General features: G+C 69.2%; 44 protein-coding genes, 1 tRNA gene and 1 pseudogene. 18 read left to right on the top strand and 28 right to left on the bottom strand.

Annotated features, from left to right (window positions below; translation table 11 throughout):
* Window positions 1–124: 124 nt before the first annotated feature.
* The 3 genes from ABT352_RS17680 to ABT352_RS17670 form a co-directional block, all read right to left on the bottom strand.
* The gene (locus tag ABT352_RS17680; protein WP_350945904.1) at window positions 125–1,075 is read right to left on the bottom strand and encodes a carbohydrate ABC transporter permease; all 951 of its coding nucleotides are present in this window, start codon (window positions 1,073–1,075) and stop codon (window positions 125–127) included.
* Window positions 1,076–1,130: 55 nt separating this feature from the next.
* Window positions 1,131–2,105 (bottom strand): carbohydrate ABC transporter permease, encoded by a 975-nt coding sequence (locus ABT352_RS17675; protein WP_350945903.1) that lies wholly within the window; start codon window positions 2,103–2,105, stop codon window positions 1,131–1,133.
* 69 nt (window positions 2,106–2,174) lie between these two features.
* The gene (locus ABT352_RS17670; protein ID WP_350945902.1) at window positions 2,175–3,533 is read right to left on the bottom strand and encodes an ABC transporter substrate-binding protein; all 1,359 of its coding nucleotides are present in this window, start codon (window positions 3,531–3,533) and stop codon (window positions 2,175–2,177) included.
* A 195-nt stretch (window positions 3,534–3,728) separates the two neighbouring features.
* Between ABT352_RS17670 and ABT352_RS17665 the strand changes: the two genes are divergently transcribed.
* Both ABT352_RS17665 and ABT352_RS17660 read left to right on the top strand, forming a co-directional pair.
* Window positions 3,729–5,108: a GH1 family beta-glucosidase gene (locus tag ABT352_RS17665; RefSeq protein ID WP_350945901.1), complete on the top strand. Its 1,380-nt coding sequence runs from the start codon at window positions 3,729–3,731 to the stop codon at window positions 5,106–5,108.
* The gene (locus ABT352_RS17660) at window positions 5,105–6,100 is read left to right on the top strand and encodes a LacI family DNA-binding transcriptional regulator (protein ID WP_350945900.1); all 996 of its coding nucleotides are present in this window, start codon (window positions 5,105–5,107) and stop codon (window positions 6,098–6,100) included. Before ABT352_RS17665 ends, ABT352_RS17660 begins: the two co-directional genes overlap by 4 nt.
* 118 nt (window positions 6,101–6,218) lie before the next feature.
* On the opposite strand, the gene ABT352_RS17655 is transcribed toward ABT352_RS17660, so the two are convergent.
* From ABT352_RS17655 to ABT352_RS17635, 5 genes and pseudogenes are all read right to left on the bottom strand, one after another.
* Window positions 6,219–7,214, bottom strand: coding sequence for a LacI family DNA-binding transcriptional regulator (locus ABT352_RS17655; RefSeq protein ID WP_350945899.1), 996 nt, complete (start codon window positions 7,212–7,214; stop codon window positions 6,219–6,221).
* Window positions 7,215–7,254: 40 nt separating this feature from the next.
* A pseudogene (locus ABT352_RS17650) lies at window positions 7,255–7,422 on the bottom strand (family 1 glycosylhydrolase); the annotation flags it as partial.
* Between the two features lie 66 nt (window positions 7,423–7,488).
* Entirely contained in the window at window positions 7,489–8,346 is an 858-nt protein-coding gene (locus ABT352_RS17645; RefSeq protein ID WP_350945898.1) for a carbohydrate ABC transporter permease, read from the bottom strand.
* The gene (locus ABT352_RS17640; RefSeq protein ID WP_350945897.1) at window positions 8,343–9,308 is read right to left on the bottom strand and encodes a carbohydrate ABC transporter permease; all 966 of its coding nucleotides are present in this window, start codon (window positions 9,306–9,308) and stop codon (window positions 8,343–8,345) included. The genes ABT352_RS17645 and ABT352_RS17640 overlap by 4 nt, the downstream gene beginning before the upstream one ends.
* A 184-nt stretch (window positions 9,309–9,492) precedes the next feature.
* Complete coding sequence (locus tag ABT352_RS17635) at window positions 9,493–10,785, bottom strand: ABC transporter substrate-binding protein (protein WP_350945896.1); 1,293 nt, start codon at window positions 10,783–10,785, stop codon at window positions 9,493–9,495.
* 585 nt (window positions 10,786–11,370) lie between these two features.
* On the opposite strand from ABT352_RS17635, the gene ABT352_RS17630 reads away from it, so the two are divergent.
* A complete protein-coding gene (locus ABT352_RS17630) occupies window positions 11,371–11,745 on the top strand; it encodes an FKBP-type peptidyl-prolyl cis-trans isomerase (RefSeq protein WP_350925951.1) in 375 nt (124 codons plus the stop codon).
* Between the two features lie 288 nt (window positions 11,746–12,033).
* The gene (locus tag ABT352_RS17625) at window positions 12,034–13,560 is read left to right on the top strand and encodes an ATP-dependent DNA ligase (protein WP_350945895.1); all 1,527 of its coding nucleotides are present in this window, start codon (window positions 12,034–12,036) and stop codon (window positions 13,558–13,560) included.
* A gap of 112 nt (window positions 13,561–13,672) precedes the next feature.
* Here ABT352_RS17625 and ABT352_RS17620 read toward each other — a convergent pair whose 3' ends face one another.
* The gene (locus ABT352_RS17620) at window positions 13,673–14,311 is read right to left on the bottom strand and encodes a DUF1707 and DUF4870 domain-containing protein (protein ID WP_350945894.1); all 639 of its coding nucleotides are present in this window, start codon (window positions 14,309–14,311) and stop codon (window positions 13,673–13,675) included.
* Between the two features lie 145 nt (window positions 14,312–14,456).
* Here ABT352_RS17620 and ABT352_RS17615 point away from each other — a divergent pair, with 145 nt between their 5' ends.
* The 6 genes from ABT352_RS17615 (at window position 14,457) to ABT352_RS17590 (ending at window position 22,410) form a co-directional block, all read left to right on the top strand.
* Window positions 14,457–14,795 carry a hypothetical protein gene (locus tag ABT352_RS17615; RefSeq protein ID WP_350945893.1) on the top strand — a complete coding sequence of 113 codons (339 nt, stop codon included), beginning with the start codon at window positions 14,457–14,459 and terminating at the stop codon, window positions 14,793–14,795.
* A 616-nt stretch (window positions 14,796–15,411) separates the two neighbouring features.
* Window positions 15,412–17,514, top strand: coding sequence for an AfsR/SARP family transcriptional regulator (locus tag ABT352_RS17610; protein WP_350945892.1), 2,103 nt, complete (start codon window positions 15,412–15,414; stop codon window positions 17,512–17,514).
* A 557-nt stretch (window positions 17,515–18,071) separates the two neighbouring features.
* Window positions 18,072–19,463 carry an aspartate aminotransferase family protein gene (locus tag ABT352_RS17605; protein WP_350945891.1) on the top strand — a complete coding sequence of 464 codons (1,392 nt, stop codon included), beginning with the start codon at window positions 18,072–18,074 and terminating at the stop codon, window positions 19,461–19,463.
* Complete coding sequence (locus ABT352_RS17600) at window positions 19,445–20,485, top strand: NAD-dependent epimerase/dehydratase family protein (RefSeq protein ID WP_350945890.1); 1,041 nt, start codon at window positions 19,445–19,447, stop codon at window positions 20,483–20,485. The genes ABT352_RS17605 and ABT352_RS17600 overlap by 19 nt, the downstream gene beginning before the upstream one ends.
* A 66-nt stretch (window positions 20,486–20,551) precedes the next feature.
* Window positions 20,552–21,466 carry a UbiA prenyltransferase family protein gene (locus ABT352_RS17595; RefSeq protein ID WP_350945889.1) on the top strand — a complete coding sequence of 305 codons (915 nt, stop codon included), beginning with the start codon at window positions 20,552–20,554 and terminating at the stop codon, window positions 21,464–21,466.
* 62 nt (window positions 21,467–21,528) lie between these two features.
* The gene (locus ABT352_RS17590) at window positions 21,529–22,410 is read left to right on the top strand and encodes an AfsR/SARP family transcriptional regulator (protein WP_350945888.1); all 882 of its coding nucleotides are present in this window, start codon (window positions 21,529–21,531) and stop codon (window positions 22,408–22,410) included.
* 54 nt (window positions 22,411–22,464) lie between these two features.
* On the opposite strand, the gene ABT352_RS17585 is transcribed toward ABT352_RS17590, so the two are convergent.
* The 6 genes from ABT352_RS17585 to ABT352_RS17560 all read right to left on the bottom strand — a co-directional run bounded on the left by ABT352_RS17585 (window position 22,465) and on the right by ABT352_RS17560 (window position 29,340).
* On the bottom strand, window positions 22,465–23,613 hold the full coding sequence (locus ABT352_RS17585; protein ID WP_350945887.1) for an endonuclease/exonuclease/phosphatase family protein: 1,149 nt from the start codon (window positions 23,611–23,613) through the stop codon (window positions 22,465–22,467).
* A gap of 172 nt (window positions 23,614–23,785) precedes the next feature.
* The gene (locus ABT352_RS17580; RefSeq protein ID WP_350945886.1) at window positions 23,786–24,820 is read right to left on the bottom strand and encodes a glycosyltransferase family 2 protein; all 1,035 of its coding nucleotides are present in this window, start codon (window positions 24,818–24,820) and stop codon (window positions 23,786–23,788) included.
* 3 nt (window positions 24,821–24,823) lie between these two features.
* Window positions 24,824–25,855 carry a glycosyltransferase gene (locus tag ABT352_RS17575; protein ID WP_350945885.1) on the bottom strand — a complete coding sequence of 344 codons (1,032 nt, stop codon included), beginning with the start codon at window positions 25,853–25,855 and terminating at the stop codon, window positions 24,824–24,826.
* A gap of 99 nt (window positions 25,856–25,954) precedes the next feature.
* Window positions 25,955–27,013, bottom strand: coding sequence for a lysylphosphatidylglycerol synthase domain-containing protein (locus tag ABT352_RS17570; protein WP_350945884.1), 1,059 nt, complete (start codon window positions 27,011–27,013; stop codon window positions 25,955–25,957).
* Entirely contained in the window at window positions 27,010–28,095 is a 1,086-nt protein-coding gene (locus ABT352_RS17565; protein ID WP_350945883.1) for a glycosyltransferase family 2 protein, read from the bottom strand. Before ABT352_RS17565 ends, ABT352_RS17570 begins: the two co-directional genes overlap by 4 nt.
* Before the next feature lie 18 nt (window positions 28,096–28,113).
* Window positions 28,114–29,340 carry an endonuclease/exonuclease/phosphatase family protein gene (locus ABT352_RS17560; RefSeq protein WP_350945882.1) on the bottom strand — a complete coding sequence of 409 codons (1,227 nt, stop codon included), beginning with the start codon at window positions 29,338–29,340 and terminating at the stop codon, window positions 28,114–28,116.
* 402 nt (window positions 29,341–29,742) lie between these two features.
* On the opposite strand from ABT352_RS17560, the gene ABT352_RS17555 reads away from it, so the two are divergent.
* Window positions 29,743–30,762, top strand: coding sequence for a glycosyltransferase family 2 protein (locus ABT352_RS17555; RefSeq protein WP_350945881.1), 1,020 nt, complete (start codon window positions 29,743–29,745; stop codon window positions 30,760–30,762).
* Here ABT352_RS17555 and ABT352_RS17550 read toward each other — a convergent pair.
* The 6 genes from ABT352_RS17550 to ABT352_RS17525 form a co-directional block, all read right to left on the bottom strand.
* Entirely contained in the window at window positions 30,756–32,042 is a 1,287-nt protein-coding gene (locus tag ABT352_RS17550) for a DUF4192 domain-containing protein (RefSeq protein WP_350945880.1), read from the bottom strand. The genes ABT352_RS17555 and ABT352_RS17550 overlap by 7 nt on opposite strands.
* A gap of 321 nt (window positions 32,043–32,363) precedes the next feature.
* The gene (locus ABT352_RS17545; RefSeq protein ID WP_350945879.1) at window positions 32,364–33,164 is read right to left on the bottom strand and encodes an EI24 domain-containing protein; all 801 of its coding nucleotides are present in this window, start codon (window positions 33,162–33,164) and stop codon (window positions 32,364–32,366) included.
* Window positions 33,165–33,252: 88 nt separating this feature from the next.
* Window positions 33,253–33,846 carry a Maf family protein gene (locus ABT352_RS17540; protein ID WP_350945878.1) on the bottom strand — a complete coding sequence of 198 codons (594 nt, stop codon included), beginning with the start codon at window positions 33,844–33,846 and terminating at the stop codon, window positions 33,253–33,255.
* Window positions 33,847–33,901: 55 nt separating this feature from the next.
* The gene (locus ABT352_RS17535; protein ID WP_350945877.1) at window positions 33,902–34,807 is read right to left on the bottom strand and encodes a hypothetical protein; all 906 of its coding nucleotides are present in this window, start codon (window positions 34,805–34,807) and stop codon (window positions 33,902–33,904) included.
* A gap of 394 nt (window positions 34,808–35,201) precedes the next feature.
* Entirely contained in the window at window positions 35,202–35,930 is a 729-nt protein-coding gene (locus ABT352_RS17530; protein ID WP_350945876.1) for a peptidyl-tRNA hydrolase, read from the bottom strand.
* Between the two features lie 67 nt (window positions 35,931–35,997).
* The gene (locus ABT352_RS17525; RefSeq protein WP_350945875.1) at window positions 35,998–37,308 is read right to left on the bottom strand and encodes an MFS transporter; all 1,311 of its coding nucleotides are present in this window, start codon (window positions 37,306–37,308) and stop codon (window positions 35,998–36,000) included.
* A 314-nt stretch (window positions 37,309–37,622) separates the two neighbouring features.
* Between ABT352_RS17525 and ABT352_RS17520 the strand changes: the two genes are divergently transcribed.
* The 3 genes from ABT352_RS17520 (at window position 37,623) to ABT352_RS17510 (ending at window position 43,787) form a co-directional block, all read left to right on the top strand.
* Entirely contained in the window at window positions 37,623–39,353 is a 1,731-nt protein-coding gene (locus ABT352_RS17520; protein WP_350945874.1) for an ABC transporter family substrate-binding protein, read from the top strand.
* Window positions 39,354–39,443: 90 nt separating this feature from the next.
* Window positions 39,444–39,824 carry a DUF3224 domain-containing protein gene (locus tag ABT352_RS17515; RefSeq protein WP_350945873.1) on the top strand — a complete coding sequence of 127 codons (381 nt, stop codon included), beginning with the start codon at window positions 39,444–39,446 and terminating at the stop codon, window positions 39,822–39,824.
* Window positions 39,825–40,145: 321 nt separating this feature from the next.
* Window positions 40,146–43,787, top strand: coding sequence for a CARDB domain-containing protein (locus ABT352_RS17510; protein WP_350945872.1), 3,642 nt, complete (start codon window positions 40,146–40,148; stop codon window positions 43,785–43,787).
* Window positions 43,788–43,875: 88 nt separating this feature from the next.
* Here ABT352_RS17510 and ABT352_RS17505 read toward each other — a convergent pair whose 3' ends face one another.
* From ABT352_RS17505 to ABT352_RS17485, 5 genes are all read right to left on the bottom strand, one after another.
* Complete coding sequence (locus tag ABT352_RS17505) at window positions 43,876–45,396, bottom strand: condensation domain-containing protein (protein ID WP_350945871.1); 1,521 nt, start codon at window positions 45,394–45,396, stop codon at window positions 43,876–43,878.
* A 449-nt stretch (window positions 45,397–45,845) separates the two neighbouring features.
* Window positions 45,846–47,195, bottom strand: a complete 1,350-nt coding sequence (locus ABT352_RS17500) for a pectate lyase family protein (RefSeq protein ID WP_350945870.1) — start codon at window positions 47,193–47,195, stop codon at window positions 45,846–45,848.
* A 573-nt stretch (window positions 47,196–47,768) separates the two neighbouring features.
* A tRNA-Ala gene (locus tag ABT352_RS17495) sits at window positions 47,769–47,841 on the bottom strand.
* Window positions 47,842–47,989: 148 nt separating this feature from the next.
* Window positions 47,990–49,516, bottom strand: coding sequence for a vWA domain-containing protein (locus tag ABT352_RS17490; protein ID WP_350945869.1), 1,527 nt, complete (start codon window positions 49,514–49,516; stop codon window positions 47,990–47,992).
* Window positions 49,517–49,615: 99 nt separating this feature from the next.
* A complete protein-coding gene (locus ABT352_RS17485) occupies window positions 49,616–50,149 on the bottom strand; it encodes a TIGR03086 family metal-binding protein (protein WP_350945868.1) in 534 nt (177 codons plus the stop codon).
* A gap of 65 nt (window positions 50,150–50,214) precedes the next feature.
* Between ABT352_RS17485 and ABT352_RS17480 the strand changes: the two genes are divergently transcribed.
* Both ABT352_RS17480 and ABT352_RS17475 read left to right on the top strand, forming a co-directional pair.
* Window positions 50,215–51,987 carry an asparagine synthase-related protein gene (locus tag ABT352_RS17480; RefSeq protein WP_350945867.1) on the top strand — a complete coding sequence of 591 codons (1,773 nt, stop codon included), beginning with the start codon at window positions 50,215–50,217 and terminating at the stop codon, window positions 51,985–51,987.
* A complete protein-coding gene (locus ABT352_RS17475; RefSeq protein ID WP_350945866.1) occupies window positions 51,984–52,769 on the top strand; it encodes a DUF6597 domain-containing transcriptional factor in 786 nt (261 codons plus the stop codon). Before ABT352_RS17480 ends, ABT352_RS17475 begins: the two co-directional genes overlap by 4 nt.
* 2 nt (window positions 52,770–52,771) lie before the next feature.
* Here ABT352_RS17475 and ABT352_RS17470 read toward each other — a convergent pair whose 3' ends face one another.
* The gene (locus tag ABT352_RS17470; protein ID WP_350945865.1) at window positions 52,772–53,251 is read right to left on the bottom strand and encodes a rhodanese-like domain-containing protein; all 480 of its coding nucleotides are present in this window, start codon (window positions 53,249–53,251) and stop codon (window positions 52,772–52,774) included.
* 175 nt (window positions 53,252–53,426) lie between these two features.
* On the opposite strand from ABT352_RS17470, the gene ABT352_RS17465 reads away from it, so the two are divergent.
* Window positions 53,427–54,500: a helix-turn-helix domain-containing protein gene (locus ABT352_RS17465; RefSeq protein ID WP_350945864.1), complete on the top strand. Its 1,074-nt coding sequence runs from the start codon at window positions 53,427–53,429 to the stop codon at window positions 54,498–54,500.
* Between the two features lie 692 nt (window positions 54,501–55,192).
* The gene (locus ABT352_RS17460; protein WP_350945863.1) at window positions 55,193–56,017 is read left to right on the top strand and encodes a hypothetical protein; all 825 of its coding nucleotides are present in this window, start codon (window positions 55,193–55,195) and stop codon (window positions 56,015–56,017) included.
* Window positions 56,018–56,033: 16 nt separating this feature from the next.
* On the opposite strand, the gene ABT352_RS17455 is transcribed toward ABT352_RS17460, so the two are convergent.
* Window positions 56,034–56,250 (bottom strand): hypothetical protein (locus ABT352_RS17455; RefSeq protein WP_350945862.1); only part of this gene is annotated, 217 nt, incomplete at its 5' end.

Here is a 56,250-nt window from a genome sequence, read left to right as displayed (position 1 = left end):
GCCGCGCGCCGTGTCCCCCCGCGCCCCCCCCCCTGTGCCGCTCGTCTTCCCCCCCCCCCACCACCCCCCGGCGGCGCCCCCCCCCGGGGCCCCCCCCCCGGCAGGTGGACGCGGAAGAGGGTGCTCAGCCCTTGACGCCGCCCGCGAGCAGGCCGCGGACGAAGTAGCGCTGCATCGACAGGAAGACGATCAGCGGGATGATCAGCGAGACGAACGCCCCCGAGGTCAGGCGCTGCCACTCGTTGCCCTTGGTACCGGCCATCTGTGCCAGCCGTACCGTCATCGGAGCGCTCTCCGGGGTGCCCCCGGCGAAGATCAGGGCCACCAGCAGGTCGTTCCAGACCCAGAGGAACTGGAAGATCGCGAAGGTGGCGAGCGCGGGCCCGACCAGCGGGAGGACGATCGTGCGCAGGATCTTCCCGTGGCTCGCCCCGTCGACCCTCGCCGCCTCCATCAACTCGCCGGGAAGCTCGGACATGAAGTTGTGCAGCAGGAAGACGCCCAGCGGTAGCGCGAAGCAGGTGTGGGCGAACCAGACCTGAATGAACCGGGCGGGGCCCTCCAGCTCCCAGGCGGGCATCAGCTGGAGGCCGAAGACGGACACGCCCTCGGAGAAGAACGAGAGCAGTGGCACGAGTGCCATCTGCAGCGGCACGATCTGCAGCGCGAAGATGCCGATGTAGATCCACTCTCGTCCGCGGAACGGCAGCCAGGCGAGCGCGTACGCCGCGAAGGTGGCGAGGGCGAGCGGGAAGAGCACCGACGGGATCGTGATGACGATCGAGTTGATCAGGAAGCTCATCATCTGGCCGGAGGACGAGGAGGTTCCGAACAGGACCTGCTGGTAGTTCTCCAGGGTGATCTGCGGGTCGGAGAAGAACGTCCACCAGCCGGTGGTCTTGATCTGGTCCTCCGGGCGCAGCGAGGACAGCAGCAGGCCGAAGGTCGGGGTGGTCCACAGGACCGCGATGACGATCGCCGCGGCGCCGGCGACGCGGCCGCTCAGCCTCCGCCGTACGCGCTGCGGTGCCGTCGTCGCCTCGGGCCGCACCATGGTCTGGGTCAACGTGGCCATGTGGACTCCTTCGCCGTCCGCGTACTCGCGACGCGGGGCCTGCCTGCTCGCCCGGTCACCTGACGGCCTCTCTGCGCTGGCGGATCTGGTAGATCACGATCGGGGTCACCAGGACGAACAGGAAGACCGCGAGGGCCGCGCCCTTGCCCGTCTCGCCGTACCGGAACGCCTGGTTGTACATCTCGTTGGCGATGACGCTGGTGTCGAACTGGCCGCCGGTCATGGTGCGGACGATGTCGAACAGCTTGAGCGTGCCGATCGACTGCGTGACCAGCACCACGATCACGGCCGAGCGGATGGACGGCAGCGTCACCCGGAAGAACATCTGCAGCGGGCTCGCCCCGTCCAGCCGAGCGGCCTCGACGATCTCGGCGGGGATTCCCTTGATCGCGGCGGAGAGCACCACGGTGGCGAAACCCGCCTGGATCCAGACCATGACCACGATGAGGAACAGCGTGTTGAGCGGTGCCTCCTGCAGCCACTGCTGTGGTTCGCCGCCGAACGCGACCGTGATCTGGTTGAGCAGGCCGATCTGGTCCTGCTCCTCGGAGCGGTAGGCGTAGACGAAGCGCCAGATGATGCCCGCCCCGACGAAGGAGATCGCCATCGGCAGGAAGACGAGCGACTTGGCGAGCGACTCGAAACGGGTGCGGTCGACCAGGACGGCGTAGACCAGCCCGACCGAGGTCACCAGCAGCGGGACGAGCAGCACCCAGACGAGGGTGTTGCGGAGGACGATCACCGCCTCCGGCTGGGTGAACATCCAGGCGTAGTTGGACATGCCGACCCACTCCTTGCCGTCGCCGCTCATGAACGACAGCAGGGTGGTGCGCACGGCCGGTACGACCAGGCCGATGGCGAGGAGCAGGATGGCGGGCAGGAGCAGGATCGTGGCGTGGGTCCACGCGCGCCGCCGCATCGGCGCGCGGTCGAGGAGCACCAGGATCACCGCCACCACCACGAGGAACGCGGCGACGCCGATCAGCAGTTGGAGGAGTTTGGGCAGTTCGGCGGCGAAGTCGAAGTCCATCGGAGAATCTCCCGGGAGGACGACGGTCCGGTCCTGCGCATCACGCAGAACCGGACTCATCGGGATATATCAGGACTTGGGCCAGGAGGCTTCGATGTAGTCGAGGACCGTCTTGGTGTCCTTGCCGTTGATCCAGTCGGTCATGCCCTTCCAGAACGTGCCCGCGCCGACCGCGGCGGGCATCAGGTCCGAGCCGTCGAAGCGGAAGATCGTGCTCGGGTCCTGGAGCATCTCCATGGAGAGCTTGTCGATCGGGTTCTGGGCGTTGGCCGGGTCGACGCCCTTGCGCGCGGTGACGTAGGTCGCCAGTTTCATGCGGGCGGTGGGGAACTCCGCGGAGGCGAGATACGCCTGGACGGCCTGGACCTCGGGGCGGTCGGTGAAGGCCGCCACGAACTCGCCCGCGCCGAGCACCGGCTTCTTGGCCGGGTCGTTGCCCGGCAGGTAGAAGGCGAACACGTCGCCGTCCTCGGCGACCTTGGTCCCCTCGGGCCAGAAGTTGGCGTAGAAGGACGCCTGGCGGTGCAGGGCGCACTTGCCCTCGGTGATCGGGACGCCGCCCTCCTGGAAGGCGGTGCTGGCGATCGACTTGACCGGGCCGTAGCCGCCGTTGACGAACTTCTCGTTCTTGAGGATCGCGCCGACCTTGTCGACCGCCGCGGTGACCTTGGGGTCGTTGAACGGGGTCTTGTGGCTCACCCAGTCGTCGTATCCCTCGGGACCGGCCTCCCTGAGCATGAGGTCCTCGATCCAGTCGGTCGCCGGCCAGCCGGTCGCGTCACCGGACTCGATGCCCGCGCACCACGGCTTCACCCCGGAGTCGGCGATCGTGTTGGTGAGCGTCATGAGCTCGTCCCAGGTCTTGGGGACGGCCCAGCCCTTCTCGGTGAACATCTTCGGCGAGTACCAGACGAAGGACTTCACGCTCGCGCCGAGCGGGGCGCCGTAGAAGACGCCGTCGACGGTGGCGTACTTGGCCCAGTCCTCCGACCAGCCCTCGGCGGTGAGCTTCTTGATCTCCTCGGAGGCGGGCTTGAGCTTCCCCGCCTTGGCGAAACGCTCAAGAAGGCCCGGCTGGGGGAAGAAGGCGATGTCGGGAGGGTTGCCGCCGTCCGCGCGGACCTGGATCTGCGCCTCGAACTCGCCGGTGCCCTCATAGGTGATCTTCATTCCGACACAGTCGGCGAACGGCTTCCACGCCTTCTCGAAGTGGTCGGCCTCCGCGTCGCGGATCGGCGAGTAGATGCTGACGGTCTTGCCCTCGTGTTTGCCGTACTGACTGAAGGCGGCACATTCGGGGGACGCGCCGGCGTCGTCGCCACCCGCCGATGGCGTGGGGTCCGCGGATCCGCAGGCGGTGACGACCAACGCCAGCCCTATGCTGCCCGCCACAAGGGCGGTACGCCGGGGCCGAGAGAGGAGCGACATGGAACCATCCTCCAAATACACAATTGCCGGGGAGTGTGAGAGCGCTCTCTGGAAGAGTTGTCTGCCCACAACGCAAAGTCAAGAACCGTGATATTACGGTTACCATCTCAGAATTCTTGACACGATCTGTGCGGTACCGTGATGCTCCAGAGAGCGCTCTCACGTAACAGCCGAACAGAATGGGGCGGTGAGGACATGACCATGTCCGCCGAAAAGTCCTACGACCTTCAGGACTCCGGCGTGCTGAGATTCCCCGAGGGCTTCGTCTGGGGTGCCGCCACCGCGGCCTACCAGATCGAGGGCGCCACCCGGGATGACGGCAGGGGCCCCTCCATCTGGGACACGTTCTCCCGCACCCCCGGCAAGGTTCACGCGGGCCACACCGGTGACGTCGCGTGCGACCACTACCACCGCTATCCCGAGGACGTCGCGCTCATGCGCGACCTCGGCCTGCACTCCTACCGGTTCTCCATCTCCTGGCCCCGCGTGCAGCCCGACGGGTCGGGGCCCGCCAACCCGCGCGGCCTGGACTTCTACGACCGCCTCGTCGACGAGCTCCTCGAAAAGGGCATCACCCCCATCGTGACGCTCTACCACTGGGACCTGCCGCAGACCCTGGAGGACCGCGGCGGCTGGACCAGCAGGGAGACCGCCGCGCACTTCGCCGACTACGCCGCGATCGCGCACGGCAGGCTGGGTGACCGGGTCGAGACGTGGACCACCCTGAACGAGCCCTGGTGCTCGTCCTTCCTCGGCTACGCGTCGGGCATCCACGCCCCCGGCCTCGCCGAGCCCGCGCTGGGCTTCGCCGCCGTCCACCACCTGCTGCTCGGCCACGGCCTGGCCGTCCAGGCGCTGCGCGCCTCGGGCGCCGCCACGGTCGGCGTCACGCTCAACCTCTCCCCCGTGATCGGCGACGACGCCCTCGCGGTCGAGCTCGTCGACGGCCTGCAGAACCGGATCTTCCTAGACCCGGTGCTGCGCGGGGAGTATCCCGCCGACGTCGTCGAGCGTGCCCGCCGCTTCACCGACTGGTCCTTCGTCCAGGACGGTGACCTGGAGATCATCGGTCAGCCGATCGACCTGCTGGGCGTGAACTACTACCACCCGCAGACCGTGACCGTCCGCGCCGGCGAGCCCGCCAACCTGGTCTATCCGGGCAGCGAGGGCATCGCCTTCGGCGGAGCCGACGCGCCGCAGACCGCGATGGGATGGCCGGTGCAGCCGTTCGGCCTCACCGACCTGCTCCTGCGGCTCTCGCGCGACTATCCGGGCACCCCTCTGATCATCACCGAGAACGGTGCCGCCTTCGACGACGTCGTCGAGGACGGCGAGGTGCACGACGTCGGCCGCCTGTCCTACCTCGACGGCCACCTGCGCGCGGCGCACGCGGCGATCGAGGGCGGCGCCGACCTGCGCGGATACCTCGTGTGGTCGCTGCTGGACAACTTCGAGTGGGCCGAGGGGTATGACAAGCGGTTCGGCGTCGTGCACGTCGACTACGCGACGCAACGCCGCATCCCCAAGGACAGCGCCCTGTGGTACAGCCAGGTCGTACGCCGGAACGGACTGTGAGGACCCGTCCGACCCTGGAGAAGGTGGCCGCCCGGGCGGGTGTGTCCCGGGCGACGGCCTCGCGCGTGGTCAACGGCTCCACGCGCGTGGCACCCCAGATCCGCGACGCGGTCAACCGCGCTGTGGAGGAGCTGGGCTACGTGCCCAACCAGGCGGCGCGGAGCCTGGTCACCCAGCGGGCCGACTCCATAGCGCTCGTCTTCCCCGAGCCGGCGACCCGGGTCTTCTCCGACGACCCGACCTTCGCCGGGATCATCCGCGGGGTCAGCCTGGAGATCGAGGAGGCCGACAAGCAGCTCGTGCTGATGCTCATCGGCGCGACGGGCGGCTACCAGCGGGCCGAGCGCTACGCCACCAACGGCCACGTGGACGGCGTGGTCATCGCGTCGATGCACGGCACCGACCCGCTGCCGGCCATCCTCGCCAGGCGCGGGGTGCCGGTGGTGTGCAGCGGCAGGCCGACCGTGCCCAGCAGCCTGCCGTACGTGGACGTGGACAACGCCGGCGGCGCCGAGCGCGCGGTGCGGCACCTGATGGAACGGGGCAGGCGGCGCATCGCCACCATCGCCGGGCCGCAGGACATGATCGCCGGAATCGACCGGCTCGACGGCTACCGCGCCGTGCTGCGCGACTCCGACCGCCGCTCCATCGTCGCGGTCGGCGACTTCACCCGGGAGTCGGGGACGACCGCGATGCGGCAGCTGCTCGCCGACGACCCGGAGATCGACGCGGTCTTCGTGGCGAACGACCTGATGGCGCTGGGCGCGCTGACGGCCCTGCGCCAGGCGGGCCGACGGGTCCCCGACGACGTCGCGCTGGTCGGCTTCGACGACATCCCGGCCGTCTCCTACGCCGAGCCTCCGCTGACCACGGTCAGGCAGCCGACCGTCGAGATGGGACGGAGGCTCGCCCGCATGGTCCTCGACCTGGAGGAGAAGGCGCAGGTGACACTCCCCACCGAGCTGGTCGTCCGGGAGTCCACCGCGTCCTGAGACCGGTCGCCCTCCGGCCACGGGAGCGGGCGAAACTCAAGACCCGACGAAGAGCACGGACCCGAAGCCCCGGTCGGGTGCCAGGGCTCCGGCCCCCGGCCCGGGCTCCGAAGCGGGACTACGAGGACGCCCGGACGACCAGATCCGTGGACACGATCATCGACTCGGCGGGGCCTCCCTCAAGGAGGGAGAGCAGCAGGCGGACCATCGCCGCGGCCTGCTCGGCATGCGGCGTGTGGATGGTCGTCAGCGGCGGGTCGGTGTAGCGGGCGGCCTCGATGTCGTCGTAGCCCACGATGGCGACCTCGTCGGGAATCCTCCGGCCCGCCTGGCGGAGCGCGTGCATCGCGCCGATCGCCATCAGGTCGTTCGCGGCGAAGACCGCGTCGATCTCCGGGTCGTCGGCGAGCAGCTGCCGCATCGCGACCGCCCCCGACTCCCGGGTGAAGTCGCCGACCGCGATGATCGAGCGGCGGTCGGAGTCGCGCAGCACCTCGCGGTAGCCGGTCAGCCGGTCCTGCCCGCCTATCATGTCCAGCGGCCCCGCGATGGTGGCGATGCGCCGCCTGCCTCGCTCCAGCAGATGCCGCACGGCGGTGGCGGCGCCCTCGACGTTGTCGTTGTCGACGTACGGTATCTCGACCGGCACGGCGGGTCTGCCGTAGGAGACGACCGGGACGCGCAGCCGGGTGAGCGCGACCGGCAGCGGGTCGGCGCCGTGGCTGGACACGAGCATGACGCCGTCGACGTGGCCGCCGGCGATGTAGTGCTCCACCCGGGCATGGCTCTCCGGCGACCCGGCCAGCAGCAGCACCACCTGCTTGTTGACGGCCTCCAGCTCCAGGCTGGCCGAACGGATGACGGTGGAGAACATCGGGTCGTCGGAGAACACCCGGTTCGGCGACTCCGAGACGACCAGCGCGACCGAGTTGGTCCGCTGGGTCACCAGGTTTCTCGCCGCCCCGTTGGGGACGTAGCCGAGCTCGTTCACCGCGCGCATGACCAGGTCCCGGATGTCGGCGGTGACCGTGGTCTGGCCGTTCACCACCCGGGAGACGGTCGACCGGGAGACCCCGGCACGGGCGGCGACCGCCTCCAGGGTGGGACGTCTCATCGTGTTCTTCCCCTACCGTCGATTGCGGTCCGTTACGTGCGATGACATCGCGGTACAACGGCGCGCCGTCCTTGAGCGGACGCCGCCGGGTGGCGAAGTCCGCGCGCACGATCCCGAACCTACGCCGGTCCCCTCCGGCCCACTCGAAATTATCAGCAGCGGCCGGATGACCACGCACGTCCGCCCCTTCGGCGATCGCGGCGTGCACGACGCGCGGGTGGCCGTTGCCGTCGGCACGACGGAGGCGAGGGTGGCCTCCGAGTGCCGACGGCGGTCATCCCTTCACCGCCCCCTGCATGATTCCTCCGATGATCTGTTTGCCGAGCAGGGCGAACACGACGACCAGTGGCAGCGTGCCGAGCGTGGTGCCCGCCAGGCCGAGCACGTAGTCGTTGACGTATCCGCTGGCCAGTGTGGACAGGGCCACCTGGACCGTCGGATCCTCCGGGGTCAGGACGACCAGCGGCCAGAAGTAGTCGTTCCAGACCGACATGAAGGTGAGCATGCCCAGCACCGCCGCCGCCGGGCGGGCGGCCGGGAGCACGACGTGCCAGAACAGGCCCCAGGTGCTGCAGCCGTCGACCCGGCCCGCCTCGAGCAGCTCGGTCGGCAGCGCCCTGGAGAGGTACTGGGTCATGAAGAACACCCCGAACGCGTTGACGAGCGCGGGCACGATCAGCGCGTACATGGTGCCGGTCCACTCCAGCTTCACCATCAGCATGTACAGCGGGATGATGCCGAGCTGGGTCGGCACCATCATCGTCGCCACGGTGAGCAGGAGCAGGGCGTTGCGCCCGCGGAAGCGCAGCTTGGCGAAGGCGAACCCGGCCAGGGTGGAGAAGAGCATCACCGCGAACGCGACGGCGCCGGAGACGACGACGGAGTTGAGCATCGCCAGGGCGAAGGGGACCGTGTCGAAGACGCGGGCGACGTTGGCGAAGAAGTTGCCGCCGGGGATGAGCGGCGGCGGCACGTCGGCCAGGGCCGCGTTGTCGCGGGAGGCGACCACGACGCTGTAGTAGAGCGGCATCATGGAGAAGAACGCCACCGCGGCGAGCGTGAGGTAGGTGAGCCTGCGGGCGGCGCCGCCGGAACGACGGCGGACCGCGGGGACGGCGGTGTGGGCGCTCATGTCAGCCCTCCCTTCCCACGACGGGTGAGCAGGTAGTTGACGCCGACGACCACCACGATGAAGACGAACATCATCCAGGAGATGGCCGAGGCGTAACCGAAGTCGAGCTTGGTGAAGTTCTCGTAGATGAACAGGGAGAGCGTCTGATACTGCCGGTCCACCCCTCCGGTGACGAGGTAGGAGCCGAACAGCAGCGGCTCGGCGAGGATCTGCATCGCGCCGATCGTCGAGGTGATGACGACGAAGATGATCGTTGGCTTGATCATCGGAATGGTGATCCTGCGGAGCTGGGTCGTCCCGCTCGCGCCGTCGATGGTGGCCGCCTCGTACAACTCGCGCGGCACCGCCTGCATCGCCGCCAGGAGGATGAGGGCGTTGTAGCCCGTCCACCGCCACATGATCATGGTGGAGATGGCGAAGTGAGAGCTGAGCACCCCCTCGTTCCAGGCGACGCCCTCGACGCCGACCAGGGAGAACACCCAGTTGATCATGCCGAAGTCCCGGCCGAACAACTGACTGAAGATGACCACCACCGCGACCACACTGGTCACGTTGGGCAGCAGCAGCGTGATGCGGAAGAAGGTCTGCGCCCGTAGCGGCCGGTTGAGCAGGTGGGCGAGCCAGATGGCGAGCAGCAGCTGCGGCACGGTGGACAGCACCCCGATGGACAGGGTGTTGAAAGTGGCGTTCCAGAAGTAGTCGTCGGCGAGCAGCGCTCTGAAGTTCTCCAGGCCGACGAAGGTCTGCTCGTCCCGGAGCAGCGTCCACTCGTGCAGGCTCACCCAGGCGGTGTACGCGAGGGGAAACAACCCGAACGCGGAGAAGAGCAGGAAGAAGGGGGCCACGTAGGCGTACGGCGAGCCCTTGACGTCGAGTTGGTGAACCAGTTGGCGGCGGAGGCGGGGTCCCGCCTGCCTGTTCGGCGGGACCGCCGCCAGGCGATCGGGCGCGCGAGTGGCCATGGCAGCTCCTTTCTGCGGTTCTTCGGACGGCGGGAGAAGTGCGGCCCGTCAGGGCGGGCGGCGTCGGCCCGTCACGGCGCACGGCGGAAGGCGTGCTGTTCCGCGGCACGGGACGCGTGCCCGCCACGGAACAGGGGCACGAGCCGGTGGCCGACCGGTGCCAGACCGGCCGGCCGGGGGACGACTACTTGATCCTGCCGACGTCCTTGAGCGCCTGTGCCCAGGCCTCCTCGGCGTTCTGCTTGCCCTGGTCGACCCGCTGGAGACCGTCGCCGATCGCCTGCAGGACGTCACCGGCCTTGGGACCCACGGGCTGTGGCTTGAGCGACTTGGCCGCGTCGGTGAAGATCTTGCCGATCGGCGCGTTGCCGAAGTACGGGTTGACGAAGTCCTTCACCGCGGGGTCGTCGTACAGAGCGGGCAGCGAGGGCAGCGCGCTCGCCTCCTTGAAGAGCTTGATCTGGCTCTCCTTGCTGGTCAGCAGGTCGATCAGTGCCGCGGCCTCCTTGGGATGCCTGCCCTGCTTGGGCAGCATCAGGTGGGTGCCGCCCTGGTTGCCGCCGCCGCCGGGGACCGCCGCGATGTCCCATGTGCCCTCGCCGGGCTTCTGATCCTTGATCGTTCCGGTCTTCCAGGCCGGGCAGACCATGGTGGCGAAGCTGCCCTTGGCGATGCCGGTGTTCCACGGCGGCGAGAACGCGGCGAGGTTGGCCGAGAGACCTTCGTCGATCATCTTCACGCCCGTGTCGTACGCCTTGCGCACGTCGGGGTTGGTGGCGGCGACGATGTTGTACTCGGCGTCGTAGAAGCCGATGGGGGCCTGCTCGACCATGGCGCGGAAGTGCTCGCCGGGACCGTCGGTGAACTTGGCTCCCTCCACCTTGCCCGCGACGAACCTCCTGCCCGTCTCGACGTAGGCGTCCCAGGTCGGCCAGAGCGCCGAGACCTCGTCGCGGTCGACGGGCAGGCCGGCCTTCTTGAACAGGTCCGGGCGGTAACACATGGCCAGGCCGCCGACGTCGGTACCGAGGCCCAGGAGGGCGGAGCCGTCGTTGGAGACGCCCAGCTTCCACTTCCAGTCGAGGTATTCGCTCTCGCGCCTGTCCAGGCCGTATTCCTTGAGGTCGTGGAACTTGTCCGGCACGGGGGTGAAGGCGCCGATGTAACCGCCCTCGACGGCGACCACGTCCGCGGCGCCCGCGCCGGTGGTCAGCTGGGTGATGAGGTTGGTGTGGTGGTCGTTGAACTGCGCGCGGCGCTCCACGATCTCCACGTTGGGGTGGGTCTTCTTGAACTCCTCGTACAGCGGCGCGTAGTGGAAGTCGCTGAACAGCCCGACGGTCAGCTTGATCTTCTCGGCCGGCCCCGAGGCCGGCCCGCCGCTCCCGGCGCCACCCCCACCGCAGGCGGTGAGGCCCAGGACCAGGGCGGAAACGGCGGCCGTCGGGGCGAGGAACCGCTGGCGTGACTTACGCATGGAACCCTCCCGGGGTCCTGATAGATGATCATGAAGAGAGCGCTCTCTGAGAGAGATTGACGCCAAGGGGATTGCCTGTCAACGGCACCGCCGACCTCGCCCCGCGCCTGGCGGTCGGCTTTTCACGGAAAGTGCCCTCTCGCTCTCTTGGACGTTTCCGCAGCCCAGATAGGTTTTGAAGTTAAATTTTATAGAAAATGGAGCGCTCCCACGAGGAAAGGTCACATTAAGGTCGCGTTTCCAGCGTGTTCCACAGGACCGCACCGGCCTCTTGACACCCCCCGCCGAGCGGGCCACTCTCTATCTCAGAGAGCGCTCCCTCACGACTTTCCCCCGTGGTCCCACCTGCCGCCCGCACCCGCGGCGCCACTGGTCCCCGCCTCGCGAGGTGATCCCGGACGGCCTCGCGTACGAGTGCTCGCCGCCCCCGTACGGGAGACCCCTCCCCTCCTCGGAAGGACGACTTCGGAAAAGACGACGCGGAAGCCACCTCGGCCCCCACGTCTCTCGTGGTGACGCCGGAAGCCGTAGAGTCGTCCGGCCGGTCGGAAATCGACCGGCGCGCATCCAACCAAGGAGAACCACGTGGCACTGGAGAAGCCGGAGATCGACTTTCCGGAAGGCGCCCCGCCCTCGGAGCTGGAGATCGTCGACATCGTCGTAGGGGACGGCCCGGAGGCCAAGCCGGGACACCAGGTCACCGTGCACTACGTCGGCGTTGCCTTCTCGACGGGCGAGGAGTTCGACGCGTCGTGGAACCGCGGAGACACCTTCCAGTTCCCGCTGGGCGGGGGCCGGGTCATCGCGGGCTGGGACCAGGGCGTCGCGGGCATGAAGGTCGGCGGCCGCCGCCGTCTCACCATCCCGCCGCACCTCGGCTACGGCAACGCCGGCGCGGGCAACCGCATCAAGCCGGGCGAGACGCTCATCTTCGTCGTGGACCTGCTCGGAGTGAGCTGACTCGGGACGAAACGACGCATGCGGGCGGGCCACACCGGCGACGGGTGGCCCGCCCCGCGTGTCCTGTCACCCCTCCGCCCCTACTGCCGTCCCGATCGTCCTGCACCGTCCCCCATATCCGGCACCGTGCCCTGCGTCCGATGTCGTCCTCTGTGTGCCCCGGTCTGGCGGCCACCTCACGTTCGCGAGGTTCGCAGGAAGGTCCGACCTCCCCGTGGGGCGCGATGACTCAGAAAAGCAGCGCCTCGCCTCACCGAAATACCGCTCGTAGCTCTTAAGCTGGCCATTGTGTTGTTGATCGACCTCGCGCGCACCTCCGCGGCCGTGACCGCCGTCTCCGCCCGGCTGGCGAAGACCGCCCACCTCGCGGAGCTGCTCGGCAGGGTCGAGCCGGACGAGGCCGAGATCGCGATCGCCTACCTCTCGGGAGAGCTGCCTCAGCGCAACGTCGGAGTGGGCTGGACGAGCCTGCAGGACCCGCCGGAGCCCCGGCTCGCCGCCACCGCCACCCTGCGCGGGGTCCACGACCTCCTCGATGAGATCAAGGCCCTGTCGGGCCCCGGATCGCAGAGCGCGCGCAGGACGCTGGTCTCCGAGCTGTTCGGCGCCCTCACCCGCCAGGAGCAGGTCTTCCTGTCACGGCTGCTGCGGGGCGAGCTGCGTCAGGGCGCGCTTGAAGGAGTGATGGTCGAGGCCGTGGCGAAGGCGGCCGGGGTGCCGGTCACCGAGGTCAGGCGGGCGCTGACGTTGCGCGGCTGGCTTCCCGCCGTCGGCGCCGCCGCCCTGGGCGGTGGGGTCGAGGCACTGCGTGCCTTCCACCTTGAGGTCGGCCGCCCGGTGTCGCCGATGCTCGCCCAGAGCGCCACCTCCATCGCGACCGCGTTCGGCAAGCTCGGCGAGCCGGTGGCCATCGAGTGGAAGCTCGACGGCGTCAGGGTCCAGGCGCACCGCTCGGATGAGCGGATCACCGTCTTCACCCGCGCCCTTGAGGACATCACCGCGCAGGTGCCCGAGCTGGTCGAGGCGGTGAGCGCCCTGCCCTCCCGCGACCTCGTCCTCGACGGCGAGGTGATCGCGCTGCGGGCCGACGGCCGCCCCGAGCCCTTCCAGGTCACCTCGGGCCGCGTGTCCAGCCGCACCGACGTGCCGCGCGTGCGCGAGAGGACCCCGCTGAGCGTCTTCTTCTTCGACGCGCTGCGGGTCGACGGCGCCGATCTGCTCGACCTGCCGGGTGAGGCACGCCATGCGGCCCTGACCGCCGCCGTGCCCGCGGAGCTGGTGACCCCCCGCCTGGTCACCGGCGACGTCGCGGACGGCGAGGCGTTCTTCAAGGACGCGATCAGGAGCGGCCACGAGGGCGTGGTGGTCAAGTCGCTCCTGACGCCCTACGCGGCCGGGCGGCGCGGCGCCGGCTGGATCAAGGTGAAGCCCCGGCACACGCTCGATCTCGTCGTCCTGGCCGCGGAATGGGGCCACGGCCGCCGCGAGGGCAGGCTCTCCAACCTGCACCTGGGCGCCCGCGACCCGGTGACCGGCGGATTCGTCATGCTCGGCAAGACCTTCAAGGGCCTGACCGACGAGCTGCTCGCCTGGCAGACCGACCGCTTCCTCGGCATCGCCGAGGGACCCACCGACGGCTGGACGGTCACCGTCCGTCCCGAGACGGTCGTCGAGATCGCCTTCGACGGCGTGCAGCAGTCGAGCCGCTATCCCGGCGGCATGGCGCTGCGCTTCGCCAGGGTCATCCGCTACCGCACCGACAAGACGGCGGACCAGGCCGACACCGTCGACATGGTCCGCGCCCTCATGCTCTGACATGTCTTCGCGCTCGTGTCACGTCCGTGGTCCGGCGTACCGCCGCACGGGTGCCACGTCCCTCGTGCGGCTGCCGTTCCGTAGGTCCTGCGGCCTCAGGACGCCGGAGGCGTCATTTAACGAGACGCAGGGTGAAGGGGTATCGGAAGTCGCCGTCGCCCGCCGCGGCCACGGCGCCGACCACGGAAAGCACCACGCCGCCGATCCAGAGCAGGGGCGTCAGGACGAAGCCGATGAAAGTGATCGCCAGCACGATGGTGGCCGCGAGCATCGTCAGCTGGAAGTTCAGTGCCTCCACCGAGTGCGCCCGGATGTAGGGCGACGTCCTGCCCGCGGTGAGCATCATGACGGCCGGACCGATGACGGGAAGGCCCGCCAGCGGGAGCAGGTGCGACGCCACCGCCCCCAGACGCTCCGCTCCGCTCTCCCCCCGGCCGAAGGGGCGTGCGTGATGACCGTACGCGACCTGACCCGCGGCGGGCGGGTAGGAGGCGGCACGGGCCGGACGCGTGCCGTACAGCTCGTTCATGATCGGGACGAGGTCGCCGTGGACGCGGGCCGTCATCGCCCGCTCCAGCCTGTCGTCGAACTCGGCCTTGTCGAGTCTTCCCTCCGCGTAGGCGGCCTGGACGTGCTCGACCACCCGCTCGCGATCCTGGTTGCTGACCCGAAGCCCCGCGTGACCGGGTCGAGGACCTGCCGCCGGCACTCCCCCGTACCCCGGGCCTGCTGGTGTCGCTGTGCCTGCCATGAGACCGATACCCTTTCTTCGCCGCTTCGATCTCAATGTTCGTCCAGATTGTCGGCCCGGTATATCAGGATGAACCCCCATAAGCCCCTGAGACCCATCCCTGGCCTTCCGCCACGGAACGAGCAGGAGAGGTATACAAGGAAATATGAGATGGCGAGATCGCTACGGGTTGAGGCGGCTACGCGGGCCGAAGATCGCGAAGTTCGACCGCGCCACGACCGACGCCGACATCGAGGCGCTCATCGCCTTCGCGAAGTCGCGCAAGAGCGTCGAGTTCTACGTCGAGCCCGAGACATTCGCGACGAACACCACGGCGGTGGCCGTCGCCGACGACGGTGAATGGACCCGGCGCCGGGTCGGCTCCCCCGCGGTGATCCGCAAGGTGGCCCGCGACCTGGCCCTGCCCGTCTACGACGTCCAGCTGACCGGTTATCCCCCCCGGATGAGGGCCTACAACGAGCGTCAGAAACGCGCCGAGGGCTGAGCGAAGAGAGCCGGGCTCCCCTCATCACCGAAACCGGGGAGCCCCGCGTGCATCCGCCGACACGGGGGCACGAGAGACCGGCGGCCCTCTCGTCGCCAGGGGCCGCCTCACTCTTACCGCGGTACGGACAGAGGGCGGCGGGATGACCGGCTGCGGTCCGCCGACGCGGCCGAGGATCACGTCGGCCGGATGACCGACCGGCCCGGGGCCACCGGCACTCGCGAGGAAACGCCCTCGGGCGCACGGGCTGCCGCCCGCCGAGCCGAAGGGCTCCCGGCGCTCGCGAGGAACGCCCCCATCGAGCGGCCGGCCCTGGTCCGCCGACGGCGCCGCCGGCACCGGTCGGCGCGTCCGGGACCCGCGCCGTGGCGCACCCTCTGACGATGCGCGACGCCCTGGTCAGGGCGGCCGGTCAGGGATGATCACACACACGGCGAGGACCGTCGCACCGGAGCGTGAGCGTTCGGGCGCGCCTGCCGCGTAATCTTTTTCTTCCCTTCAGGTGAGTACCCTCCGAAGGTTAGAGCCCACGATCATGAATCGCTATGTAAAAACGGATTTATACGCATTTGTACGGTTCATGTTGGCGCATGGTATCCGCTGAAGAGTGATGCCGATGGATTTCAAGATTCTCGGGCCGATCGAAGTGCGGGCGGCCAACGGGCAACCGATCACCCTCGGGAGACGCAAACAGCGGGTGCTGCTCGCCGCCTTGCTCCTCAATGCCGGCAAGGCGATCCCCACCCATCGAATGCTCGACTGGTTGTGGGGGGAACAGGCTCCCGCCAACGCCGAGTCGAACCTCTACACCTATATCTCCGCGCTGCGCCGGGTGCTCGGTTCGCCTTCCCGGATCGAGGCGGGCTCCAACGGGTACGTGCTCCGGGTCGCCCCCGATGAAATAGACGTGAGATTGTTCGAGGAACTCGCCGCCCAAGGGCGTCTGATGTTATCCAAAGGGCGAAATGACGTCGCGCTCGAACGGTACACCCGGGCCTTGGGTCTGTGGCGCGCCGAGGCGGTTCTGGAAGGGCTTTCCCTGCCCGAACCGTTGCGAGGCGAGGCGGCACGGCTGGAACGGCTGAGAACGATCGTCGTGGACGCCTCGCTGGAGGCCCGCCTCGCGCTGGGCCAGCATGGCGAGGTGCTTCCCGATCTGGAGGCGCTGACTCGCAGGGATCCGCTGAACGAACGACTCCGCGCGCAGCTCATGCTCGCCCTGTACCGTTCCGGCCGCCGAGCCGACGCGCTCGTGGTGTACCAGCACGCGCGGGAGATGCTCGCCGCGGAACTGGGTGTCGATCCCGGCCCCGAACTGGTCCGTATGCATCGGCAGATCCTCGCCGACGACTCCGCGCTGGCGGCGCCGTCACCGTCGGTCGCCGTCCGCCGGGTTTTCGCCCCGGCGGAGCTCCCGATCGCCTCGGCCGCCTTCACCGGGCGTGCCTCCGAGGTCTCCTGGTTACGGACGGCGCTCACCTCGGCGGCCCCTGGCCGTATCGTCGTCTCCGCGGTCGCCGGAGCGGCGGGGATCGGCAAGTCGGCGTTCGCCGTACACGTCGCCCACCAGATCGCGGAGCGGTTCCCCGACGGGCAGCTCTACGTGAACCTGCACGGCTCCACCCCCGACGTCAAACCACTGCATCCGGCCGAGGTCCTCGCCCGCCTCCTGCGCTCCCTCGGTGGCGACGACGTGGCCGTCCCGACCGACGTGGACGAGGCGTCCGCCCGATTCCGCTCGCTGACCGACGGCAGACACCTGCTGTTCCTGTTCGACAACGCTCGCGACGCGGAGCAGGTACGGCCGTTGCTGCCCGCCAGCCCCACCTGCCGCGTGCTGATCACCGCTCGGAGGATGCTGACCTCTCTGGACACCGTCGCGCATCTCCGCCTCGGCGTCATGGCCAAGGACGAGATGACCACCCTGCTGAGCCGCCTGATCGGCGGCGAGCGCGTCGCGGCCGACCCACGGGCGGCGCGCGTGATCGTACGGCTCTGCGGCGGCCTGCCGTTGGCGATCAGGATCGCCGCCGCCCGGCTGGTGGCGCGGCCGGACCTGTCGCTGCGAGGGCTCGCCGACCGCCTCGCGGTCGAGGATCATCGCCTCTCCGAACTGCAGGCCGACGACCGGGCGGTCCGGGCCTGTTTCATGGTGAGTTACCGCGCCCTGGAGGCCGAGCACTCCCGCCTGTTCCGGCTGCTGGGCCTGCTCGGTGGATCCGACATCAGCGTCGCGGTCGCCGCGGCGCTGGCCGATCGCTCGGAGGAACAGACCGCGGACCTCCTGGATCATCTCGCGGACGCCCAGCTCCTCGAGGTGCGCGACGCCGGCCGGTATCGCATGCACGACCTGCTCTGCCTGTTCGCCCGCGAGCGCACCCGGCAGGAGGAGACCGAGGAGGAGCAGGTGCAGGCCATGAGGCGGGCGCTTCACAGCTCCCTCGTCATCGCCTGCACCCTCGGTGACGTGCGCCACCGACGGGCCAGGAAAGATGCCAAGTTCGGCCACCTGGCACTCGGCCGCTTCAGCATGTCGCCCGACGACTGCACCATCGATCCCCGATGGCTCAACGCCAAGATGGCCGACCTGATCTCCACCGCGCGACAGGCGCCCGGCGCGGCGGGGGACGTCACCGGCCTGTCGACCGTCCACGGCGCCGCTTCGCGCCGGCCGCCGTGGCGATGGGAAATGAGCGATCGAAACCGGCGAGGGATCTGACGCGGCGGAAACAATCCTCGTCTCCAGCCGCCGTAATCACATAATCTGACGCGCCGGAAACCATTCTCCATGCGTCCGCGGGGGGCGCGGATTCAACGCGCGTTAAATCATTCCCAATCCCTCTCACCGTAAATATCGGATTCGGCGTGTCCGAAATCATCGCCACATCTGCGTAATGAGGCAGGGGATTCGAAAGGCGAATCCCCGGGATCACGTGCCGCACCGCTTTTTCGCACCCATGTCTCATCGAGCGACGCGTCGACCTACACAAACTTGTGTGGTGCGAGGTATAGCAACATTCATCACCATTAGCGACATCTCTCTCGTCTTCTCACATCTCTAGAGAGAAGGCCGGCATCTTGCACAGGAAGCTCCGGGGGTTGATCGATGACAGCGGTGGCACCACCGCGGGCACTCGACGGACACCCGCCTCGCGACGATCGCCATCCTCGAACCGAACTCATCCGTGACGCCAGAAGCTGAAAGTTTCAGAAAAACGCCAGGAAAGGGCGGACGTGTCGGAGTTAATCGGCATCGATGAGTGTGAAAACCTTACCGTGAAGCAGGTCCAGAACCTCTACGGGAAGTACGTCAGCCGCAGCCAGGTCAACCTCATGACCTCCTTCGGCTTCGGCCGCGAACTCGCCGAACGCGCCGAGGGCGCCTGGATCTGGACCCGTGACGGCCGCCGGATCCTCGACGTCACCGGAGGGGTCGGCGTACTCAACCACGGCCACAACCACCCGCGCATCCTGGCCGCCCGCCGCCGGTTCGCCGAGCGGGGGCGCATGGAGGTCCACAAGGCGTTCTTCTCGCCCTACGTGGCCGCCCTGAGCCACAACGTGGCCACGCTGCTGCCGGGCGACCTGAACATCTCCTACTTTCCGAACTCGGGCGCCGAGGCGAACGAGGGCGCCATCAAGATGGCGTACAAGTATCACGGCGGGCGGCGTAACACCATCCTGCGGTCCGACATCAGCTTCCACGGCAAGACCCTCGGCGCGGGGAGTCTGACCGGATCCTCGGAGAACTCGTTCCGGTTCCCCGGGCTTCCCGGCATCGTCATCCACCCCTACGGCGACCTCGCGTCCGTACGGGCGGCGGTCGACGCCGCGCGCACCCCCGACGGGAAATGCGACGTCTACGCGATCATGGTCGAGCCCTTCAGCGCTTCGAGCATGCGTTCCTGGTCCGAGGCCGACCTGCACGGGCTGCGACGGCTCTGCGACGAGCACGACATCATCCTCATCTTCGACGAGGTGTACACCGGATGGGGTAAGACCGGCAGCCTCTTCTACTTCATGCGATATCCGGGCCTGCTGCCGGACATCCTCGCCTACTCGAAATCGCTCGGCGGCGGGAAGGCGTCGATCGCCGGGTACACCGCCCGAGAGCCCATCTTCCGCAAGGCCTACGACCGGCTCTCCGACGTCATCCTGCACAGCACCACCTACTACGGGTTCGGCGAGGAGACCGCCACCGCGATCGAGGCGATCAACGTGATCGTCGAGGAGGACTATCCCGCGCGGGCCAGGCAGATCGAGCGCGTCCTGGGCCCCGGACTGGAGAACATCCAGAAGCGCTATCCGGAGGTGGTCGGCCAGGTGACCGGTACCGGGGCGCTGTGGGGGGTGTTCCTGACCGGCGGCCCCAAGGTGCTCGACCTCGCCGGCAAGCTGGCACCGGGCTTCTCCGGCGATCCGAACTTCCGCACCAAGCTGATCACCCTCTCGGTGATCGCGGAACTCTACCGCGAGCACGACATCGTGTCGTACTACAGCCCGAACGTCGAGAACCCGCTCGTCGTCGCGCCGACCCTCGCCATCGAGCCCGACGACCTCGAGTACTTCCTGGAGAGCCTCGACAAGACCCTGGCCAAGGGCCTGCCTCGACTGCTCGCCAGGTTCGTACGAGAGAAGGTGGGGTCACGGTGGCCTATCGGGTCGTAGTGACCGGCAGCGCCGGAATGCTCGGCGGCAACCTGGTCCGGCGGCTCGTACTCGCGGGCCACGAGGTGATCGGCGTGGACCTGCGCCCGCCCTCGGAACCGGACCCCGGATACGGCCACCGGGTCGGCGACGTACGGGACGTCTCGCTGATGACCGAGGCGATGTCCGGAGCGGACGCGGTCGTGCACTGCGCCGGCGCGCTGCCGAGCTATCCGGCGGAGCAGATCCACAGCCTGATCGTCGGCGGCACCCACAGCGTGCTGGAGGCCGCGCGCCGGGCCGGGGTGGAAAGAACGGTCCACATCTCCTCCACCGCCGTGTACGGGCTCCCGAAACTGGTGCCCACCCCCGAGGAGCATCCGCGCGAGCCCGTCGACCCCTACACCAGGGCCAAGACCGAGGCGGAGGAACTCGCCGACAAGTACCGGGCCGGCGGAATGTGCGTGCCGATCCTGCGCCCCAAGACCTTCCTCGGTCCCGGCCGGATGGGCCTGTTCGCGATGCTCTTCGAATGGGCCGAGGAGGGCCGGAACTTCCCGGTCCTCGGCCGCGGGGACGTACGCATCCAGATGCTCGCCATAGAGGACCTGGTGGATGCCGTGGCCGACGTCCTGACGGTGCCGGCCGACATCGCGAACGACACCTACAATCTCGCGGCGGCGGAGTTCGGCACGCTGCGAGAGGACTTCCAGGCGGTACTCGACACGGCCGGTCACGGAAAACGCGTCGTGTCGCTGCCCGTCCGGCCGGCCCTGACCGGGCTCCGGCTACTGGAAAGGACCCGGCTGTCACCGGTGTACGGACGGCTGGTGCACAAACTGCTCGCCGACTCCTACGTCAGCATCGACAAGGCCGGGGAGCGGCTCGGTTTCCGCCCCCGGCTGTCCAACCGGGACGCGATTCTCCGCACATACGCCTGGTGGCGGGAGAATCGCGGCGCCGGCTCGCCTCGGGGCGCCGGCCAGACCAGCCGCGACGCGTGGCGGCAGGGCGCGCTGTCCCTGGCGAAAGTGTTCTTCTGAAGTGACGGGGAAAGCATGTACGTCGTCGAATCGGCAGACATCCCAGAGCTCCCACAGCCCCGGGAGGTGGCACCGGAAGAGGCAGCGAAGGCCCGTCCACACCTGGTCACGGACCTCTTCAGGCTGATACGGCCGTCGCACGCGGCCAAGGCGATCCTCCTCGTGCCGATCGCGCTCGTCGACACCTCCCTGTGGAGCCTCACCGCGTTGGGTGAGATCGTCCTGGCCACGGTCGCGTTCATCCTCGCCTCCGCCGCCGTCTACGTCGGCAACGACATCGCCGACCGGCACCGTGACGCGCACCACCCCGTCAAGCGTCACCGTCCGGTCGCGGCCGGCCGCGTGGGGATCAGGCTCGCGTACGTCTACTGCGCCATCCTGCTCGGGCTGCTCGGCGCCATCGTCGGGCTCACCCCGGGCCCTTACTGGCCGATCCTCGCCTACCTCGTGATCAACATCGCGTACAGCGGCTTTCTCAAACACGTACCGCTGGTCGACGTGGGCACGATAGCCGTCTGTTTCGTCCTCCGGGTCATCCAGGGATACGAGGTGACCGGAGGGCGGGCCGCCGCCTGGTTACTGGTCACGGTGTTCTCGATCTCCCTGCTGCTCCTCATCGGCAAGCGGCGTCAGGAACTGAAGAGCGGCGCCGCGCACCGCCCGGCACTCCGCGGCTACTCGATGGAGCTGACCAACTGGCTGTTGCAGATCGCCTCGGTGCTCGCCCTGCTGTCCGGCCTCATCTACCTGCGCGACGAAGGCCCGTTCGGCCCGCAGTACGGCCAGACGGCGATGCTGCTGTCCACCCCCTTCGCGCTCTTCGCCCTCTTTCGCTACCTGCAGATCCAGCTGATAGACGACGACGGTGGCGACCCGGTCCGGATCCTGCTTCGGGACCGGGTCATGGTCGCCAACTCGGTGCTGTGGGCCGCCACCCTGGGTGTGACGCTCCTGCTCGCCCACCATCTCGTCCCGTTGTGAGAACGACGTTGTGAAAGCGGCGTCGTGAAAGCGGCGCGGTGAAAGCGACACGGAAGGAAAGAATGGAAGTCCGCATACTGGGTCCGGTCGAGGTGACCGTCGACGGCCGGCGTGTTCCCCTGGGACCACCGCAACGACGTGCGGTGCTGGCCGCCCTCGCGGTCGACGTCAATCATCCCGTGTCACTTCCGACGTTGATCGACCGGGTCTGGAATCTCCCGCCGGACCGGGCGACGGATTCGCTGTACGCCCACATCGCACGCCTGCGGCAGGCACTGACGGGATCCGCGGTCTCCATCGAGCGCCGCGGCGGCGGCTACGTGCTGGAGGCCGACCCGGAGCGGGTGGACGCCCACCGGTTCCACCGGCTCGCGAAGCAGGCGCAGACCCATGCGCACGACGACTCCGTCCGGGTCGCACTGCTCGCCGAGGCGATGGAGCTGTGGCGCGGCTCGCCGCTGACCGGCATCTCGGGAGACTGGGCCTCCCGGATGCGTTACAGCATCGAGCAGCAGTTCGTCGGCGCCGTCGTCACCTGGGCGCACGCGCACCTGCGGCTGGGACGACCTGACACGGTCGTGACCGAGCTCACCCCCCTCGTTCCCCGCTACCCGCTCGTGGAACCGCTCGCGAGCATGCTGATGCGCGCACTGTGCGCCCTGGGACGCACCGCGGAGGCGGTGGCCCAGTACGCGCTCCTGCGCGGGTATCTGGCCGACCACCTGGGCATCGAGCCGGGGCCTGAGCTGCGCGCGTTGCACCAGGAGATCCTGCGAGGCGATCACGATCAGCCGGTCTGGGCGGCCGGGGAGGTGGTCCTGGCCGGTGCCGACCACGGCGGTTTCGGCTGGGCGCCCCTCGGGAAGCCACCGCGCGCCGAATCGCTGAGCTGGACCCGTCCCACGGCCCACCTGCCCGACCGGGTGCTGTCCCGGAGGCCCTGACCGTTCTTCCCCGGTTCTTCTGAGAATCCCCGTTTCCTGGCGATTCCTCCCGGGTCAACCGCTCGTCGAGACGACCAGGCGCTGCCCGCTGTGGTCGGAAAGACCGTTCGACCGCATCAGCTCGTACCGGTGCACGGTGACGTCCGGTGTGGTGAACGCCCAGTCGATCCGCCACAGCGGCCGGCGGTCGTCCCAGGAGGTGGGGTAGAGCGATCCGAGCACCGGGGTGGCGTCGACGAGCCGGTCCGGCAGCAGGCGCAGGATGCCCATCGCCGGTGAGGCGTTGAAGTCCCCGGCCAGCAGGATCGGGTGCGGATTCCGCTCGACGTCGGCCGCGAGCGCGCGGAGGTTGGCCTGCCGCCGCTCGTGCTGGGTCCGGTTGAGGCGGCGGGGATCCGGGCCCCGGGGGAACGCGTGAACGGGCGAGTTGATGTGCGTGTTGTAGAGCGAGACGGTCTTTCCGCCGTCCCCGCCGACGCGTACGTCCGTGCGCAGCGTCTTCACCGTGGAGAAATCCGGCAGACCCGGGTCGGGAGGTATGGCCTTGTCGCGTTCCTCCGACAGCCACGGGCGCAGGTCGATCCCCGACCGCAGGACGATCGGGAACCGGGAGACCGTGACCAGTTCGCTCGCCGCGGCGATGTGATAGCCGGGGAACTCCCGGCGCAGCCTGTCCAGGTCGTCCACCCGAATCGCCTTCGAGTCCTGGCCGAAGTAGACGTACTCCTGTAGGAGATACACGTCCGCCTTCTGGTCGTGCAGATACCGGTAGAAGTCGGCGATGTCACGTGGCGGAGTGCCGGTGGGCGGCGGCATCGCCGCCCCGTTCTCCGGCCGCTGGTCCCAATAGAACGTGTTCCAGGAGAACACCGTGATCGCGTCCGGCGGCGCGGGTGGGGGCCGGTGCCACAGGGCCGCGAGGTTGAGCCCGCTCCCGCCTCCGCCGAGCACCAGGGAGGCGAGCGTCACCGCCGCGATCCATCCCCGTGCCCGGCGCGCCGGCAGGGCCACCGCGAGCAGCAGGACCGGGACGACCGCGAAGGCGAGCGGCGGCACGAGCTCGGGAACCTGCCACCACCACACCCGGCCGGACAGCACGCGATGGAGCACCACGAACACCAGCCAGGCGACCGGCGCGGACAACAGCGGCCAGGTCCTCCAGCGCGACCGCCACGCGGGCCGGGACCCGGCGGTCGCTGTCACGACCCGCGTATCGGTCATCGACGGTGACCGGGTCCGGAACGTGCGCGTGGCGCGCTCGTCGCGGTCGTCATGGGCGTCGCGAGCACCACAGGCGTCGTGAGCGGCGCGGACACCATGAACGGCGAGGACGTCGCGGATGTCATGAACGTCATGGGCGGGAACGGGCGAGCCGTCATGTCGTCGCCTCCCCGGTCGCCGATGGCCGCACGAGCAGCTCGGAATCGTAGAGCCGGCGGAACCTGGCGGAGCAGAACCACTGCGCGACTCCGGCCACCACCCCGGCGGCGATGGTCACGTTCACCACGAAATGCACCGTACCGTAGTAGAGCAGGAACAGCGGGCCGCGCCGCCGCAGCACGAACCGGTACATGCCGAGGTCCGCCAGGATCGACACGGCGAGGGCGAGGACCGGCAACACGGCACCGGCCGGACCGAGCGCCACCGCCGGCAGTGTGACCACCGCCGCCAGGGCGGCGAGACTTCCACCGGCCCGGTTCGAGGTCTCGAACCCGCGGGCGAAGCGCTTGCGCCGCGCGTACAGCGGCACCCGGGCGCGCCCCCGCCGGAACAGCTTGCGCAGCAACGTGAACAGCCGGTCGTCGTGGTCGTGCCGGGACCGCATCGCCGTGGTGAGCACCATGTCGTACCGCTGGGTGAGACGGTGGCCGTAATCGACCTCCTCGGTCTCGCGCAACCGGGTGTTGAACGGCCCGACCTCGTCGAACACACTGCGGCGCATCGCGACCAGCGCCGGGAAGAGAAACGAGATGGGCCCCTCGGAGCTCGCCGTCCAGTAGTAGTACTGCAGCGCCCGATACTCCTCGACGAGGCTGTCGCGGATCAGCGGCTCCGGGTCGTGGATGCTGCACACCGCCCCGAGCCGCGGATTCTCCGCGAGCATGCCCACCGCCACCTCGACGGCATCGGGATAGGCGGCCACGTCGGAGTCGACGAACACCAGGATCTCGCCACGGGTGCGGGCGGCGCCGATGTTACGCGCGCCGGCCACCCCCATGTTGCGCCCGGTGTGGACGACCCGGACACCGAGCCGTTCCGCGACCGCGACGGAGTCGTCGGTGCTGCCGTCGTCCACCATGATCAGCTCGATGGGCCGGTAGGTCTGCTCCCTCATGGCGCGCAGGCAGAGCTCCAGTGAGGCCGCGTAGTTGTAGTTGGGCACCACCACCGATACCAGCGGGCGGGTCATCGCTCACGCCCCCATCGCCGGCGCGGACGGGTTCGGCATGTCGTAGGTGCGCCGGAACCGGCTGGACAGCAGGCACTGCGCGACGCCGACGAACACCGCCACCGCGACGGTGACGTTCACCAGGAAGTGGATCGCGGTGAAGTAAACGGTGAACGCCGCACCGGCGTAGCGCCAGACGAAACGGTACATCCCCAGGTCGGACGCGATGGAGCCGATCAGCAGCACGATCGGCACAAGCGCCCAGAGCGGGCCGAACAGCACCGGCAGCACCACGGTGACCACCGCGAACAGGGCGGCGAGCGAACCCCAGCCGCGGCTGCTGTTGGTCGGGCCGCCGTTGAAGTCCGGTCGGCGAAGGTACAGCGGGATGTGCAGACGCGCGCGGTGGAAGAACTTCGACAGCACCACGCTCAGCCGGTCGTCGTGGTCGTGCGCGCCCCTGATCGTGGTGTCCAGCACGATGCGGTAGCGCTGGGTGATCCGGTGGCCGTAGTCGGCGTTCTCACTGTGGCGCAACGCCGGGTTGAGCGGACCCACCTCGTGGAAGACCCTTGTCCACATCGCGAAGATCGCCGAATAGATCGTGGTGATGTCGCCCGCGTCACCGGAGATCCAGTAGTGCAGTTGAAGGCTGCGGTACCGCTCCACGCGGCTGTCGGGGATCAACGGCTCGGGCTCGTACGTGCCGCACACCACCCCCAGCGTGGGATCGGAGGTGAGCAGCGCCACCGCGTTCCCGACCGTGTCCGGGGTGAGCGCCACATCCGAGTCGAGGAAGAACAGCACCTCCCCGCGTGCGTGCAGGACGCCGAGGTTGCGCGCCGCCGGCGCCCCGATGTTGGTGTCGGTGACCACCACCCGCACCCCGTGCCGGCGGGCCGTCTCCACCGAGTCGTCGGTGCTGCGGTCGTCGACGACGATCACTTCGATGTGCGGATAGTCCTGCCGTTCCAGCGCGCTCAGGCACAGGTCCAGTGTGCGGGCGTAGTTGTAGTTCGGCACGATGACCGAGACCAGCGGTCGCTGCTCATCCATGGTCGATGCCCCCTTCGGGTCGGCGGGCGTCCGTCGGCCGGGAGGGGACCCGCCCGGCGGACGCTCGCGCGCATTCGTGTCTTCCGATGCTTGACATGGCTACTTGTCTCCCGCCGGTGCCGCTGCCGCTCCGGCCTCCGTCGCCGGCTCCGTCGCCTGCTCTGTCACCCGCTCCGGTTCCGGTTCCGCCGGAGCGGCCGGAGCGCGCCTGATGGCGACCTCGGCCACCGCCAGCGCCGCCGCTCCCAAGGCCACCTCGCCGACCGTGGAGACCAGCCGGCTCGCCACCGCCACCACCGCGGCGGCCGGCGCGGGCAGCACCACCGTCAGGGCGGCGGTCAGCACCGCCTCGCGGACACCGATCCCGTCGGGCAGCACGACCGTCAGCATTCCGACCGTCGTGGCCAGGGTGAACGCGCCCACGCACAGTCCCAGGGACCGCACGGGGTCGGCCCCCATCGCGACCGCGAGCAGCCACAGGTGCAGGCCGGTGACCGTCCACGACACCGCCTGCGAGACGACGGCCAGCCGTATCCCACGTGCCGACGCCGACCTGGTCGGGTCCGGCCGGCGCAGCAACCGCAGCAGCAGGTGCGCGCCGTGGTTGACCAGTTGCGGTCGTACCAGCACGACCACGACCAGCACCGTCGCCGCCGCCACCAGCCATACCACCTGGGTGCCGAGCATGTGCACGCCCGCGAGCAGCCCGATCGTGAGCCCGGTCAGCAGGACGAGGCTCATGCTCAGCGCCGCCGTGCTCATCAACCGCCCGAAACCGACGCCGTTGGCCGTGGCCACCTTGGTCGCGGCGATCAGGCCCGGCACCTTCCCCGGCACGTACTTGCTGAGGAACGTCACGAAGAAGACGCGCGCCACCCGTGGTTCGCTCACCGGCGGGCCGAGCTCGAACAGCACCGCCCGCCACGCCAGATAGCCGAATCCCAGCCCGACCATGCTGATCAGCAACGCACCGGCGAGCAGGAGGCCGATCCGCCCGCCGTCGCTCCCGGCGAGCATGACCGAGACCACGCTCCAGTCCTGCCCGGCCAGTGCCGTCGCCACCGCGCCCACCAGGACCAGGGCGAACGCCGCCATCAGGGCGCGCACGAGTGCGCGAGGCGGACGCCACGACGGGCGCCACGACCGGATCACGCTCACTCGGGCGCACCGGCCGAGGAGACCGTGGTCAGGCCGGTCTTGGCCGGGTGCCCCTGGCGGCGGAGCAGCTCGAAGACGAGCCGTGGCAGCCCCGCGCCGGCTCCGAGGAAGAACGCCGTGTGATAGCAGAACTGCATCGAGGCCATGAGCAGCGCGAAGCCCGCGCCCCGGTAGCGGTAGGAGTATCGGAGGAAGTCACGGTTCACCGTCACGAACGCCGCCAGCAGCAGCGCGAGCACCAGGAGCAGCCACGGCGCGAGGAGGACGAACGGCAGCGTGAACAGGCTCAGCGCCGCCGAGACGGAGGAGATCCGTGGCGGCAGGCGGCGGGTGCGCGGTTCCGGCCCGATCATGTCCAGCCGGAATCCGATCGTGTCGTCGTCGTACAGCCGCCGCGCCCTCAACATGATCACCGGCAGGGTGCTGGCCCTGACGAACCGCTCCCACATGCACTCCCAGAACCGGTCGACATCGTCCGCCCTGGTGACCACGGTCGCGGTCACCACCAGCCGGTACTTGGACGGCACCCGGTTGCCGAACTCGAAGTCCTCACCGTCGCGCAACCGCTCGTCCAGCCCGCCCGCCTCGCGGAAGACCGTGCGCGGGATCAGCGAGTTGGACAGGAACGTGGACACCGCCCGCTGGCGGTCGAAGTGCTCGGAGAAGACGCGGTAGCGCTCCACCGGGCCGTCGTCGAAGAGCGGCTCCTTGTCGTAGATCCCCTGGACCATGCCGCAGTCGGGCGTGTCCCGATAGGCGCGCACCGCGTTCTGTACGGCGTCCGGAGCCAGCGCCGTGTCGGAGTCCACGAAGAAGAGCAGGGGCGAGCCGCTGGCGTCCACCCCGGCGTTGCGCGCCGCCGAAGGCCCCCGGTTGCTCGGCAGTTCGATGATCGTGCACGGGAACTCCCGCGCGATCTCCAACGAGCCGTCCGTGCTGCGATCGTCGACCACGATCACCTCGGCCGGGGGGTGGGTCTGCGCGTAGACCGCCTCCAGGCAGGCTCGGAGGGTCTTCTTCTTGTTGTAGTTCGGCACGATGACCGCGACGTCCTCGGGCCGCGCCGTCGCCGGTTCCGTCATCTGAACTCCTTCTGCGGCTCAGTGGCCAACCGATAGAACCGTTTGTTGAGGGCGGTGGTCGGACAGTCCGGCCGATCCGGGCATCTCGTAGCGGTGCACGAGGAGGTCCGGCGTGGTGAGCACCCAGTCGATCCGCCAGAGTTCGCCGACTCCCGCGAGGTAGGTGACCGGGTAGAGGGACGGCAGCGCCCGGGTGTGATCGACCAGCTTCTCCGGCAGCAGCCGGAGCATCCCCATCGCCGGGGTGGTGTTCAGATCGCCGCCGAGCATCACCGGATGGTCGTTGGCCTCGATGTCCGCGCGAAGCGCCCGATAGCTCGCCTCCCGCCGGCTGTGGGCGTACTGGTTGGAGTCACGGGCCTCGCCGTCGTACAGCCGCCACTCAATCGGAGGCTGGTTGATCTGCGTGTTGTAGAAGGAGACGACCGTGCCGTTCACCTGGATGTCGGTGCGCAGCGTCTCGACCGTGTAGGAGGTCGGCCAGTCCCGCATCACCTCCGGCACCGCCTTCTGGTCGTCGGGCAGCCACCGCGTGATGTCGAGCCCGCGCTCCCCGACGATGGGGAGCCGGGAGAGCGTGATCAGCTCCCCGGACGTCGCGACCTGGTATCCGGGGAACTCGCGCCGCAGCTCCGGCAGTTTGTCGATGCGGAGTGCCATGTCGGCGGTCCACTTCGACGTCATCATGTCCCCCGCCGAGGTGTCGACGTACAGATACTCCGAGAGCAGGTAGACGTCCGCGTCCATCTCGCGCAGGTAGTCGTAGAAGTCGGGGGAATAGCGGTTTCCGTCGGAGGTGCGCCAATCCTGGTCCCAGAACTCGGTGTTCCAGGTGACCACGGTGATCGCCCCGGGCGGTGCGGGCGGTGGGGTGTACCAGAGGGTCGCCACGTTGATCCCGCTCCGTCCCGCGCCGAGCACCAGGGTGAACACCAGCACCGAGATGACCCGCCAGCGGACCGGGCGCGCCAGCGGCGCCACCACCAGCACCAGAACCGGCACCGCCACGAACATGAACGGCGGCATCAGGTCGAGCGGGGCCCACAGCGAGGTGCGGCCGCTCACCAGCAGATGCACGACCACGAACAGCAGCCACCCCGTGGTGGCGGTCACCACCAGCCGGGTGCCCAGGCACCAGCGTCGCCGCGGCCGGATGAACCGACCGAGGCGAGCCCACCGGCCGGCCGGCTTCTCCGGGGGGACCTCCGTGGGCTGATCCTCGGTCAAGATGTCCCGGTCGCCCATCAGCACACCACCTCGGCACGTAGGTCAGGCCGGCGACAGCCATTGAAGATCCGCGATCACTTCCAGCGGTACCTCAACGTACTGACCGGTTCTTGTCGCTTCCTTGTCGTCCGCGCCCGCAGAATCAACCTCGACGCGGACCACGCGGGCCGCCGCACAGGCCGCGCGGAAAGAGAACCGTACGACGCGGCGAACCGGACGACAAGAATGAGACAAGCCGTCGCGGCTAGCGTGGAACGGAAGCAAGCCGGAAGCAGCCGGAAACAGCCGGAAACAGGGTGGTCCGATGCCTGGCGACGAGCCACGGCCGGTCGACCGAGAACCCACCGGGGCAGCCCGCCCTGATCATCGGCCAACACCCCGCGGTTCGGAAAGAGCGGCCTTCAGCCAATGGAGCGACCCATGAATCGAGAACGCCCGCTAGTCTCGGTCATCATCCCCAGCTTCAACCGATCCCACGTGCTACGCCTGTGCCTACGTGCGATAAAGGAGCAGACCTACTCGCCCATCGAGGTCATCGTGGTGGACGACTGCGGCACCGAGGACGCGGCGGAGGTGGCCAGGTCGATGGGCGTCACCGTGCTGCGCACCGAGGTCAACAGCGGGGCGTCGACCGCGCGCAACCTCGGCGCGGAGCACGCCCACGGCGAGATCCTGCTCTTCCAGGACGGCGACATAGCACTCGACCCGGACAGCGTCGAGAACGCGGTGGACATCCTCGGATCCGAGCCCGGGCTTGGTGCCCTGGGCGGCATCCTCCACCCCGAGCCGCTCGCGGCCAGCAGCCTCGCCGCGCAGTATCGCGCGCTGCAGATGTATCACTGGTGGATGCCGACCGACCGCCCGACCCTTGAGCTGCACGCCGCCGTGCTCGCCGTGCCGACCGAGGTGTTCAAGGAGATCGGCCCCTTCAACCCCCATCTGAGCGACACGGTGTCCGCGGACTACCGCTCCCGGCTGATGCGGAAGAACTACGGGGTGCGCATCACCGACGCCGTCCGCGGCCGGGCCGACCACGACTCCACGCTGCGGGTGATCCTGAAGAAGGTGTTCCGGCGCGCACGGGTGAGCGCCCGGGAATGGACCCGGGGCGAGACGCCCGGTGACTCCGTACCGCGCGCGTTCGGCGGTGTCCTGCTGGTCGCCGCCGTACCGGCGATCTCGCTGCCACTGCTGGTCGGTCCCGTCGGCGCCCTCGTGTCGCCGCTCCTCGTCGCCGCCGCCGTGGTCCTCGACGGCAGCACCTACCGGCGGGTGTTCGCCCGCCGAGGTCTCCTCTTCGGCCTCTACTTCGGCGCCGTCCATCTCCTGGTCACTTTCGTGGGAGCGGCGGGAGCGGGGGTCGGTGTGCTTCAGCGTCTCGTGGGGGGACGGCCGAGTGTTCCCTGGGTCCCCCAGACCGGTGAGCTGAAGCATCAGTGACGCGCCCCCGTAGCGGCCCCCTCGGATGCGGGGCCGCCGGGTTTCTCCAGTAGCGCGGCCATCGGAAGCAGCCAGGCCATCCGGGGAGTGCCCATCTCCCGGTCGAGCTCCTCGGGGCTGGGCATCCGGCCGTTGAGCGCGTGCGGTGGGACAAGATGGTGGATCGCGTGCGCGAGCAGGTGGGCCATCGAGTAACCGGGGTTGGCCTCGTGCGCCCGGGTGAGGGCGATGCCCGCCAGCGCGGAGTCTCCCCGCTGCCAGGCGACCAGGCCGAGCAACGAGGCCGCCGGAGGCACGAACCGTGGCTCGAGCCTCCGGGTGAGGTCGTGCCAGAGCCTGAGGTGCGCCTCGTGACTCTCCTCACCGACCAGCGCCCATGCCTCGTCACGGATCCTGATCACCGCCAGGTCGATCCCCAGCCTGGCCGCCTGCTCCTCGCCGAGCCGCCCTCCCGAGGCGTAGGTGACGATCGCCTCGCGAACCCTGGCCATGCCGTCCGCGACGAACTCCGCCGCGAACCCGTCGGCGTCGCGGCATCTGGCGAGCCTGTCGCGAAGCTCCGCCGTGAGACGGTCCGTCGCCTCGCTCATCGCCTGCCGCGCGGGCCCGGTGACCGGGTCGAGCGAGCGCTCCAGGGTCTGCCTGTCCGGCAGGGCGACCAGCCCGTGCAGGACCGCCTCGGCCGCGACCGCGTCGGCCCGCCGCTCGTACGGCACGCCGTCGGCCGGGCAGCAGTCGGTCCGCGCGCACTCGTACGACCAGTAGCGACCGCCTTCCACCCGGAGCGCGTCGACGACGACGAGATCGCTCCGGCGGAACAGCGCCACGGCCTCGTCGACGGCCGGGGTCACCAGCGGGCCGGGACCGTAGCCCACCAGGATGACCTGGGCGACGCCCTCCTTTCCGAAGAGCGGGACGATCTGGCCGAGACCGCCGGAGCCCAGGGGCAGATCCCAGCGGACGGTGAGGTGCAGCCTGATCCTGGGCGGACTGCCCATGAGTCCGATGACGACCAGGCTGTCGGTGGGGTGGAACCCCAGCAGGTAGGGAACGGCCCCCAGCACGTCTTCGGTGGAACCGAGCAGGAGCCGGGGCGCCGAGGCGAGCGGGGATGGTGGGGACTGGGGAAAGGAGGACAGGGAGGACAGGGAGGACTCGGCCGAGAGCGCAGACGAGGAAGAGGGCGCTTCGAACGAGGCCGAGGACTCGTTCGACGAGGCCGGGAACCGGGGGAAGGAGGACGCTGAGAACTCGGACGAGGCCGGGTGGTCTGATGTCATGCCGGGAAGCCTCGCCGGAACCGTGCCGCCGTTCCCGCCCCGAACGGAGTTCTGTGGACAGAGCCCGCGGCCGTCCACAGCCGGACGGCCACCGACCCACGCACCCGCGACCATCTACAACGCCGCACCAAAGAAGGCAAGGACAAGAAAGAGATCATCCGCTGCCTGAAGCGCTACATCGCCCGAGAGATCTACGCGCTCCTACCTCCCCAGCCGGCACAAGAAGATCTGACTTCTGCCGCTTGACGAACCACAGGAGCATCCTCCGGCACCTGAAGGGGACGCGCCGAAGGCCCGGTGACTCTCTTTCCGGCCGCCCCCTCAGACACCCCTGTCGACGCGTGGGCCCTCGGCCGTCCTTCCCTCAGGGAGGACGGCCGGCGCCAGACGGGTGCGGACCATGATGGCCGCACCGGCCACCGCGGCGGGCATCGCGACCACCGCGACGAACGGGATGAGGAAGAGCAGGAAGAGCAGGACCCCGAAGCCGAGCGCGGGGGCCTTGTTCCCCCTGAGCAGGCCGAATCTGCTCTTGCGCACCAGTCCTCTGCGCTCGAGGGCCAGGGTGGTCAGCTCGACCGTGAGGAAGAACCCGGAGACCAGGGCGCCCAGAACCGGCACCACCGTCTGCCCGATCACCGGCACGAACCCGAGGAAGAAGAGCGGGATCGTGAACAGCAACAGCCATCCGAGGGTGATCACGCTGTCCCTGATGGATCGGGGGATCGACTTCCACAGCGGAAGGTCGTGGCCGGTCGGCACCTCCCCGTAGGTCTCCTCCACCTTCTCGGAGAGCTTCTCGTAGAAGGGGTCGCCCAGGATCAGGGTGATCGCCGTGAAGGTCACCACCGACAGGATCAACCCGGCGACGAAGATCGCCAGACCGACCAGCCCTCGCAGTGCGGTCCGCGCCGCCTCGCCCCATCCGTCGGCGAACGGTGTGCCCCACGCGGCGAGGTCCAGCGCGTTCGTGCCGAGAAAGTAGAGGCCGGTCGCGTAGAGGGCGAACGCGATCAGCGCCGGGATCAACCCGAACAGCCACCAGCGCGGGTTTCGCGTGACCCAGCGCAGTCCCTGGAAGAAGAACCCGATGCCGTCCAGAAAGGAGCGGAAATGACCCATGGCGGAAGATTATCGGGATCGGCTCCCCTTGGGAGGACAGCCGACAATACCGCGAACGGCAGAGATCCCGGGAAAAGAAGCCGCGGCGTCAGGGACGCTGCCAGAGGCCGGGAACGGAGACCCCGAGGGTGCCCAGGAGGCGGCGGAGCAGGGGCAGGGAGATGCCCAGGACGTTGCCGTGGTCGCCGTCGATGCCGTCGACGAACCAGCCGCCGCGGCCGTCCAGGGTGAAGGCGCCCGCGACGTGGAGAGGCTCGCCGGTGGCGACATAGGCGGCGATCTCGTCGTCTCCGGCGGTGCCGAAGCGCACCACCGTCGCGCCCACCTCCGCCGCCTCGCGCCCGTCCGCGACGTTGATGACGCAGTGGCCGGTGAGCAGTCGTCCCTCACGGCCGCGCATGTCGCGCCAGCGGGCCACGGCCTCCTCGGGCGAGGACGGCTTGCCGTAGGCACGGCCGTCGAGTTCGAGGATCGAGTCGCAGCCGATGACCAGCCCGCCGCTCAGACCGCGGGCGACCACGGCCGCCTTCGCGCGGGCCAGCGTGAGGCAGAGCTCGCTCGGGCTGTCGGCGGTGATGGCGTCCTCGTCCACGCCGCTGACGATCACTTTGGGATCGAGTCCGGCGCTGCGGAGCAGGGCGAGGCGGGCGGGAGAGGCGGAGGCGAGGACGATCTGGGTCACGGCGACCGAGCCTAGCGCGGCTCTCCCCGTCCTCTCACCACGGACTCGGGTGGCGCTATTTCACTCGAAGGGAGGAGACCGCGGTGTTGATGGCGCGCCAGTACTTGCGCTGGGTGTCGGGAATCGTGGCGAAAAGCATCGCGGGCTTGGCACCGGAGATCTCGGTCACGGCGACGGCGGCCATGGAGAAGCGCGTCTTGCCCTTCAGCTTGTACTTCACCCGGTAGGCGAGCAGCCAGCCGTTCTTGATCGGTTGCGAGGCGGTCCAGGTGATCTTGCCGCCCTTGGGGTGGTGGTTGAGCGTCCACCGGGCGGCCAGCAGCGCGGTGTCCTTGGACTCCCGTTGCACCAGGATCGGCACCGGGCAGCTCACGACCATCGCCCGGTGGCCGGCCCCCTTCGCCTTCGGCAGCACCTGCTTGGTGGCGAACGGCGACGCGCCGAAGACCTTCCAGGGCTTGCCCAGGCGGACCAGCGACACGCCCGATTTTTCGTCCTGGACGCGGCGCTTGCCCTTGGCCGCCTTGCCCGAGAGGCGGGCGAGCCGCTTGTCGCGCGGCAGGTCGGGCACTCGGGGGTCGGTGAGGGCCGCGATGACGGCGCTGCGGTCGGGCGCCGGCTCGAAGCCGTCGGACACCGAGGCGGGGGCGGCCGTCTCGGAAGGACTCGGGCTTCCCGAGGGGGTCGCCGACGCGGACGGGGTGGCGGAGGTGGTGTCCGAGGGGGACGCCGACACGGCGGAGGCCTGCGTGGACGGCTCCGCCGAGACTGAACCGGGCGAGGGTGGCGCGGCAGATGGCGCGGCGATCTGCCCCGTCTTTCCCTCGCCCGGTTGATCTGAGGAGCCCGAGGAGACGAAGCCGACCACCGTCGCGACCGCGGCCACGATCACCGCGACGCCCACGGCCAGGATTCGGTAGATCACGCGCATCGGCAGGTCGCCGATGCGGGACCGTTTCACCGGGGAATCCGGTAGCTTCGGGGGACTCTCCGCCACGATTTTCGGCATCTCCGACGTGGCCGCCTCGGCGGTCACGTATGTCGGCGCGGGACCCGTCTCCCGGGTCCCCTGAGTCCCACCCAACCCATCGAGCACGATCGGGAGCGTACGACAAATCCGGTTTTCCCGTGCGGGATCCCCATCACACTTCGGGAACGAGTACCTTTCTCGTCCCCGGGGGAAACGCTCCGCGACGAATACGGAATGTTCGTGGAATGCGGGGCCGGGCTCACCTCCGATGTCTCCTCCCGCGAGGCGGGAGCCGCACACCGACCTGCCGATCGTGCGCGCCGGCCCCGGGCCCCTCACCGGCCGCGGGCGACCCGCCGTCCGGGAATCGAACTCCCCGAAGGAGTCACCGGCCGCCCTCGCGCAGCCAAGGGGCGTCCGCGACGACCGTACGGGAGCCGGGCTCGATCTCGGTGAATCCGGCGTCCCTCACCACCGGCAGGCCCGAGGCGACGAGCCCGGCCCACGCGGCGGGATCGGCGGTGCGCGCGGAGACCGCCAGCCCCTTTTCCCGCCAGGCCCTCCTGGCGTCGTCCGTGCTCGCCTGCCAGGCGAGCTGGGCGGCGTGTCCCGCCTGGGCCATGGCCTTGCCCGCCGACATCGTCAGCCCCGGGTTGAGCCAGAGCACCACGTCTCCCGGCGGTCCGGGCTCGGAGGAGTCGGTGAGTTCGGTACCGGAGACCTGGAGCCTGGAGAGGTCTTTGGGCCAGCCGTCCAGTGGGACCGGCGGGTGGACGCGGACCTCGGCGGTGCCCGAGGTGACGGTGACACCGGGCAGGTCGAGCACCCTGCGCCACTCCGCCCCGCGCGCTCGCCGGACGACCTTCCTGAACCGGCTGCCGTCCCAGACGCGTACCGCCTCGGCCCACTCGCCGCCGTCGAGGGCGCGCGGGTCGTCGAGCAGCGCCAGCACGGCCAGTGCCGCCGCCTCCAGGGCGTCGGTCCGCTCGGGCGGCGCGGAGCGTTCGATGCGCACCACCAGCGGGAGGACCCTCCTGTCCCGATCAGCGTCTCCGCCGTCCCCGCCGCTCGTCCCGCCCGTCGCCCCTGTCGCGTCGTCCCCGGCGCCGGTCATGCGATCCTCCCCGGCCACCGCGCGTCCGATCCGGTTCCGTCTCCCGCGGTTCGCCCGCCTCGTTCTCTCACGCCTTCAAGGATGCCTGCTTCCCCGCGGTGGACTCCCCGCCGAGGGACGACTTCCTGGTGATAGCGATCGACATGACGGCGGCGGCGAGGCAGAGGAGGCCCGCGGCGTACCAGGCGAGGTCGTAGGCGCCGAAGTGGTCACGGGTGACCCCCGCGGCGACCGCCGCGATCGCGGCACCGACCTGGTGGGAGGCGAAGACCCAGCCGAACACCACGGACCCCTCCGGACCGTAGATCTGGCGGCACAGGGCGACCGTGGGCGGGACCGTGGCCACCCAGTCGAGGCCGTAGAAGATGATGAAGACGAGCATGCTCGGCTCGGCGGTGGCTCCGAACAGACTGGGCAGGGCCATCAGCGACAGGCCGCGCAGCCCGTAGTAGGCGCCGAGGAGGATGCGCGAGTCGACCCTGTCGCTCAGCCAGCCGGACGCGACGGTCCCGACCACGTCGAAGATCCCGACCAGGGCGAGCAGTCCCGCTGCCACCGGTTCGGCCATGCCGTGGTCGTGGGCGGCGGGGATGAAGTGGGTGCCCACCAGGCCGTTGGTGCTCATTCCGCAGATCGCGAAGCCTCCGGCGAGCAGCCAGAAGGGCCGCGTACGCGCCGCGCTCCACAGCACGCCGAGTGCGCGTGAGGCGGCGCCTCCCACCCGTGCCGGCCGAACGGCGGGGGGTGCGGCGGGATCGGCGCCCAGAGCGGTGGTGCCCACCTCCTCCGGCCGGTCGCGCAGCAGGAACCAGACCAGGGGGACCACGGCGAGGGCGGCGACGGCGACCGTGACGGCCGCCGACCGCCACCCCCTGTCCGCCGCCAGATGGGCGAGGACGGGCAGGAAGACGAGTTGCCCGGTGGCCCCGCCCGCTGTCAGCACGCCGGTGACGAGGCCGCGGTGGCGAACGAACCAGCGTTCGGTGAGGGTGGCGGCGAAGACCAGGGCCATCGAGCCGGTGCCGAGCCCGACCAGGATGCCCCAGCAGAGGATGAGCTGCCAGGGGGCGTTCATCAGGATGGTGAACCCGCTGCCCGCGGCGACCAGCAGCAGGGCGTACGTCACCACCCTGCGCATGCCGAAGCGGTCCATGAGCGCGGCGGCGAAGGGCGCGGTCAGCCCGTAGAGCATGAGGTTGACCGAGACGGCCAGCGAGATCGTGCCCCGGGACCAGCCGAACTCCTCCTGCAGCGGTGTGATCAGCACCCCGGGCGTAGCCCGGAACCCCGCCGCGCCGAGGATGGCCACGAACGCGACTCCCGCCACGATCCAGGCGCGGTGGAGTCCGCGGTTGGGCGCCCGAAGTGTCGTTGTCATGGGCCCCATAATCGTGGGGCGGCACCTCGCCCAGCGAGTGGCCCGAGTGCCAATAATCGCAAGAATCAGGCCAGAGAGCCTTCCCGTTCACGGATACACCCGTGACGCGAACCCACAAGATCTCCATCTCACATTTTGGGTGAATTCGCTCAAAGGTTACGTTTTTCCTATTCTCCTGACCTGAGGGTTTCGCACTCGGCATGGTCGCGGAGCGGGCACGATGCCCGTCCGGGTCTCGCCCGGTCGCGAGAGGTGACGATGCTCGACCGGCACGGGGGTCTTGCCGGGGACCGGGCGATCGAAGGGGTGGTGCCGTGTTCCACGCACGAAGGCCGGGAGGGTTTCTCGCGCTGCTCGCGGCCGGCTCACTTCTGCTGGGCGCCTGCGCCGACGACGGCACGGCGGACGATCCCACGGCCTCGGAGTCGGGTCCACCGAGAGAGACCATCACCTACGCCTACGAGCAGGAGTTCCACTCCTACAACAACAACACCACCGGGGAGAACGCCACGCGCAACGCCGCCCCGCTGCAGCGGGTGCTGACGGGCTTCTGGTTCTACGGCGAGAAGGGCGCGATCACCCCCGACAAGGACTTCGGGACGTACGAGAAGATCTCCGACGACCCGCTGAGCGTCAAGTACACCATCAACGACAAGGCGGTCTGGTCGGACGGCACCCCGATCGACTGCGACGACGTCATGCTGTGGTGGGCCTTCCGGTCCGGCAAGGTCAAGGGCTTCGCCTCCGCCGACACCACCGGCCTTCGGGACACTCGGATCCCCGACTGCGAGAAGGGCGGCAGGGAGTTCACCCTGGTCTACGACAAGCCGTTCGCGGACTGGGTGGCCGGAGGACCCGGCGCGACCGAGATGATGCCCGCCCACGTGGTCGCCAAGCAGGACGGCCTGTCGGAGGAGGAGTTCATCGCGGCGGTCAGAGGGGCCGACTCGCAGAAGCTGGAGAAGGGCATCAGGTTCTTCAACGACGGCTGGGTCTCCGAGGGCAGGCTGCCCGACGCCGAGCTGATCCCGTCCTCGGGGCCGTACAAGCTCTCCAGACTGGACGCCGGACAGCGGCTCACCCTCGTCGCCAACGACAGGTGGTGGGGCACCCCCGCCGCGACCCCGACGATCGTCGAGCGCTTCATCACCCTCGACGAGCAGGCCCAGGCGCTGCAGAACCGCGAGGTCCAGATCGTCGAGCCCCAGCCGGGGCCCGACGTGCTCAGGCAACTGCAGTCGCTGCGGGGCGTGAAGGTCGGCGTCTTCGAGAAGTACACCTACGAGCATCTGGACTTCAACTTCGACTCCAGCCCGTTCAGGGACAGGAGGCTGCGTGAGGCGTTCGCCAGGTGCGTACCCAGGCAGCTCATCGTCAACACCCTGATCGGCCCCGTCGCGCCCGCCGCCAAGCCCCTCGAGGTCCGCACCGTGGCCCCCTTCCAGGCCAACAGCGCGGCGGTGGTCGCGGCCAGCGGCAGCGCGGGCCTGTACGAGCGACAGGACATCGCGGGCGCCAGGGCGCTGCTACGCAAGGCCGGCAAGACGGGCCTTGAGGTGAGCATCGGTTACCAGACCCCGAACCCGCGCCGTACCGCGGCGGTCCAGCTCATCATCGAGGCCTGCGACAAGGCCGGTTTCAAGGTCGTCGACAAGGGTTCCGAGGACTTCCTCGACAACGTGCTGCCGAACAACGGCTACGACGTGGCCCTGTTCGCCTGGTCGGGCTCCACCCTGGTCAGCGGCTGGGCCTCCAACTTCACCTCGCCGGGAAAGTGCGACGCCCAGAACAAGGGGAGCAACAACGGCTGTTACTCCAGCGAGCAGGTGGACCGCCTCATCGCGAAGCTGAACTCGACGGTGGACCTGGAGGCCCAGAACCCGATCATCGGTGAGATCGAGAAGAGGCTCTGGAGCGACCTGGCCACCATCCCGCTCTTCCAGCATCCGGGACTCAGCGCCTGGGACGAGACGCTCCAGAACGTCGTCCCCAACCCCGCGCAGTCGACCATCACCTGGAACATGGACAAATGGCAGCTCTCATAGCGGATGCCACGCGGAGCCGTACCTGACATCAGGCGTCAGGTACGGTCGCCAGGATTGGCGCGAGATCCGGAACCCCGCATGGGAGCACACATGCCTCGCGCCACAGGAACCTTCACCATCGACAGCTGGGAGCCGCAGACCTACGACGAGGCCGAGGGGGCGACGCTCACCCACGTGCACCTCACCAAGACCTTCGACGGTGACCTGGTCGGCACCAGCACCGCCGACATCATCACCGCGATCCCGCGGGTCGAGACATCGGCGGCCTACGCGGGCTTCGAACGCTTCACCGGCACCGCGCACGGCCGTGAGGGCACCTTCGTGCTCCACCACACGGCCGGGGAGGCGGGGCTGAGCTGGACGATCCTTCCCGACTCCGGCACCGGCGAGCTGCTGGGCATCCGGGGCGGCGGCCAGATCGTCAACGACGGCGGCGCCCACTCCTTCCACCTCGACTACGAGCTGGGCTGAGAACGCCCCCTCGCGCGCCGGCTTCGCACCCGGCGCGCGACCGGCGTTCACCACCGGTTTGCCGGTTTTGGTGGCATGTCACAGCTCGCGTCGAGCCAATCGAGAAAGCCGCTTCCCCGCCGTTGACGCGCCCGTAGCACGTATGTAACCTTTGGCCAACACCGCGCAAGAATATTGCAAAGCTCTGTTCGTTTTCTTGCTACTCATCGCAACTCTCCAGGGATGCACCGCGTCGTGCACCTGCCCCCCATTACGTGTGCGGTGAAGGTCCCACCTTCACGCCTCGGCCCCGCCGTGCCCGACGAGAGAAGAAGAAGGCGAATGAGAATGCTGTACAGACCGTTACGACGGGTGGCGACCATGGTCGTCACCGGCTTACTCCTCGTCGTGGGGTCGGTCGTCCCGGCCTCCGCCGCGGCCGGCCCCAATCTGTCGCCGGGCAAGGCGACCCTGGCGAGCGGCTCCACGGGCGGCTACCCGGTGTCCGCCGTCAACGACGGAAACCCGGACACCTACTGGGAGAGTCCCAACAACAGCTTCCCGCAGTGGGCGCGAATCGACCTCGGCACCGCCACGAGCGTCGACCGGATCGTGCTGAAGGTGCCCCCCGCGGCCGCCTGGCAGACCCGTACCCAGACGCTCTCGATCCAGGGCGGCGCCGACGGCAACACCTTCAGCACGGTCGTGGCCTCGGCGAACCACACGTTCAACCCGGCGACCGGCAACACGGTCACGATCGACTTCGGTGCCGCGACCCACCGGTACTGGCGCGTCGCCATCACCGCGAACACCGGCTGGCCCGCAGCGCAGATCTCCGAATTCGAGATCTACGGCACCGCCGGCGGCGGCGACACCCAGCGCCCGACGGCCCCCGGCAACCTCGCCTTCACCCAGCCGGCCACCGGCCAGATCAGGCTGACCTGGAACGCCTCCACCGACAACGTGGGCGTCACCGGATACGACGTCTACGCCGACAACCAACTGCGGGGCAGCGTCGGCAACGTACTGACCTACACCGACAACCAGCCGGCGTCGGCGACCGTGACGTACTTCGTGCGGGCCAAGGACGCGGCGGGCAACCAGTCGGCCAACAGCAACTCCGTGACCCGCGAGGGCACCGGCACCCCGGGATCCAACCTGGCGATCGGCAAGGAGATGGCCGAGTCCGGCCACGTGCACTCGTTCGTCGCCGCGAACGCGAACGACAACAACCTCGCCACCTACTGGGAGGCCGACTCCGGCGCGTTCCCGAACACGCTCACCGCCAAGCTCGGCGCCAACGCGAACGTCAGCTCGGTGGTGCTGAAGCTCAACCCCGACTCCGCGTGGGGGACCCGCACGCAGAACATCCAGATCCTGGGCCGCGAGCAGAACGCCACGGGCTACACCAGCCTGGTCTCCGCGCAGAACCACACCTTCAACCCGGCCTCCGGCAACTCGGTGACGATCCCCCTCAACGCCACCGTCGCCGACGTCCAGCTGAGGTTCACCGCCAACAGCGGCGCGCCCGGCGGGCAGGTCGCCGAGTTCCAGATCTTCGGCGTCCCCGCGCCGAACCCCGACCTCACGGTCACGAACCTCTCGTGGACCCCGGCGTCCCCGAACGAGACCAGCGCGATCACCCTGTCGGCCACGGTCAGGAACGTGGGCACCGCGCCCTCCCCTGCCGACAGCGTGAACCTCAACCTCGACGGCACCCCGGTCGCGACCGTCGCCGTCCCCGCCCTCCCCGTCAACGGCACCGCCACGGTGACCCACGACATCGGCACCCGCGGCGAGGGAAGTTACACGGTCAACGCCAGGGTGGATCCGGACAACTCGGTCTTCGAGCAGAACGAGGACAACAACACCCTCACCGCGTCGTCGCCGCTGGTGGTCTCGCAGGCTCCCGGGCCCGACCTGCAGGTGCTCGGCGTCACCTCCAACCCGCCGAACCCGGCCGTCGGAGCGCCGGTCACGTTCACCGTGGCGGTGAAGAACCGGGGAACCACCGCGACGGGCGCGACCACGGTCACCCGGGTGACGGTGGGAGGCACCACGCTCAACGCCAACACCGCGTCGATCGCCGCGGGCGCGACGGTCAACGTGGCCGTGAACGGCAGCTGGACCGCCACCGCCGGCGGCGCCACCGTCACCGCGACCGCCGACGCGACCAACGCCGTCGCCGAGACCAACGAGAACAACAACACGTTCTCGCTGTCGATCGTGGTCGGGCGCGGTGCGGCCGTCCCATGGGTCGAGTACGAGGCCGAATCCGCCGACTACCAGGGCACCCTGCTGGAGACCGACCCGCTGCGCACCTTCGGGCACACCAACTTCGCCACCGAGTCCTCGGGCCGCAAGTCGGTACGGCTGAACAGCACGGGTCAGTTCGTCGAGTTCACCTCGACCAACCCCTCCAACTCGATCGTGGTCCGCAACTCCATCCCCGACGCACCGGGCGGCGGCGGCATCGAGGCGACCATCAGCCTCTACGTCAACGGCACCTTCTCCAGGAAGCTCACCCTCTCCTCACGCCACAGCTGGCTGTACGGGAACACCGACGGCCCCGAGTCACTGTCGAACACCCCCCAGGCCGACGCCCGGCGGTTGTTCGACGAGTCGCACGCGCTGCTCTCGCAGACCTACCCGGCCGGCACCAAATTCCGGTTGCAGCGTGACGCGACCGACACGGCCGCGTTCTACGTCATCGACCTGATCGACCTGGAGCAGGTGGCGCCTCCGGCGAGCCGACCGGCCGAATGCACCTCGATCACCGACTACGGCGCGGTGCCCAACGACGGGCTCGACGACACGGCCGCCATCCAGCGGGCGGTGACCGACGACCAGAACGGCGTCATCGGCTGCGTGTGGATCCCGGCGGGACAGTGGCGGCAGGAGCAGAAGATCCTCACCGACGACCCGCTGAACCGTGGGCAGTGGAACCAGGTGGGCATCAAGAACGTCACGATCCGCGGCGCGGGCATGTGGCACTCCCAGCTGTACACCCTGACCGAACCGCAGGACGTGGTGGGCGGCATCAACCACCCGCACGAGGGCAACTTCGGCTTCGACATCGACAGCAACACCCAGATCTCCGACATCGCCATCTTCGGATCCGGCCGCATTCGCGGCGGAGACGGCAACGACGAGGGCGGGGTGGGCCTGAACGGCCGGTTCGGCGAGAACACCAAGATCACAAACGTGTGGATCGAGCACGCCAACGTGGGCGCCTGGGTCGGCCGCGACTACGACAACATCCCCGCCCTGTGGGGGCCGGGCGACAACCTGCTGTTCAGCGGCATGCGCATCCGCAACACCTACGCCGACGGCATCAACTTCACCAACGGCACACGGAACTCGCGAGTGTTCAACTCCTCGTTCCGCAACACCGGCGACGACGCCCTCGCGATCTGGGCCAACCAGGCGGTGAAGGACCGGGTCGTCGACAACACGCACGACAACCACTTCGTCAACAACACCATCCAGCTGCCCTGGCGGGCGAACGGCATCGCGGTCTACGGCGGTTACAACAACTCGATCGAGAACAACCTGATCTACGACACCATGAACTACCCGGGCATCATGCTGGCGACCGACCACAGCCCCCTGCCCTTCTCGGGGACCACGTTGATCGCCAACAACGGGCTCTACCGCACGGGTGGCGCCTTCTGGAACGAGGACCAGGAGTTCGGGGCGATCACGTTGTTCCCGCAGGGCGGTGACATCACCGGTGTCACCATCCGCGACACCGAGATCCGCGACTCGACCTACGACGGCATCCAGTTCAAGACGGGCGGTGGCAACATGCCGAACGTCGCGATCACCAATGTGAGGATCGACAGGTCCAACAACGGGGCCGGCATCCTCGCCATGAGCGGCGCTCGCGGTAACGCGACGCTGACGAACGTGACCATAACCAACTCGGCCACCGGCGACATCGTGCGACAGCCGGGGACGACCTTCGTGATCACCGGCAACTGACCCCTCAGGTCCGGCAGGTGAGGAGGACCGGTCATGCGGCGTGCTCCCCGGGAAGAACATCGGGGAACACGCTCATGGCCGGTCTTCCTCAGCCGACGGCCCGCACGTAGTCGCCGGGGGCGACGACACCGTGGCGCCCCTCGCGCAGGACCACCTCGACCACCGCCCTGGCGGCGGCGGAGGGGTCGGTGTCCCGCCCGACCCGCGCGATCAGCCCGTCGCCGACGGCCTCGATCCGCGCGACACCGGGGCCGAGGGCGAGATCCACCGCGGCCTGGACACCGGAGAGATCGACCCAGCACGAACGGGCACGCACCCAGCCCGGCCCCCGTTGCGCAGGGGGGATCCCGAAGTCCGCCGGATCGACGTCGCCGTCGGCGGCGGCGACGATGAGCCGTTCGACTCCGCCGAGGATGCCGGCGGTCTCGTCGGCGGTGGCCAGGCGGGCATCGAGAGCGAGCCCGCAGCCGAGCTTGCCGTCCAGCCGGTAGATGTCGAACTCCGCGGGGGCGCCGAACACGCGATCGCCCATGCCGGGTTCCACCCCGGCCCTCGGCAGGATCGTATGAACGTGGCCGCTCGTGTTGTTGACGACCACGTCGCGGTGACAGCGCATACCGCGGGCCCGTTCCGCCGCGCCCATCGTCTCGTCCAGTCGGACCGGGTCGTATCGGCCATACCTGTAAGCCGTCAGGGCGGCGGCGTTCGTCCGCCGGACCGACCCGAGGAACGAGGCCGAGGCACTGAAAGGAATGATCGTGTCCTGGGCGAGCGTTCCGACGTAGTCACGCGACTCCGGGGAGAAACGGTTGCTGCACAGACAGTGCAGCTGACATTCCGGGTCTTGGGTCCAGCCTGTCAGAAGCGCCGCGAACGCGGCCATCACCACCGCCGACGGCTGCGCGCCCGTCTTCGCCGCGACCTGGACCACCGCCTCCGCGGCGACCTGGGAGCCCAGCAGCACGTGATGATGGCCGCGCGCGTCGGGAAAGCGGAAGGGCAGACCGAGCGAGCACAACGGTCTTTCCGCCAGCTGACGGGCCCAGTATCCGGTCGACCCCTCCAACTGGCGCCGCCCGGCCGGGGTGAGCTCGTAGGTGGCACGGTCGGCGGGATGGTGCGTGGCGGGAGGAAGCGGTCGATCCGCCAGCAGCGCGGCGAGTTCGGCGCGCAGAATCGTCATCGCCGACAGGTCCGCCGCCACGTGCGACACGTGCAGGACGACCAGGAACGGAGATCCCGATCGGGTCACCACAGTCGCCCTCACCGGGAGGTCGACGGCGGGATCGAAAGCCCCGCCCGGCAGGAACCAGTCCTGGTGAGTGCCCGTGGCCTCGACCACCTTGGCGATGAGCGTCCCCGACGCGCGCACGAACTGCTCACCGTCCCGCAGCAGGGTCCGCAGTGCCTCCTGGCGACCGATCAGCGCGCCCAGCGCCGCACCGACCGCGTCCATGGTGCTTCCCCGGGGCACCCGCACCATCGTCGACAGGATGTCGGCCGGCCCCGGCAGGTCCGGGCTGATCCAGCCCAGCACATTCCTCTGACCGGTCGTTATGGGCCATCGGCCCGATCGGGAGCCGGAGAAGCGGACTTTCAGGTCATTCATCTCCGGCCACTACCGGTCATCGCGGTCCTCCTCACCGGGGGACCGCACAAAAAAACCGCATGAAATCCCGCGCGTATTCCCCGGCGTGTGTTCCTGCCGAAGGTGGTCGTCCCGGCGAGTCGACCCGCCGCGTCGACGGTTTCCGCCACGGCCGAACGGCTTGTTCAAGCCCTCTCCTTCGCACCCGCCACGTTGGCGTCGAGACACACCAATATGGCACTCGACCAAATTTCTGGTCGAGTGCCATATTGAGGGTCGTCGCCGATCGGTTCGCTCCCGATATCGGTGAAAGAATGCTAAGGAGCGCCATTGGGAGCGTCAAGACGGTGAGCGGTATTCGATTTTTTCTCTTTTCCGCCCCGGGCCGTGCCCCCTCCGGCTCCGCCCTGCGGATCGAGGACACGGTCCGGGGCGGGCATGACACCCCGGGAAATCGGCTTCACGGCCGTTCAGAGGTTGATCTTTCCTGCTCCCGCACCGGAGGTGACGATGGACTTGACGGCGGACGCTCCATCAAGGCCGTAGGAATACGGGATGGAGGCCACCGAACCACCCTGCTGCCCGCTGCCGGAACCGGTCAGATGGTTGTTGCGGGCCACCAGGGTGCCGGGGCCCGACGCGGCCTCGCCCAGGTGGTAGGGGTCGGGGACGTTCTCGAAGTAGTTGCCCTCGACCAGCACACCGGCGCCCTGAGTGGAGGCGACCCCGTATCCCCTGACGTTGGAGTAGTAGTTGTTGTAGACGTGCACGGGGTTGCCGAAGCGCACCCGGGGGTTGCGCTGGTTGGTGCCGTCGAGCCAGTTGTGGTGGTAGGTCACGCGCAGGTGACCCCTGTCCTCGGAGCCGTTGTCGTCGCTGTGCCCGAGCAGCATGGCCTTGTCATGGCTGTACAGGCGGTTCCACGACACGGTGACGTAGTCGCTGGCGCGCTTGATGTCGATGGCGCCGTCGTAACCGTTGGACAGCGTGTTGTGGTCGATCCAGACCCGGGTCGAGTACTGGACGTTGATCGCGTCGTCGTCCCAGTTCCTGAAGGTCAGGTTCCGGATGATCACGTTGGACGCGTTGGAGACGTTCAGGCCACAGCCGACGATCGTCGCTCCGGAGTTACCGATGATCGTCTTGTTGGAGCCGATCCTCAGCATGCCCGAGCAGGAGATCGTACCCGACACCCGGATCACGGCCGCGCCCGTCCCCGAGGCGGCGCTCGTCAGGGCCGACGCGCTCGTCACCGTGGTGGCGGCCGCGCTGCCGCCACCGGTCGTGCCTCCCCCCTGGGTCGCCCAGCCGACCAGACCGGTGGTGTTGGGCGGCGGAGGCGTCGGAGTGGGGGTGGGGGTGGGGGTGGGGTTCGGCGACGGCGGGTTGGTGACCGAACCGGTGCACGCGACCCCGTTGAGAGTGAAGGAGGTGGGCACCGGGTTGGATCCGCTCCAACTGCCGTTGAAGCCGATCGTGGTGGCGGCACCGGTCGCCAGAGCGCCGTTGTAGGCGACGTTCGCGGCTGTCACCGTGCTGCCGCTCTGGGAGAAGGTCGCGTTCCAGCCCTGCGTCACACTCTGTCCGGCCGTAAACGACCATTTCAACTGCCAGCCGTTGAGCGGATCTCCCAGATTGGTGATCGTGACGCTCGCGCCGAACCCGTCGCCCCACTGGGAGGCCACCGAGTAGGCGACCTGGCAGCCGGGCGCCGCGGAGACCGACGCGGCGGAGGCCGGCGCCGCGAGCAGGCCCGCCGCCAGGCAGAGGATTCCCGCCGCGCTCCTGAGGATCGCCGGTCCTCGTTGTCGCAAGATCATGTTCTTGCCTCCCTACTGGGCGCAGGACCGGAGCCGAACGCCCTGAACCCCCAGGTCATTCATATGGTTTCGGTGAGCCAAGTTCACTTAACCCGTTAAGTCAAGGAATCCGTTCCGGGCCGGATCCGACCAATCCCCCCGGCCCGGAAACACCACATCTCAACCAAAGGCGCACGACGCCCGCCTTCGACGTCTTCTGGCTGCTCGGAAGGGGAAGGTCATCCCATTGCCGACCGTTCGAGACGGTCGTCGAGGCCCCTGCGGTTCGCTCTCAGACCTCGCCCGCGCACGAAATCCCGAAGAAACTTTCATAACCGCCACGGGGCCACGTGAATTAGTTCAGAGCGTGGACAAATTTTCAGGAACGAGCCGGTGGCGACGCCGTACGGAATACCCAAGAAGCGTCGCCGTCCCTTAATCACTCACGTGCCGTCGCGATGATTTCCCGCTCCACGGCTCATCCGAAGCCCGGCCGGCGATCGCGGGACCCGGAAACGACGAGATCCCGTCCGATCATTTGATCGGACGGGATCTCGTCGGCCGTCACTGAGCCGACTCAGAAACGATCAGAGGTGGAGCTATGGGGATTCGAACCCCAGACCTCCTCCATGCCATGGAGGCGCGCTACCAGCTGCGCCATAGCCCCTCGTCGACGCCTCCGGGCCTGACCCGGCGACCACGCCAGTGTATAGGAGATCACCCCTCACCCTGTAACCGGCGTAACCGGCGCGGGCCGCCCACGAGGCCGACTCACGAGGAGCCGGCCCACTCGATCATGGAGTGCCCACGCACGCCTATCGGAGCGACGCGGCCTTCTCTATCAGTTCGGCGAGCTCGGTCACCGCGCGGTCCTCGGTGGAGGCGGCCAGGCGGGTGGCGTGGGCGGCGAGATCACCGGGCGTGGCTCCGGCGATCCCCTCCCCGGTGCGGAGATACTCGGCGAAGCCCGCTGCCACCACGTCGACCTGGAACCTCGGCGTGGGCCCCTCCCACGGCGAGTTCGCCAGATCGCCCGCCGCGAGGGAGCGAGAGGCTTCCGCCGGGTCGCGGGTGTCGGGATCCTGCCAGCGCACGGTGGCGGTGGCCAGCTGTCCCGACGACCCGCCGCGCAGCCGGAGCTCGTACAGGGCCGTCACCGAGTGGCCGGGGCCGATCTCTCCGCCGTCCTTGGTGTCGTCACGGAAGTCCTCGGTCGCGAGCCGCCGGTTCTCATAGCCGATGAGGCGGTAGGACTCCACGGCCGAGGGGTTGAACACGACCTGCGCCTTGGCGTCGCGGGCGCGCAGGTCGATGTTGGTGGCGAGCTGCTCGACGAAGACCTTGCGCGCGTCGTCGACGGAACCGACGTAGACCGCGGCGCCGTCGCCGTTGTCGGCGAGCCGCTCCATCAGCTCGTCACCGTAGTCGCGGCCGACGCCGACGCACAGCAGGGTGATCTTCTTGGCCGCGGCATCCTCGACCCGGTCGAGGATGCCGCGCCAGGTGGTGTCGCCGACGTTGGTCAGGCCGTCGGAGAGCAGGATGACGCGGTTGACGGCCACCGCCCTGAAGCTCGCCGCAGCCTCGGCGTATCCGCTGGTCAGCCCCGCCTCCAGGTTCGTGGACTGCTGGATGGCGAGGCGTTCGACGGCGGCGTGGAGCCTCTCCTTGTCGGTCGCGGGGGTCATGGAGAGGACGACGTCCGCCTCGTCACTGAAGGCCACGAGGGAGATCTGGTCGCCGGGTCCGAGCTGGTCGACGAGCTTGTGCAGGGCGTCCCTCACCAGGTCGAGCCTGCCCGGCTCGCCCATCGAGCCGGACACGTCCACCACGAAGGTGAGGTTCGCCGGCCGCCGGGCCTGCGCGCTCGCCTTCCGGGTCTGCAGGCCGACGCGGAGCAGCGCGGTGCCGTTTCCCGGGGTGCGGGCGCCGTCCATGTGCACGGTGAAACCGTCGTCCTCGGGTTCCGCGTAGTCCTGGGCGAAGGAGTTGACGAACTCCTCCGGCCTCACCTGGCCCGCCTCCGGCAACCTGCCCTCGGCGAGGATCCGTTTGCTGTAGCCGTACGACGCGGTGTCCACGTCGAGGGCGAAGGTCGAGATCTGTTCGGCGGAGGTGTCGCGCCTTCGGGTGGCCTCGCTTTCGGGAGTGGCCCGGGCCTCGGACTCGGTTCCCTCAGAGCTCTGATCTCCGGCCTCGGGGGCGGCGTCCGAGGGCATGGACGGGACCGCCCTTCCGGATTCCGGCACCGGCTCGCTGCCGGATCCACCGCAGGCGGCGGCGAACATCAGGGCGAGCAGCGCGAGCACGGCGAGGACGATGGTGAGCGGACGTGACTTCATGTCGCCTCCTGGGGATGCGTGTCATCCCCTACGACGACTCCTCTGCGCGGTCCGCCGGGAGCTTGACCCAAGCGAGCGCCAACCGTGTTCGGCGCGTGATCAGGGTTTCCAGGCCGGGTCCCGTCCGCTGAGCCCGAGCGCCCGCTCGAACGGCGAGGCGTCGCTCGCCACGGGCACCTCCTCCCCGAAGACTCCCAGGCGCCGTCCCTGCGGCGCCATCCCCTCGACGAAGGCGGCCACGGCCTCGCCGGTCGCGGCGTCCACCGTGTACTCCTGACCGGTGGCCCTGGCCAGGTCCCAGCCATGGATCACCGTGTCGCCCAGCACCATCTGGAGCACCATGGCCATGGGCATCCCCATCGTGGGACTGGTGCCCTCGGTCACCCCGGGTTCCGACCAGGCGGCGAGCAGCGCGGCGGCCCTGTCCGCGAAAGGGGCGTGGTCGGCGTCCTGCGACGGCGGCTGCTCGCGGCGGGCCAGTGCCTCGAACATCGCGGCCGTCCAGGCCAGGTGGCCGAGCAGCTCCCGCACGTCGAAGCCGTCGCAGGGGGTGGGCAGGCCCAGCTGGTCGTCGCGGACGCCGCGGGCGACGGCCGCGGCGCCGGTGACGGCACGTGACAGCATCTCGTTCATGCCTGCCATGCTGTCGAGCCGAACTCACAGCTGTCTTGAAAAAACGCGTCATAGGATCCTGCAGCATGCGCGTATATCTCGGCCTCGCGGCCAAACACCCAGGAGCCGGAATACCCGAGACGATGCTGCACACCGTGAGAGGCGCGATCGAGAGCGCGTTCGCCGTACCGCCCGAGGTCATCGGATCCCGGGAGTGGCACCGTCCCGGGATCGCGGTGTTCTCCTGGACCAACGAGCCCGACGACTCACGGCGTCCTCCCCTGCTGGAGACCGGCCACGACCGGGTGACCGGGGTGAACGGCTACCTGACCGCACCGGGTGACGTGAACCGGCTGGCGGCCATGCCGGTGCTGGACACCGAGGGGATCGGCGGGTGCTTCTCGGCGTTCCGGGCGACCGAGGACGAACTGTCCGCCGCCACCGCGGTCCACCGGATCTGCCCGGTCTACTACACCGAGACCCCCGACGTGCACGTGATCGGCAGCCGGGCGCTGCTCGTCCACCTCGCGGGCGGCGGCGAGCGCGTTGAGTGGGACGTGCTCGCGCTGCAGTCGATGGTCAGGCAGGGATACTTCCTGTCGGACGAGACCCCCTACCGAGGGGTGAGCACGCTGCCACCGTCCTCGTCGGTGACCGTCAGGAACGGCCGGCGCACGATCGTCACGACCCCGCTCCCCACGGCCGTGCCCGCGCCCGAGTCACGCAGGCAGAAGAAACACCTTGTCCGGGAGTTGGCCGAGGCGCTCCTGGCCACGGTGGAGCCGCTGCGCACGACCAGGGAGCCGGTGAACCTCGCCCTCACCGGCGGCAGGGACAGCCGCCTGATCGCCGCGGTGCTGCACGCGGCCGGCATCCCGCTGCGCGCGACCACCAACGGCCTGGACACCCATCCCGACGTGGTCATCGCCGGGAAGGTCGCCCGCGCGCTGCGCATCGAGCACACCGTCATCCCCCCGGCCCGTGTCGAGAAGAAGGACGCGATCGTCGTCGAGCATCCCCTCGCGCGGACCTACGAGACGTTGCGCGCCTGTGAGGGGATGACGTCGGCGTACGAGTCGATCGTCGGCTACCTCCCCTACAGCGCCAAACCCACCATGTCGGGGCAGAGCGGGGAGAGCCTTCGGGCCGGAAGCCTGCTGCTGCTCCAGACCGACCTGAGCGAGAAGGCGCTGCGCCGCCGGGTGGACGTGACCTTCCTGCGAGATCCCGCGCTGTTCACCGAGGAGGCCAACGAGCACGCCCGTGAGCTGGCCGAGCCCTGGCGAAAGCGGGCTCCGCTGGAGGCGCTCGACCACATGTACGTCTCCTACAAGGTCGGCCGCTGGCAGGCGGGGGCGCGGGCGGGCTCGCTGCGCAGAGGCGACCAGATCTGGCCGTTCTTCGACAACCGGGTGGTCCGCGCCGCGCTGGGTCTCGACCAGACCTGGCGGCTGTCGGAGGAGGTCATCTACGAGCTGCTCGGCATCCTGGCCCCGTCTCTGCGGAACATCCCGGTCGAGGGCAAGCCGTGGCGGTTCACCGCGGGGAAGCGCTACTACCCCTGGCAGCGCAGGCCGCCGGTGCTGACGGCGCCGAAGACCGGAGGGGGCGGCTGGAACTGGCGGACCAGTCCCGGCGCCGAGTTGACCGGCCTGATGCGCGACCACGTCCTCGGCCGCCTGGACCTGCTGTCTCCCATCGTCAAGCCCGACGAGGTACGCAAGCTGTTCGCCGAACCCGTCCTGAGGAAACCCACCCACGCCTGGCACCTCTACACGGTGGCCACCATGCTGGGGGGCGAGTATCCGGGCAAGGAACCGCAGGGGCTGCCGAAAATCCACATCCCCATCCCGTCGTGACGGGTACGCCCGCCGACGACACCCGGGGCATCCTGCACTTCGGGGCGGCCCGGTTCCGTTACGGGCGTCACGCGTGCCACCCGGCCCTGGCCCCCTTCGTCGAGCATCACTGGATCGTCCGCTGGGAGTTGGACGAACCGTACGAACAGCGGATCGTGTCCCATCCATCGGTGAACCTGGTCTTCCACGAGCACGGTTCCCACGTGGCAGGGGTCATCACCGGTGACTACCTGGAGGTCCTGACCGGCACCGGGGTCGTGGTCGGCACCCGCTTCCGGCCCGCCGGTTTCCGCCCCTTCCTCGGCGCCCCGCTGTCCACGATCACCGATCTCCGCGTCCCCGCCTCCCGGATCCTCGGGCCGGACGCCGACGCGGTGACCCCGGCCGTACTGGCCGCCTCCGACGAGGAGGCGGTACGGGCGCTGGAAGGGTTCCTGCTCACGCGGCTCCCCGTCCGCGACCCCGTCGCCGAGCGGGCGGCGGACCTCGTCGCGAGCGTGCTCACCGACCCGGCCATCGTCCGCGTCGGCGATCTGGCCGCCCTGCACGGGCTGAGTGTCCGGCACCTGCAGCGGCTGTTCAGCGACCACGTCGGGGTCTCCCCCAAATGGGTGATCCGCCGTTACCGCATCCACGAGGCCGCCGAGAGAGCCGGACCCGCAACCGACTGGTCGCGGCTCGCCGCCGATCTCGGCTACAGCGACCAGTCCCACTTCACCCGCGACTTCACCGGCGTCATCGGCATGCCGCCCACCGCGTACGTCCGCCGTCCGCCGAGGTGACGTCAGCAGGCACAGGCGACGCCGGAGACCGGCGCGGTCAGGGCGTCGACGGAGCGGCGGGACACGCCCGCGACGGTCTCGACGGGGAAGCCCTCCCTGGCCCAGTACTCGAAGCCGCCGAGCATCTCCTTGACCGGGTAGCCGAGTCCGGCGAACTCCAGCGCGGCCCGGGTGGCGCCGTTGCACCCCGGCCCCCAGCAGTAGGTCACCACGGTCACCCCCGAGGGAACGACCGAGCGAGCGCGTTCGGCGATCAACGCGGTGGGCAGGTGAACGGCTCCCAGGACATGGCCCTGCTCCCAGCCCTCCCGGCTCCGGGAGTCGACCACGACGATGTCCGTGACACCGGCGGCCAGGTCGGCGGCGACGTCGGAGACGTCGGTCTCGAACGCCAGCCTGGCGGCGAAGTGCGCCAGCGCCTCGGCATTCCTCGCGGCCGGTACCGCGGTGACGGCGGAGGGGGAGGGAACGGGGACAGACATGGGCGGCCTTTCAGACAACGGTGACGGCGGCGAGGTCCGCAGTGGCGGAAGGTACCGGTCGCGGTGCCCGGCTCGGGAGATGGCACCGGGGGTGATGCCTGGCACGAACAATGGTGTCGGTCGGCAGATCGGTTCCAACAGTGGCACGAACGCCGCTTATCGTTAATATCTCGCCATGCTCATCCCTCCGCCGGCGTCCCACGCCACACCTCCCGCCGTGTCCGTGCTGGCCTTCGACGGCATGTCACCTTTCGAGCTTGGCTGCGTGGTCGAGATCTTCGGCATCGCCCGCCCTGAGTTGGAGGTGCCCTGGTACAGGCTGTCGGTCTGCGCCGAGACGCCCGCCGATCTGCGGGTCACGGGCGGGTTCACGATGCGGACCGAGCACGGGCTCGACGCGCTTGAGGCCGCGAGCACGGTGATCGTGCCCGGGGTCGCGAATGTCCACGGCGAGGTCTCCCCCGAGGTGGTCACGGCACTGCGGCGAGCCCATGACAGGGGCGCGCGGGTCGTGTCGATCTGCTCGGGCGCGTTCGCCCTCGCCGCGGCCGGACTACTGAACGGCAGGAGGGCGACGACCCACTGGAAGTACGCCGAGCTGCTCCAGCACAGGTTCCCGCGGGTCGAGGTCGATCCGGATGTGCTCTACGTGGACGGTGAGGACGTGCTGACCAGCGCGGGCAGCGCGGCAGGACTGGACCTGCTCATCCATCTGGTGCGCAAGGACTACGGGCCCGGCGTGGCCAACGAGGTCGCGCGAAGACTCGTCATCCCCCCGCACCGGGAGGGCGGACAGGCACAGTTCATCCAGGCCGCGGTCCCTCACGTGGAGGACGGCGCCGCCGTGACCGCCGCGATGGCCTGGGCGTTGGAACACCTCGCGGAACCCATCACGATCGCCACCCTGGCGGAGGCCGCGCACATGTCCCCGCGTACGTTCATCAGGCACTTCGGACGGCAGACCGGGACGAGTCCGTTGCGCTGGGTCATCTCTCAACGGGTCGCGGCCAGCCTGACGATGCTGGAGTCCACCTCCGTGCCGGTGGAGGACATCGCGTCCGCGGTGGGCTTCGACAGCACGGCGACCTTCCGCCATCACTTCACCCGGACGATGCGCACCTCCCCCTCGGCCTACCGGCGGGCCTTCCGTGCCCCAGCGTGGTCCGACCACACGAAACCGCATGGATCCGAGCGGCGGACCCGGGAGCAGGGTTCGGCCACGGAACCTTGGCGCGAAACAAACCCATAGCCTAATTTACGCTTTATGACATCATCGCCCACTTATCCGAACAATCGCAATAACGGCGACATTAACGCTCTATAAATATAATCAAAAGCCTGGAGCGCAAAGAAACGCGCACCCTCCATCAAGCTTCCATTCCAGCTTTGAAGCACACTTCTCCCGCCTATCTCCTGGGCGCCCCAAGAATGTCCGCGCGGCGTTTTCTCTCAACAGGAAGGGAGAAACAACGCACGTGTCTACTTTCATGAAACGGACCCTTGCGGGCGGCGCGCTCGCCGGGGCCGTCCTGCTTCTGCACTCCCCTGTCCCAGTTTCGGCCGATTCGCAACTTCAGATATCGGCGCAGGCTCGCCACGACGAAATCCAATCCGCCGGAAGCACGCAGGGGGACCCCTGCCCTGTGGTGCTTGCCAGCATTTGCACGAACTTCGTATCCCTGCCCACCGTGATCCGCAGCACGGATGCCACACCCACCGGAGCGATCATCCACAAGGGCCTGCTGCAGCCCACCGCAAGCGATGCGATTTACATCCCGCTGTGCAGGTGGCTGGGGCTGCCCATCTTCCTCTGCCGAATTCCTGAAGGGACTCAGGGCCCAGCAGGTCCAGCAGGTCCAGCAGGTCCAGCAGGTCCCAGGGGCCCGGTGGGCCCGGTGGGCCCTCGAGGCTACACAGGTCCAGCTGGCCCAGCGGGCGCCGATGGCGCACCGGGACCCGAGGGACCAGCAGGACCCGCAGGCGCTGACGGCGCACCCGGACCCGAAGGACCACCCGGACCCGCAGGACCCGCAGGCGCCGATGGCGCACCGGGACCCGAGGGACCGGCAGGACCCGCAGGCGCTGACGGCGCACCCGGACCCGAAGGACCAGCAGGACCCGCAGGACCCGCAGGCGCTGACGGCGCACCGGGACCCGAGGGACCGGCAGGACCCGCAGGCGCCGATGGCGCACCCGGACCCGAAGGACCACCCGGACCCGCAGGCGCCGACGGCGCACCCGGACCCGAAGGACCACCCGGACCCGCAGGCGCCGATGGCGCACCCGGACCCGAAGGACCACCCGGACCCGCAGGCGCCGACGGACTCGACGGCGCCCCCGGCCCTGAAGGCCCTGAAGGCCCAGAAGGGCCAGAAGGGCCAGAAGGGCCAGCTGGTGCCGACGGGCTCGACGGCGCACCAGGGCCGGCAGGACCCGCAGGCGCCGATGGCGCACCCGGACCCGAAGGACCGGCAGGACCCGCAGGACCAGCAGGACCGCCCGGACCCGCAGGCGCTGACGGCGCACCCGGACCCGAGGGACCGGCAGGGCCGGCAGGACCCGCAGGACCAGCCGGGCCCGAAGGACCTCAGGGTCCCGTCGGGCCTCAGGGGCCGATCGGACCGCAAGGCCCGCCTGGAGCGGCGACAACCAGCGGAACGACTGTCGGCTACCCGGTCGTCAGGGCCCATATCGTCAGGGCGCCGATCGTCACCGCCCCGATCGTCTGGGCTGCCGCCGCTCCTCCGACCATCTGCACGGCCGTGAGAGTCTGCTGAGATTTTCAGCGGTCTCCTGGAAACAGGTCGATTGAGGTGTTCCCGTCCTGCGGTTCACTTCGAAGGTCTTTAGGACCGGGAGAGTGAAGTCCGGAAACGGCCGCACCGGACGGGTAACCGTCAACTGAAATACGGAGACCGAGGCCGAGGCCGAGGCGGCGATCCGGCTCGGCTGGCTCAACCTCCCGCTGACGAGCAGGCAGCTGCTTCCCGAGATCGGCG

The organism is Streptosporangium sp. NPDC000563, assembly GCF_040299985.1.
In the GTDB taxonomy this organism is placed as follows: Bacteria; Actinomycetota; Actinomycetes; order Streptosporangiales; family Streptosporangiaceae; genus Streptosporangium.
Note: the sequence above shows the minus strand (reverse complement) of the source record. Positions and strands in the feature narration are given on the sequence as shown.

Coding starts and splice junctions, on each gene's coding strand:
- ABT352_RS17680 (WP_350945904.1), bottom strand. CDS start 1,075: ATGGCCACGTTGACCCAGACCATGGTGCGGCCCGAGGCGACGACGGCA.
- ABT352_RS17675 (WP_350945903.1), bottom strand. CDS start 2,105: ATGGACTTCGACTTCGCCGCCGAACTGCCCAAACTCCTCCAACTGCTG.
- ABT352_RS17670 (WP_350945902.1), bottom strand. CDS start 3,533: ATGTCGCTCCTCTCTCGGCCCCGGCGTACCGCCCTTGTGGCGGGCAGC.
- ABT352_RS17665 (WP_350945901.1), top strand. CDS start 3,729: ATGACCATGTCCGCCGAAAAGTCCTACGACCTTCAGGACTCCGGCGTG.
- ABT352_RS17655 (WP_350945899.1), bottom strand. CDS start 7,214: ATGAGACGTCCCACCCTGGAGGCGGTCGCCGCCCGTGCCGGGGTCTCC.
- ABT352_RS17645 (WP_350945898.1), bottom strand. CDS start 8,346: ATGAGCGCCCACACCGCCGTCCCCGCGGTCCGCCGTCGTTCCGGCGGC.
- ABT352_RS17640 (WP_350945897.1), bottom strand. CDS start 9,308: ATGGCCACTCGCGCGCCCGATCGCCTGGCGGCGGTCCCGCCGAACAGG.
- ABT352_RS17635 (WP_350945896.1), bottom strand. CDS start 10,785: ATGCGTAAGTCACGCCAGCGGTTCCTCGCCCCGACGGCCGCCGTTTCC.
- ABT352_RS17620 (WP_350945894.1), bottom strand. CDS start 14,311: ATGGCAGGCACAGCGACACCAGCAGGCCCGGGGTACGGGGGAGTGCCG.
- ABT352_RS17615 (WP_350945893.1), top strand. CDS start 14,457: ATGAGATGGCGAGATCGCTACGGGTTGAGGCGGCTACGCGGGCCGAAG.
- ABT352_RS17610 (WP_350945892.1), top strand. CDS start 15,412: ATGGATTTCAAGATTCTCGGGCCGATCGAAGTGCGGGCGGCCAACGGG.
- ABT352_RS17590 (WP_350945888.1), top strand. CDS start 21,529: ATGGAAGTCCGCATACTGGGTCCGGTCGAGGTGACCGTCGACGGCCGG.
- ABT352_RS17580 (WP_350945886.1), bottom strand. CDS start 24,820: ATGACCCGCCCGCTGGTATCGGTGGTGGTGCCCAACTACAACTACGCG.
- ABT352_RS17575 (WP_350945885.1), bottom strand. CDS start 25,855: ATGGATGAGCAGCGACCGCTGGTCTCGGTCATCGTGCCGAACTACAAC.
- ABT352_RS17565 (WP_350945883.1), bottom strand. CDS start 28,095: ATGACGGAACCGGCGACGGCGCGGCCCGAGGACGTCGCGGTCATCGTG.
- ABT352_RS17560 (WP_350945882.1), bottom strand. CDS start 29,340: ATGGGCGACCGGGACATCTTGACCGAGGATCAGCCCACGGAGGTCCCC.
- ABT352_RS17555 (WP_350945881.1), top strand. CDS start 29,743: ATGAATCGAGAACGCCCGCTAGTCTCGGTCATCATCCCCAGCTTCAAC.
- ABT352_RS17550 (WP_350945880.1), bottom strand. CDS start 32,042: ATGACATCAGACCACCCGGCCTCGTCCGAGTTCTCAGCGTCCTCCTTC.
- ABT352_RS17545 (WP_350945879.1), bottom strand. CDS start 33,164: ATGGGTCATTTCCGCTCCTTTCTGGACGGCATCGGGTTCTTCTTCCAG.
- ABT352_RS17530 (WP_350945876.1), bottom strand. CDS start 35,930: ATGACCGGCGCCGGGGACGACGCGACAGGGGCGACGGGCGGGACGAGC.
- ABT352_RS17525 (WP_350945875.1), bottom strand. CDS start 37,308: ATGACAACGACACTTCGGGCGCCCAACCGCGGACTCCACCGCGCCTGG.
- ABT352_RS17515 (WP_350945873.1), top strand. CDS start 39,444: ATGCCTCGCGCCACAGGAACCTTCACCATCGACAGCTGGGAGCCGCAG.
- ABT352_RS17510 (WP_350945872.1), top strand. CDS start 40,146: ATGAGAATGCTGTACAGACCGTTACGACGGGTGGCGACCATGGTCGTC.
- ABT352_RS17505 (WP_350945871.1), bottom strand. CDS start 45,396: ATGAATGACCTGAAAGTCCGCTTCTCCGGCTCCCGATCGGGCCGATGG.
- ABT352_RS17500 (WP_350945870.1), bottom strand. CDS start 47,195: ATGATCTTGCGACAACGAGGACCGGCGATCCTCAGGAGCGCGGCGGGA.
- ABT352_RS17490 (WP_350945869.1), bottom strand. CDS start 49,516: ATGAAGTCACGTCCGCTCACCATCGTCCTCGCCGTGCTCGCGCTGCTC.
- ABT352_RS17485 (WP_350945868.1), bottom strand. CDS start 50,149: ATGAACGAGATGCTGTCACGTGCCGTCACCGGCGCCGCGGCCGTCGCC.
- ABT352_RS17480 (WP_350945867.1), top strand. CDS start 50,215: ATGCGCGTATATCTCGGCCTCGCGGCCAAACACCCAGGAGCCGGAATA.
- ABT352_RS17470 (WP_350945865.1), bottom strand. CDS start 53,251: ATGTCTGTCCCCGTTCCCTCCCCCTCCGCCGTCACCGCGGTACCGGCC.
- ABT352_RS17465 (WP_350945864.1), top strand. CDS start 53,427: ATGCTCATCCCTCCGCCGGCGTCCCACGCCACACCTCCCGCCGTGTCC.
- ABT352_RS17460 (WP_350945863.1), top strand. CDS start 55,193: ATGGCGCACCGGGACCCGAGGGACCAGCAGGACCCGCAGGCGCTGACG.